The 55,776-nt window shown below is 71.5% G+C and carries 56 protein-coding genes, 2 tRNA genes and 1 riboswitch (1 of these 59 only partly in view); of the genes, 30 read left to right on the top strand and 28 right to left on the bottom strand.

Features of this window, described 5'->3' with window-relative positions; all coding sequences use genetic code 11:
* The 4 genes from ABZX67_RS21795 to ABZX67_RS21780 form a co-directional block, all read left to right on the top strand.
* Positions 1–845: the final stretch of a UPF0182 family protein gene (locus ABZX67_RS21795; protein ID WP_355362669.1), read on the top strand. 2,140 nt of this gene lie to the left of the window's left edge; 845 of the gene's 2,985 nt are visible here — the last part of the coding sequence; the start codon falls outside the window, past its left edge; it ends in the stop codon at positions 843–845.
* Between the two features lie 37 nt (positions 846–882).
* Positions 883–956 (top strand) — tRNA-Met (locus ABZX67_RS21790).
* A 212-nt stretch (positions 957–1,168) separates the two neighbouring features.
* Positions 1,169–3,031 carry a tetratricopeptide repeat protein gene (locus tag ABZX67_RS21785; protein WP_355362605.1) on the top strand — a complete coding sequence of 621 codons (1,863 nt, stop codon included), beginning with the start codon at positions 1,169–1,171 and terminating at the stop codon, positions 3,029–3,031.
* Between the two features lie 90 nt (positions 3,032–3,121).
* Positions 3,122–3,195 (top strand) — tRNA-Met (locus ABZX67_RS21780).
* A gap of 152 nt (positions 3,196–3,347) precedes the next feature.
* Here ABZX67_RS21780 and ABZX67_RS21775 read toward each other — a convergent pair.
* Positions 3,348–3,764 carry a Fur family transcriptional regulator gene (locus ABZX67_RS21775; protein WP_355362603.1) on the bottom strand — a complete coding sequence of 139 codons (417 nt, stop codon included), beginning with the start codon at positions 3,762–3,764 and terminating at the stop codon, positions 3,348–3,350.
* 143 nt (positions 3,765–3,907) lie between these two features.
* Between ABZX67_RS21775 and ABZX67_RS21770 the strand changes: the two genes are divergently transcribed.
* A complete protein-coding gene (locus ABZX67_RS21770; protein ID WP_355362601.1) occupies positions 3,908–5,359 on the top strand; it encodes a catalase in 1,452 nt (483 codons plus the stop codon).
* Between the two features lie 90 nt (positions 5,360–5,449).
* Here ABZX67_RS21770 and ABZX67_RS21765 read toward each other — a convergent pair whose 3' ends face one another.
* Together ABZX67_RS21765 and hisN are read right to left on the bottom strand one after the other, a co-directional pair.
* The gene (locus ABZX67_RS21765; protein ID WP_355362599.1) at positions 5,450–5,857 is read right to left on the bottom strand and encodes a CBS domain-containing protein; all 408 of its coding nucleotides are present in this window, start codon (positions 5,855–5,857) and stop codon (positions 5,450–5,452) included.
* A gap of 164 nt (positions 5,858–6,021) precedes the next feature.
* Positions 6,022–6,822 carry a histidinol-phosphatase gene (gene hisN / locus ABZX67_RS21760; RefSeq protein WP_355362597.1) on the bottom strand — a complete coding sequence of 267 codons (801 nt, stop codon included), beginning with the start codon at positions 6,820–6,822 and terminating at the stop codon, positions 6,022–6,024.
* A gap of 120 nt (positions 6,823–6,942) precedes the next feature.
* Between hisN and ABZX67_RS21755 the strand changes: the two genes are divergently transcribed.
* Positions 6,943–7,578: a TetR/AcrR family transcriptional regulator gene (locus ABZX67_RS21755; protein ID WP_355362595.1), complete on the top strand. Its 636-nt coding sequence runs from the start codon at positions 6,943–6,945 to the stop codon at positions 7,576–7,578.
* Here the strand turns inward: ABZX67_RS21755 and ABZX67_RS21750 are convergent.
* The 4 genes from ABZX67_RS21750 to ABZX67_RS21735 form a co-directional block, all read right to left on the bottom strand.
* The gene (locus ABZX67_RS21750) at positions 7,470–7,799 is read right to left on the bottom strand and encodes a multidrug efflux SMR transporter (protein ID WP_355362593.1); all 330 of its coding nucleotides are present in this window, start codon (positions 7,797–7,799) and stop codon (positions 7,470–7,472) included. The genes ABZX67_RS21755 and ABZX67_RS21750 overlap by 109 nt on opposite strands.
* Before the next feature lie 95 nt (positions 7,800–7,894).
* Positions 7,895–8,908: a ribosome small subunit-dependent GTPase A gene (rsgA, locus tag ABZX67_RS21745; RefSeq protein WP_355362591.1), complete on the bottom strand. Its 1,014-nt coding sequence runs from the start codon at positions 8,906–8,908 to the stop codon at positions 7,895–7,897.
* 4 nt (positions 8,909–8,912) lie between these two features.
* A complete protein-coding gene (aroA, locus tag ABZX67_RS21740; protein WP_355362589.1) occupies positions 8,913–10,232 on the bottom strand; it encodes a 3-phosphoshikimate 1-carboxyvinyltransferase in 1,320 nt (439 codons plus the stop codon).
* Positions 10,233–10,318: 86 nt separating this feature from the next.
* Positions 10,319–11,032 carry a M50 family metallopeptidase gene (locus ABZX67_RS21735; protein ID WP_355362587.1) on the bottom strand — a complete coding sequence of 238 codons (714 nt, stop codon included), beginning with the start codon at positions 11,030–11,032 and terminating at the stop codon, positions 10,319–10,321.
* Between the two features lie 131 nt (positions 11,033–11,163).
* Between ABZX67_RS21735 and ABZX67_RS21730 the strand changes: the two genes are divergently transcribed.
* From ABZX67_RS21730 to def, 8 genes are all read left to right on the top strand, one after another.
* Positions 11,164–11,979, top strand: a complete 816-nt coding sequence (locus ABZX67_RS21730; RefSeq protein WP_355362585.1) for an SOS response-associated peptidase — start codon at positions 11,164–11,166, stop codon at positions 11,977–11,979.
* 48 nt (positions 11,980–12,027) lie between these two features.
* On the top strand, positions 12,028–12,678 hold the full coding sequence (locus ABZX67_RS21725) for an alpha/beta family hydrolase (protein WP_355362583.1): 651 nt from the start codon (positions 12,028–12,030) through the stop codon (positions 12,676–12,678).
* A 255-nt stretch (positions 12,679–12,933) separates the two neighbouring features.
* Positions 12,934–13,590 (top strand): sigma-70 family RNA polymerase sigma factor, encoded by a 657-nt coding sequence (locus ABZX67_RS21720; protein WP_355362581.1) that lies wholly within the window; start codon positions 12,934–12,936, stop codon positions 13,588–13,590.
* Positions 13,587–13,898, top strand: coding sequence for a mycothiol system anti-sigma-R factor (rsrA, locus tag ABZX67_RS21715; protein ID WP_355362579.1), 312 nt, complete (start codon positions 13,587–13,589; stop codon positions 13,896–13,898). The genes ABZX67_RS21720 and rsrA overlap by 4 nt, the downstream gene beginning before the upstream one ends.
* A gap of 122 nt (positions 13,899–14,020) precedes the next feature.
* A complete protein-coding gene (locus ABZX67_RS21710; protein WP_355362577.1) occupies positions 14,021–15,475 on the top strand; it encodes an HD-GYP domain-containing protein in 1,455 nt (484 codons plus the stop codon).
* Positions 15,472–16,737 carry an HD domain-containing protein gene (locus tag ABZX67_RS21705; RefSeq protein WP_355362575.1) on the top strand — a complete coding sequence of 422 codons (1,266 nt, stop codon included), beginning with the start codon at positions 15,472–15,474 and terminating at the stop codon, positions 16,735–16,737. The genes ABZX67_RS21710 and ABZX67_RS21705 overlap by 4 nt, the downstream gene beginning before the upstream one ends.
* Positions 16,738–16,848: 111 nt before the next feature.
* Complete coding sequence (locus ABZX67_RS21700; RefSeq protein WP_355362573.1) at positions 16,849–17,829, top strand: hypothetical protein; 981 nt, start codon at positions 16,849–16,851, stop codon at positions 17,827–17,829.
* Between the two features lie 71 nt (positions 17,830–17,900).
* The gene (gene def, locus ABZX67_RS21695; protein ID WP_355362572.1) at positions 17,901–18,533 is read left to right on the top strand and encodes a peptide deformylase; all 633 of its coding nucleotides are present in this window, start codon (positions 17,901–17,903) and stop codon (positions 18,531–18,533) included.
* A gap of 55 nt (positions 18,534–18,588) precedes the next feature.
* On the opposite strand, the gene ABZX67_RS21690 is transcribed toward def, so the two are convergent.
* The 6 genes from ABZX67_RS21690 to ABZX67_RS21665 form a co-directional block, all read right to left on the bottom strand.
* Positions 18,589–19,599, bottom strand: coding sequence for a ribonucleotide-diphosphate reductase subunit beta (locus ABZX67_RS21690; protein WP_355362570.1), 1,011 nt, complete (start codon positions 19,597–19,599; stop codon positions 18,589–18,591).
* Positions 19,599–21,965: a ribonucleoside-diphosphate reductase subunit alpha gene (locus ABZX67_RS21685; protein ID WP_355362568.1), complete on the bottom strand. Its 2,367-nt coding sequence runs from the start codon at positions 21,963–21,965 to the stop codon at positions 19,599–19,601. Before ABZX67_RS21685 ends, ABZX67_RS21690 begins: the two co-directional genes overlap by 1 nt.
* A 137-nt stretch (positions 21,966–22,102) precedes the next feature.
* Positions 22,103–22,268, bottom strand: a riboswitch (cobalamin riboswitch).
* Positions 22,269–22,289: 21 nt separating this feature from the next.
* Positions 22,290–22,820, bottom strand: coding sequence for a GNAT family N-acetyltransferase (locus ABZX67_RS21680; RefSeq protein ID WP_355362566.1), 531 nt, complete (start codon positions 22,818–22,820; stop codon positions 22,290–22,292).
* Positions 22,821–22,908: 88 nt separating this feature from the next.
* On the bottom strand, positions 22,909–24,537 hold the full coding sequence (gene mctP, locus ABZX67_RS21675; RefSeq protein WP_355362564.1) for a monocarboxylate uptake permease MctP: 1,629 nt from the start codon (positions 24,535–24,537) through the stop codon (positions 22,909–22,911).
* Entirely contained in the window at positions 24,534–24,779 is a 246-nt protein-coding gene (locus ABZX67_RS21670; RefSeq protein WP_355362562.1) for a DUF3311 domain-containing protein, read from the bottom strand. The genes mctP and ABZX67_RS21670 overlap by 4 nt, the downstream gene beginning before the upstream one ends.
* Positions 24,780–24,908: 129 nt before the next feature.
* Positions 24,909–25,676 carry a GntR family transcriptional regulator gene (locus tag ABZX67_RS21665; protein ID WP_355362667.1) on the bottom strand — a complete coding sequence of 256 codons (768 nt, stop codon included), beginning with the start codon at positions 25,674–25,676 and terminating at the stop codon, positions 24,909–24,911.
* A 314-nt stretch (positions 25,677–25,990) separates the two neighbouring features.
* Here ABZX67_RS21665 and ABZX67_RS21660 point away from each other — a divergent pair, with 314 nt between their 5' ends.
* The 4 genes from ABZX67_RS21660 to ABZX67_RS21645 all read left to right on the top strand — a co-directional run bounded on the left by ABZX67_RS21660 (position 25,991) and on the right by ABZX67_RS21645 (position 30,758).
* On the top strand, positions 25,991–27,268 hold the full coding sequence (locus tag ABZX67_RS21660) for an extracellular solute-binding protein (protein WP_355362560.1): 1,278 nt from the start codon (positions 25,991–25,993) through the stop codon (positions 27,266–27,268).
* Positions 27,269–27,339: 71 nt separating this feature from the next.
* Positions 27,340–28,350, top strand: a complete 1,011-nt coding sequence (locus tag ABZX67_RS21655) for a sugar ABC transporter permease (RefSeq protein ID WP_355362558.1) — start codon at positions 27,340–27,342, stop codon at positions 28,348–28,350.
* 89 nt (positions 28,351–28,439) lie between these two features.
* Entirely contained in the window at positions 28,440–29,231 is a 792-nt protein-coding gene (locus tag ABZX67_RS21650; protein ID WP_355362665.1) for a carbohydrate ABC transporter permease, read from the top strand.
* A 9-nt stretch (positions 29,232–29,240) separates the two neighbouring features.
* Complete coding sequence (locus tag ABZX67_RS21645; RefSeq protein WP_355362556.1) at positions 29,241–30,758, top strand: glycoside hydrolase family 3 N-terminal domain-containing protein; 1,518 nt, start codon at positions 29,241–29,243, stop codon at positions 30,756–30,758.
* A gap of 76 nt (positions 30,759–30,834) precedes the next feature.
* Here the strand turns inward: ABZX67_RS21645 and nagB are convergent, their stop codons facing one another.
* Complete coding sequence (gene nagB / locus ABZX67_RS21640; protein WP_355362554.1) at positions 30,835–31,620, bottom strand: glucosamine-6-phosphate deaminase; 786 nt, start codon at positions 31,618–31,620, stop codon at positions 30,835–30,837.
* Positions 31,621–31,731: 111 nt separating this feature from the next.
* Between nagB and ABZX67_RS21635 the strand changes: the two genes are divergently transcribed.
* Positions 31,732–32,781, top strand: a complete 1,050-nt coding sequence (locus ABZX67_RS21635) for an SIS domain-containing protein (RefSeq protein WP_355362552.1) — start codon at positions 31,732–31,734, stop codon at positions 32,779–32,781.
* Between the two features lie 50 nt (positions 32,782–32,831).
* Here the strand turns inward: ABZX67_RS21635 and ABZX67_RS21630 are convergent, their stop codons facing one another.
* Positions 32,832–33,584: an SDR family oxidoreductase gene (locus tag ABZX67_RS21630; protein WP_355362550.1), complete on the bottom strand. Its 753-nt coding sequence runs from the start codon at positions 33,582–33,584 to the stop codon at positions 32,832–32,834.
* Positions 33,585–33,667: 83 nt separating this feature from the next.
* Here ABZX67_RS21630 and ABZX67_RS21625 point away from each other — a divergent pair, with 83 nt between their 5' ends.
* The gene (locus ABZX67_RS21625; protein ID WP_355362548.1) at positions 33,668–34,261 is read left to right on the top strand and encodes a TetR/AcrR family transcriptional regulator; all 594 of its coding nucleotides are present in this window, start codon (positions 33,668–33,670) and stop codon (positions 34,259–34,261) included.
* A 358-nt stretch (positions 34,262–34,619) separates the two neighbouring features.
* Entirely contained in the window at positions 34,620–36,089 is a 1,470-nt protein-coding gene (locus ABZX67_RS21620; protein ID WP_355362663.1) for a PAS domain-containing sensor histidine kinase, read from the top strand.
* Between the two features lie 178 nt (positions 36,090–36,267).
* Here the strand turns inward: ABZX67_RS21620 and ABZX67_RS21615 are convergent, their stop codons facing one another.
* Positions 36,268–36,525 carry a WhiB family transcriptional regulator gene (locus tag ABZX67_RS21615; protein WP_003953983.1) on the bottom strand — a complete coding sequence of 86 codons (258 nt, stop codon included), beginning with the start codon at positions 36,523–36,525 and terminating at the stop codon, positions 36,268–36,270.
* 317 nt (positions 36,526–36,842) lie between these two features.
* Positions 36,843–37,811 (bottom strand): diacylglycerol kinase family protein, encoded by a 969-nt coding sequence (locus tag ABZX67_RS21610; RefSeq protein WP_355362546.1) that lies wholly within the window; start codon positions 37,809–37,811, stop codon positions 36,843–36,845.
* Between the two features lie 91 nt (positions 37,812–37,902).
* On the opposite strand from ABZX67_RS21610, the gene ABZX67_RS21605 reads away from it, so the two are divergent.
* Positions 37,903–38,334 carry a hypothetical protein gene (locus tag ABZX67_RS21605; protein ID WP_355362544.1) on the top strand — a complete coding sequence of 144 codons (432 nt, stop codon included), beginning with the start codon at positions 37,903–37,905 and terminating at the stop codon, positions 38,332–38,334.
* 54 nt (positions 38,335–38,388) lie between these two features.
* Here ABZX67_RS21605 and ABZX67_RS21600 read toward each other — a convergent pair whose 3' ends face one another.
* From ABZX67_RS21600 to ABZX67_RS21585, 4 genes are all read right to left on the bottom strand, one after another.
* Positions 38,389–39,369, bottom strand: coding sequence for an RNA polymerase sigma factor SigF (locus ABZX67_RS21600; protein WP_355362543.1), 981 nt, complete (start codon positions 39,367–39,369; stop codon positions 38,389–38,391).
* A complete protein-coding gene (locus tag ABZX67_RS21595; protein ID WP_031076871.1) occupies positions 39,366–39,779 on the bottom strand; it encodes an anti-sigma regulatory factor in 414 nt (137 codons plus the stop codon). The genes ABZX67_RS21600 and ABZX67_RS21595 overlap by 4 nt, the downstream gene beginning before the upstream one ends.
* 193 nt (positions 39,780–39,972) lie before the next feature.
* A complete protein-coding gene (locus ABZX67_RS21590) occupies positions 39,973–41,037 on the bottom strand; it encodes a pyridoxal-phosphate dependent enzyme (protein ID WP_355362540.1) in 1,065 nt (354 codons plus the stop codon).
* Between the two features lie 53 nt (positions 41,038–41,090).
* The gene (locus ABZX67_RS21585) at positions 41,091–41,681 is read right to left on the bottom strand and encodes an N-acetylmuramoyl-L-alanine amidase (RefSeq protein WP_355362538.1); all 591 of its coding nucleotides are present in this window, start codon (positions 41,679–41,681) and stop codon (positions 41,091–41,093) included.
* A gap of 227 nt (positions 41,682–41,908) precedes the next feature.
* Here ABZX67_RS21585 and ABZX67_RS21580 point away from each other — a divergent pair, with 227 nt between their 5' ends.
* The 4 genes from ABZX67_RS21580 to ABZX67_RS21565 all read left to right on the top strand — a co-directional run bounded on the left by ABZX67_RS21580 (position 41,909) and on the right by ABZX67_RS21565 (position 45,246).
* Positions 41,909–43,324, top strand: coding sequence for a family 2B encapsulin nanocompartment shell protein (locus ABZX67_RS21580; RefSeq protein WP_355362536.1), 1,416 nt, complete (start codon positions 41,909–41,911; stop codon positions 43,322–43,324).
* Between the two features lie 5 nt (positions 43,325–43,329).
* The gene (locus ABZX67_RS21575) at positions 43,330–44,382 is read left to right on the top strand and encodes a family 2 encapsulin nanocompartment cargo protein polyprenyl transferase (RefSeq protein WP_355362534.1); all 1,053 of its coding nucleotides are present in this window, start codon (positions 43,330–43,332) and stop codon (positions 44,380–44,382) included.
* 130 nt (positions 44,383–44,512) lie between these two features.
* Complete coding sequence (locus ABZX67_RS21570) at positions 44,513–44,737, top strand: hypothetical protein (protein WP_355362532.1); 225 nt, start codon at positions 44,513–44,515, stop codon at positions 44,735–44,737.
* Between the two features lie 62 nt (positions 44,738–44,799).
* Entirely contained in the window at positions 44,800–45,246 is a 447-nt protein-coding gene (locus tag ABZX67_RS21565; RefSeq protein WP_355362530.1) for a DUF6304 family protein, read from the top strand.
* A 46-nt stretch (positions 45,247–45,292) separates the two neighbouring features.
* On the opposite strand, the gene snpA is transcribed toward ABZX67_RS21565, so the two are convergent.
* A complete protein-coding gene (gene snpA / locus ABZX67_RS21560) occupies positions 45,293–45,979 on the bottom strand; it encodes a snapalysin (protein ID WP_355362528.1) in 687 nt (228 codons plus the stop codon).
* 220 nt (positions 45,980–46,199) lie between these two features.
* Here snpA and ABZX67_RS21555 point away from each other — a divergent pair, with 220 nt between their 5' ends.
* A complete protein-coding gene (locus ABZX67_RS21555; RefSeq protein ID WP_355362526.1) occupies positions 46,200–47,162 on the top strand; it encodes a LysR family transcriptional regulator in 963 nt (320 codons plus the stop codon).
* A gap of 212 nt (positions 47,163–47,374) precedes the next feature.
* Here the strand turns inward: ABZX67_RS21555 and ABZX67_RS21550 are convergent, their stop codons facing one another.
* Both ABZX67_RS21550 and sodN read right to left on the bottom strand, forming a co-directional pair.
* Complete coding sequence (locus ABZX67_RS21550; protein ID WP_355362524.1) at positions 47,375–48,469, bottom strand: hypothetical protein; 1,095 nt, start codon at positions 48,467–48,469, stop codon at positions 47,375–47,377.
* 92 nt (positions 48,470–48,561) lie between these two features.
* On the bottom strand, positions 48,562–48,957 hold the full coding sequence (gene sodN / locus ABZX67_RS21545; protein ID WP_020130742.1) for a superoxide dismutase, Ni: 396 nt from the start codon (positions 48,955–48,957) through the stop codon (positions 48,562–48,564).
* Positions 48,958–49,099: 142 nt separating this feature from the next.
* Here sodN and sodX point away from each other — a divergent pair, with 142 nt between their 5' ends.
* The gene (sodX, locus tag ABZX67_RS21540) at positions 49,100–49,525 is read left to right on the top strand and encodes a nickel-type superoxide dismutase maturation protease (protein ID WP_355362522.1); all 426 of its coding nucleotides are present in this window, start codon (positions 49,100–49,102) and stop codon (positions 49,523–49,525) included.
* On the opposite strand, the gene ABZX67_RS21535 is transcribed toward sodX, so the two are convergent.
* Positions 49,429–50,058, bottom strand: a complete 630-nt coding sequence (locus tag ABZX67_RS21535; protein WP_355362520.1) for a CGNR zinc finger domain-containing protein — start codon at positions 50,056–50,058, stop codon at positions 49,429–49,431. The genes sodX and ABZX67_RS21535 overlap by 97 nt on opposite strands.
* A 73-nt stretch (positions 50,059–50,131) precedes the next feature.
* Here ABZX67_RS21535 and ABZX67_RS21530 point away from each other — a divergent pair, with 73 nt between their 5' ends.
* Positions 50,132–50,893, top strand: a complete 762-nt coding sequence (locus ABZX67_RS21530) for a class I SAM-dependent methyltransferase (protein WP_355362518.1) — start codon at positions 50,132–50,134, stop codon at positions 50,891–50,893.
* 54 nt (positions 50,894–50,947) lie between these two features.
* On the opposite strand, the gene ABZX67_RS21525 is transcribed toward ABZX67_RS21530, so the two are convergent.
* The 3 genes from ABZX67_RS21525 to ABZX67_RS21515 are packed head-to-tail and all read right to left on the bottom strand — an operon-like array spanning position 50,948 to position 53,677.
* Positions 50,948–51,709: an amino acid ABC transporter ATP-binding protein gene (locus tag ABZX67_RS21525; RefSeq protein WP_355362516.1), complete on the bottom strand. Its 762-nt coding sequence runs from the start codon at positions 51,707–51,709 to the stop codon at positions 50,948–50,950.
* A complete protein-coding gene (locus tag ABZX67_RS21520) occupies positions 51,706–52,638 on the bottom strand; it encodes an amino acid ABC transporter permease (RefSeq protein ID WP_355362514.1) in 933 nt (310 codons plus the stop codon). Before ABZX67_RS21520 ends, ABZX67_RS21525 begins: the two co-directional genes overlap by 4 nt.
* A 46-nt stretch (positions 52,639–52,684) precedes the next feature.
* Positions 52,685–53,677, bottom strand: a complete 993-nt coding sequence (locus ABZX67_RS21515) for an ABC transporter substrate-binding protein (RefSeq protein ID WP_355362512.1) — start codon at positions 53,675–53,677, stop codon at positions 52,685–52,687.
* A 607-nt stretch (positions 53,678–54,284) separates the two neighbouring features.
* Between ABZX67_RS21515 and ABZX67_RS21510 the strand changes: the two genes are divergently transcribed.
* A complete protein-coding gene (locus ABZX67_RS21510; protein ID WP_355362510.1) occupies positions 54,285–55,514 on the top strand; it encodes an NADP-dependent malic enzyme in 1,230 nt (409 codons plus the stop codon).
* Positions 55,515–55,776 lie beyond the last annotated feature (262 nt).

Here is a 55,776-nt window from a genome sequence, read left to right as displayed (position 1 = left end):
TGCCGGACGACCCGACCAACAAGAACGGCAACGCCGTTCCGCCGTACTACCTGAGCATGAAGATGCCGGGCGACACGGCGCAGCGCTTCTCGCTGACGACGACGTTCACCCCCAACGGGCGGCCCAACCTGGGCGGCTTCATGGCGGTCGACGCCGATGCCAACAGCAAGGAGTACGGCCGGATAAGGCTGCTGCGGGTGACGCAGGACGTGCCGGGACCGGCGCAGGTGCAGAGCAAGCTCAACGGTCTGCCGTCCGTCGCCCAGTTCGTCCGCGACATGAAGGGCGCGGACTCCGACATCCAGTACGGCAACCTGCTGACGGTGCCGCTCGACGGCGGGTTCCTGTACGTCGAGCCGGTGTACGCGCAGGGCCGCAACGCGCTCTACCCGCTGCTGAAGAAGGTGGCCGTGTCGTACGTCGACGCGGACCAGCCGGAGGGCGACACCACCAAGGACACCACGGTGTTCGAGGACAACCTCGGCAAGGCGCTGAACGCGGTCTTCGGGGTGGAGGGCGAGACGCCCACCACGCCGCCCCCGCCCGGCGACACCACCAAGCCGCCGGCCACCGGTGACGCGGCGCTGAAGCAGGCCATCGCGGACGCGCAGAAGGCGTTCACGGACGGCGAGGAGGCGCTGAAGAAGGGCGACTGGACGGCGTACGGCAAGGCCCAGGAGGCCCTCGCGGACGCGCTGCGGCGCGCGGCGGCGGCGGACGCGGCGGCCAAGGCCGACCAGAAGCCGGCGGACCAGAAGCCGGCCGACGGAAAGCCCGCGGACCAGAAGCCCGCCGACGGAAAGCCCGCGGACCAGAAGCCCGCCGACCAGAAACCCGCAGGCTAAGAGCCCGCCCCGCGTCGTGATACTGTGGTTTCACCGACGCGGGGTGGAGCAGCTCGGTAGCTCGCTGGGCTCATAACCCAGAGGTCGCAGGTTCAAATCCTGTCCCCGCTACTGAAGCCAAGGGCCCGGATCTTTCGAGATCCGGGCCCTTGGTGTGTGCTGGGGGAGAGGGGTAAGGAAGGGGGCGTCAAGCCGCGTCCCGAGGGGGGCAGTTGGAGTGACTCGTGTTTGACTTGTCTCCCTGTGGGCATGTCGACAAAACGCTGAAGTGACCTCACTGGCTGCGGTATACCAGGTGTACGCGGGTTGCGGGTGGTGCGACGATGGAATTCATGGGGGACAGGGCAACGCTTTTGGAAACAGGGCGGTTTGTGGACGGCGCGGAGACCGGCGACGCCGTCGAGACCGAGGCACGGCACCGCCGCGCCGCCGACGACGGCAACACCGCGTCGATGAGCATCCTCGGAGCCATGCTGCTGCGCCGCGGCGACCTCGACGGCGCCGAGCCGTACCTGCGCGCCGCCACCGCCGACGGCGACCGTGCCGCCGCCAACAACCTCGGCGTCCTGCTGCACCAGCGCGGGTACACCGAAGAGGCCGCCGGCTGGTGGCGCATCGCCGCCGTGGCCGGCTCCGCCGCCGCCGCACACGCGCTGGGCCGCTACCACCGCGAGCGCGGCGACGAACCCGCCGCCGAGTACTGGCTGCGCCAGTCCGCCGAGCAGGGCCACGCCCTCGGCGCGTACGCCCTCGCCGACCTGCTGGAGCACCGCAGCGACGTCGGCGCCGAGCGCTGGCTGCGCGCCGCCGCCGAGCAGGGCCACCGCGAGGCCGCCTACCGCCTCGCCCGCGCGCTGGAGCGCAAGGCGGAGGAGCAGGGTGACGGCGCCACCGAGACCGGCACCGGCCCCAGCACCGGCACCCGCCTCGGGAGCAGCACCGGCACCCGCCTCCGCGCCGGTACCGGCACCGGCGCCGCGACCGAGACCGCCGAGCAGTGGTACCGGCAGGCCGCCGCCCGCGGGCACCGCCGCGCCGCGCTCCACCTCGGCGCCATCCTCGAGAAGCGCGGCGAGCTCAAGGAGGCCGGCCGCTGGTACCTCACCTCCGCCAAGGACGGCGAGCCCCGCGCCGCCTGCGCGCTGGGCTTCCTCCTGCGTGACGCGGGCGACGAGGAGAGCGCCGCCGTGTGGTGGCTGCGCGCCGCCCAGGACGGCGACGGCAACGCCGCCAACGCGCTGGGTGCCCTGCATGCCGCCCGCGGCGAGCACCAGACCGCCGAGCGCTGGTACCGCGCGGCCACCGACGCGGGCGACGTCAACGGCGCCTACAACCTCGGGCTGCTGTACGCCGCCCAGAACCGCGTCGCCCAGGCCGAGCAGTGGTACCGCCGCGCCGCCTACGCCGGCCACCGCGAGGCCGCCAACGCCCTCGCCATCCTGCTGCTCCAGAGCGGCGACCCGAACGGCGCCGAGCCGTGGTTCTCCAAGGCGGCCGAGGCGGGCAGCGTCGACGCCGCCTTCAACCTCGGCATCCTCTACGCGGGTCGCGACGACGACCGTACGGCGCTGACCTGGTACGAGCGGGCCGCCGCGGCCGGCCACACCGAGGCCGCGCTCCAGGTCGGCATCGCCAGGCTCCGCGACGGCGACGAGCAGGAGGCCGAGCGCCACCTGCGGATCGCCGCGGGCGGCGGCAGCGCCGAGGCGGCGTTCCGCCTGGCCAGCGTCCTCGACGCGCGCCAGCCGCCTCCGGGCGCACCCGCGCTGGGCGAGCCGCAGGCGGCGAAGAGCGAGTGCGAGGAGTGGTACGAGCGGGCGGCCGAGCAGGGCCACCGCCGTGCCCAGGTGCGGATCGGCATGCTCGCCGCCGCGCGCGGGGACACCACGGAGGCGGCCCGCTGGTACCGGGTGGCCGCCGAGGCGGGCAGCCGGAACGGCGCGTTCAACCTCGGCCTGCTGCTCGCCCGCGACGGGAACGAGCGCGAGGCGGCCCTGTGGTGGACCCGCGCCGCGCGCGCCGGGCACGGCCGGGCGGCCCTGCGCCTGGCGCTGCTCGCCGCCCGTCGGGGCGAACTGGCCGAGGGGCGCCGCTGGTGCACCCGCGCGGTCGAGCTGGGCCCGGCGGAGGTGGCCGAGCGGGCGGCGCGGCTCAGCGAGGCGCTGCACCAGGAGCTCACCGCGTAGCGCGACCCGTCGCGTAACGCAGCTCACTCTCCAAGGCCCGCTTATGGATTTGCACTGGTCCACGCCGTCCCGTAAGGTTGTGTTCAACGACGCGGGGTGGAGCAGCTCGGTAGCTCGCTGGGCTCATAACCCAGAGGTCGCAGGTTCAAATCCTGTCCCCGCTACTGAAACCGAAGGCCCGGATCCTCAGGATCCGGGCCTTCGGTGTTTCCGCCTGCAAGCGTGCAAGCCTGGCAACAGCACGGAAAAAGGCCCCCGGGAGAACCGGGGGCCTTTCACCCGAACGAGTCAGGCAGTCAACGTCAGGCCGTCAACGTCAGGCGGTCGCGCAGTTCGGGCACACGCCGCGGTACGTGACCTCCACGTCCGAGATCGTGAAGCCGAAGCGCTCCGTGTCCGGCAGGTCGGACAGCGGGTCGCCGGACGGATGCACGTCGCGGATCGCGCCGCACTGGGCGCAGACCAGGTGGTGGTGCGGCCGGTGGGCGTTCGGGTCGTACCGCTTGGCGCGGCGGTCCGTGGAGACCTCCAGGACCTCGCCCAGGGACACCAGCTCACCCAGCGTGTTGTACACGGTCGCTCGGGAGATCTCCGGGAGTCGTTCCACCGCGCGCGCGTGGACCTCGTCAGCCGTCAGATGGACGTGTTCGCCATCGAGGACCTCGGCCACGACACGGCGCTGCGCGGTCATACGCCAGCCGCGTCCGCGCAGTCGTTCCAACAGGTCGCTCATGGAAACCAGCCTAACAGGGAGGGGACTCAGTCCCGAACGGGTGTGGCTTTGGATAGACGCTTGACTTAGACAATGTCCATTGTAGGATCGGGGACGGCATTAGCCAAGGGACAGGACTTGCAGGAATGACGCAGGAGGCGCACGTGACGCAGGGACCGCTTACCACGGAGGCCGGCGCGCCGGTGGCCGACAACCAGAACAGCGAGACCGCGGGCGTCGGTGGTCCCGTTCTGGTCCAGGACCAGCTGCTGCTGGAGAAGCTCGCGCACTTCAACCGCGAGCGCATCCCGGAGCGCGTGGTCCACGCGCGTGGCGCCGGTGCGTACGGCACGTTCAAGGTGACGGCCGACGTCACCCCGTACACCCGCGCGAAGTTCCTCTCGGAGGTCGGCAAGGAGACCGAGGTCTTCCTCCGCTTCTCGACCGTCGCGGGCAACCTCGGTGCGGCCGACGCCGTGCGCGACCCGCGCGGCTTCGCGCTGAAGTTCTACACCGAAGAGGGCAACTACGACCTCGTCGGCAACAACACCCCGGTGTTCTTCATCAAGGACGCCATCAAGTTCCCCGACTTCATCCACACCCAGAAGCGCGACCCGTACACCGGCTCGCAGGAGGCGGACAACGTCTGGGACTTCTGGAGCCTGTCGCCCGAGTCGACGCACCAGGTGACCTGGCTCTTCGGCGACCGCGGCATCCCCGCCTCGTACCGCCACATGGACGGCTTCGGCTCGCACACCTTCCAGTGGAACAACGAGGCCGGCGAGGTCTTCTGGGTCAAGTACCACTTCAAGACCGACCAGGGGATCAAGAACCTCACGCAGGCCGAGGCCAACAAGCTCGCCGGTGAGGACCCGGACTCGCACCAGCGCGACCTGCGCGAGGCGATCGAGCGCGGCGAGTACCCGTCCTGGACCGTCGGTGTGCAGATCATGCCCGCCGCCGACGCCGCGACGTACCGCTTCAACCCGTTCGACCTGACCAAGGTGTGGCCGCACGCGGACTACCCGGTCATCGAGATCGGCAAGCTGGAGCTCAACCGCAACCCGGAGAACATCTTCGCCGAGGTCGAGCAGTCGATCTTCAGCCCCGCCCACTTCGTGCCGGGCATCGGTCCGTCGCCGGACAAGATGCTCCAGGGCCGCCTCTTCGCGTACGGCGACGCCCACCGCTACCGCGTCGGCATCAACGCCGACCACCTGCCGGTGAACCGCCCGCACGCCACCGAGGCGCGGACGAACAGCCGTGACGGCTTCCTGTACGACGGCCGCCACAAGGGCGCGAAGAACTACGAGCCGAACAGCTTCGGCGGCCCGCACCAGATCGACCGCCCGCTGTGGGCGCCGATCCCGGTGACCGGCGCGACCGGCGAGCAGCCGGCGCCCATCCACGCCGAGGACAACGACTTCGTCCAGGCGGGGAACCTCTACCGGCTGATGTCGGAGGACGAGAAGAACCGTCTGATCGAGAACCTCTCCGGCTTCATCGCCAAGGTCTCGCGTGACGACATCGTCGAGCGTGCGATCAACAACTTCCGTCAGGCCGACGGAGACTACGGCAAGCGGCTGGAGGCCGCGGTCCAGGCCCTGCGCGGCTGAACAGCACTGGATCGCTTGTCGTAGGCAGAGGGCCGGCTCCCGCACGGGGGCCGGCCCTCAGGCCTGTCCGTGGCCGTGGCGTGGCGCCTCCTACGCCAGGGCCGCCGCCGCCTCGCGCCGCCGCACGGGCGACGCCCAGCAGCGGATGATGTCGCGTACGGAGACGATGCCGACCGGCCCGGTGCCGTCCAGCACGATCAGATGCCGGAAACCGCCGTGGGCCATGGCGGTGGCGGCCTCGTCCAGGGTCCACGACGGTGCGGCGAAGACCACGTCGGTCGTCGTGTGCGCGCCGGCGGTCTCCAGGTCCGGGTTCTGACCGGCGCCGACGGATACGAGGATGTCGCGTTCGGTGAGGATGCCGAGGCCGCTGGTGTCGTGGTCCAGGACGACGGCCGCGCCGACGCGGCGCGCCGCCATCAGGGCGGCCGCCTGGCGGAGTGTGTGGGCGGGTCCGATGGTGAGGACCACCGTGCTCATGGCGTCACGGACGAGCATGGATGGAGCCACCTCCTTGGGTGAACCTTCTCTTCGAGAACGGATTCACAAGTTCACAAGTGGGGGGACTCTCAGAGTGGCAGCCCGGCCGGGCTGCAACAAGGGGTCTGCGTCACCTGGCGCACATACGCCACGACGCTCCGTGCTCGGTGGCCTCGGGGGCCTCAGGAACGCTGGTTCAGATACCCCAGCAGCTCCTCGTGCAGCAGGCCGTTCGACGCCGCCGCGTTCCCGCTGTGCGGGCCCGGCTTCCCGTCCAGACCGGTGAAGACACCGCCCGCCTCCTGGACCACGATCGCGTTCGCCGCCATGTCCCACAGGGACAGCTCCGGCTCCGCGCACATGTCCACCGAGCCCTCGGCGACCATCATGTACGGCCAGAAGTCGCCGTAGCCGCGCGTACGCCAGCACGCGCGCGTGAGGTCCAGGAAGCCGTCCAGGCGGCCCTGCTCCTCCCAGCCGCTCAGCGAGGAGTACGCGAACGACGCGTCGGACACGTCCGCCACCTTCGACACGTGGATGCGCGTCGCCGACGACAGGCTCCGCCCGGTGTACGCGCCCAGCCCCTTCGCCGCCCACCAGCGGCGCCCGAGCGCCGGCGCCGACACCACGCCCACCACCGGCTGGAAGCCGCCCTCGCCCGCCTCCATGAGGGAGATCAGCGTCGCCCACACCGGCACGCCCCGGACGTAGTTCTTGGTGCCGTCGATCGGGTCGATCACCCAGCGGCGCGGCCCCGTGCCCTCGACGCCGTACTCCTCGCCGAGGATCGCGTCGCGCGGCCTCGCCCGCTGGAGCTGGCCCCGGATCAGCTCTTCGGCGGCCCGGTCGGCCTCGCTCACCGGCGTCATGTCCGGTTTGGTCTCGACCTTGAGGTCGAGCGCCTTGAACCGGTCCATGGTGGCGGCGTCGGCGGCATCCGCGAGGACGTGGGCAAGACGCAGATCATCGTGGTAATCGGCCATGGCCCGCACTCTATCCCGGCGGACCAGCGCCTTCCGCGGGGAGTCTTGACAGTGCGTGGCCACCCGTCAACTCTGAGCACAGAGCCGCCTGGTGCAGAGCCGCTGGTCTGGGAGGCGACGTTGCCCACTGCCCGAGACGCCCTGCTCGACGCCGCGTTCGCGGTGCTCGCCGACCTGCCCTGGCCGGCGGTGCGGATGGTGGAGGTGGCGGCCGTCGCGGGAGTGTCGAGGCAGACGCTCTACAACGAGTTCGGCAGCAAGGAGGGCCTGGCCCGCGCCCTGGTGCGGCATGAGACGGACGCGTACCTGCGCGGTGTCGAACGGGTCCTGGCCGAGCGGACCGACCCCGTCGACCGGTTCCTCTCACTGACCGAATGGACCGTCCGGGAGGCTCGGGCGAAACCCCTGCTGCGCGCCCTGCTCACCGGCTGCTGGACCGAGCGGCTCCCGGCGCCCCGCCCCGCCCGCCCCCGCGCCCGCGTGGCGGCCGCCCCGCCCGCGCAGCGCCGCGCCGACGAGGGGCCCCCGGAGCCGGGACAGCTGGTGGCGGCGGTGCGGGACCGGCTGCGGGCGGCGGCGGGCCCGGGCATGGACCGGGACGCGTGCGAGCTGCTCGTACGGCTGGCGCTGTCGTACGTCGTCGCGCCTCAGTGGGAGGAGCCGGACAGCTGGAGGCCGATGACCCCGACGATCACCAGCGTGATCGAGATGATCTTCAGCGTCGACACCAGGTCGCCGAGGAAGATCATGCCGTAGATGGCGGTCCCCGCCGCCCCGATGCCGGTCCACACGGCGTACGCCGGACCGACGTCCAGCTTCCGCAGCGAGAGGGTCAGCAGCCCGAAGCTGCCGAGCGCGAAACAGGCGAAGGCGACCGTCGGCCACAGCCGGGTGAAGCCGTGCGAGAGCTTGAGGCAGACCGCGAAACCCGTCTCCAGTAAACCGGCGACAATCACCAGCAGCCACGCCGTCCTCACAGTGCCTCCCGCGTCCGTGGTGATCCGTGACTGCTTCGTCCGACTTGGTGCGATTATGCACTCGCCGGGCGGCGGGAAACGCAGACGTGCGCGCGTCAGTCGCCTTCGCGTCGCTCGCGCGTGGCGAGAAGTCGCCGCAGCGAGTACAGCCGCGCCGGATCCGCGTGGCCCTCGGCCACCCACTCGTCCAGCGCGCAGTCCGGCTCGTCGTGGCTGCACGCGCGCGGGCAGCCCTCCGTGCCCGGCACCAGATCGGGGAAGGCGTTGATGACCCGGGACGGGTCCACGTGGTGCAGTCCGAAGGACCGCACGCCCGGGGTGTCGATCACCCATCCGTCCGCGCGGTCGAGCGGCAGCGCCAGCGCCGAGGTGGTGGTGTGCCGGCCGCGTCCCGTCACCGCGTTGACGTCACCGGTGAGCCGGCGCCTGTCCTCCGGCACCAGCGCGTTGACGAGCGTCGTCTTGCCGACGCCCGAGTGGCCGACGAACGCGGTGGTGCGGCCGGCGAGGTACTCGCGGACCCGGTCGGCGGCGGTGTGCCCGTCGTACAGCTCCTCGCGGCTGGTCACCACGTACGGGATGTCGAGGGCGCCGTACAGCTCCAGCAGCTTCTCGGGCGGCGCCAGGTCCGACTTGGTCAGCACCAGTAGCGGTTCGAGTCCGCCGTCGAACGCCGCGACCAGGCAGCGGTCGACCAGCCGGGGCCGGGGCTCCGGGTCGGCTAGGGCGGTGACGATGGCCAGCTGGTCGGCGTTGGCCACCACGACCCGCTCGAACGGATCGTCGTCATCGGCCGTACGGCGCAGGACGGAGGCGCGGGGTTCGATCCGTACGATCCGGGCCAGCGTGTCCTTCTTGCCGGACAAGTCGCCGACGAGCGAGACCCGGTCGCCCACCACGGCGGCCTTGCGGCCCAGCTCGCGGGCCTTCATCGCCATGACCGTACGGCCGTCGACGAGCACCGTCAGACGGCCCCGGTCCACGGTCAGGACCATCCCCTCCGCCGCGTCCTCGTGCTTCGGGCGGATGCTGGTGCGGGGACGGTTGCCCTTGCGGTTGGGCCGCGAACGGATGTCGTCCTCGTCCGTGTGCTTGCCGTAGCGGCGCATGTCGTCAGGCCTCGAGCATTCCGGTCCACATCTGCGGGAAGTCCGGCAGGGTCTTGGCGGTCGTCGCCACGTTCTCGATCAGTACGCCGTCGACGGCGAGGCCGATGATCGAACCGGCGGTCGCCATGCGGTGGTCGTCGTACGTGTGGAAGACGCCGCCGTGCAGCGGGCGGGGGCGGATGTGCAGCCCGTCCGCGGTCTCGGTGACATCGCCGCCCAGCTCGTTGATCTCCTTGGTGAGCGCGGCCAGGCGGTCCGTCTCGTGCAGCCGCAGATGGGCTACGCCGCGCAGGGTCGAGGGCGAGTCGGCGAGCGCGGCGACGGCGGCGATGCCGGGCGTGAGCTCGCCGACCTCGCTCAGGTCCACGTCGATGCCGTGGATCGTGCCCGTACCGGTGAAGGTCAGGCCCTGCTCGGTGAGCTCGCAGGAACCGCCCATCTCGGTGAAGATCTCGCGCAGCGCGTCACCGGGCTGCGTGGTGTGGGACGGCCAGTCGGGGATGGTGACCCGCCCGCCGGTGACCAGGGCGGCGGCCAGGAACGGCTGCGCGTTGGACAGGTCCGGCTCGACGGTCAGGTCGCGGCCGAGCAGCGCGGAGGGGGAGACCCGCCACACGTTCGGCTCGCCACCCGTCTCCGGCTCGTCGACCTGGGCGCCGACCGCGCGCAGCATGTCGACGGTCATCCGGATGTGCGGCATGGACGGCAGCTTGGCGCCGGTGTGGCGGACCTCGACGCCCTGGTTGAAGCGCGGCGCGGACAGCAGCAGGGCGCTGACAAACTGCGACGACGAGGAGGCGTCGATCTCCACCGCGCCGCCGTCCAGCGCGCCGCCGCCGTGCACGGTCAGCGGCAGGCAGCCGCGCCCGTCGTCGTCGATGCGGGCGCCCAGGGCGCGCAGGGCGTCGATCACGCCGTGCAGCGGCCGCTCGTGGGAGCGCGGGTCGCCGTCGAAGTGGACCGGGCCGTCGGCGAGCGCGGCGACCGGCGGGAGGAAGCGCATCACCGTGCCGGCGTTGCCGACGTCGACGGTGGCCGGGCCGTGCAGGCCCGCCGGGATGACGCGCCACCGCTCGCCGGTGCCGTCGGGGCCCACGCCCTCCTCGATGCCGACGCCCATGGTGCGCAGGGCCTCGGCCATCAGCAGGGTGTCGCGCGAGCGCAGCGGGCGGCGCAGCCAGCCGGGCTCGGAGGCGAGCGCGGCGAGGACCAGGCCACGGTTGGTGACCGACTTGGACCCGGGCACGGTGACGGTCGCGTCGACGGCGCCGCGTGCGTGGGGAGCGGGCCAGAAGTCGGAGGGCGCGGGGCTGCTATCGGTCATGCCCCTCACTTTAGACGGGCCCTATGGCCAGAGGTCACCTGCGCCGGGTTCTCATGATCAGCTGACCGGTCCGCTCCCCGCGGGGCTCACAGCCCCAGCATCCAGCGCGCCCCGCCGATCAGCGAGCACACCGACACCGCGTGGAACAGGAACAGCCACAGCGCGGGCGGTACGTGGGTGAGCCGGGAGAGCTGGTCGGCGTCCGAGTCCGGCGCCCCTCCGTGCCGCCGCTTCGCCTGGAGCTCGAAGGCGGGGCGGACACCGCCCAGAAGAAGGAACCACACGGCGCTGTACGCGAACGCCGACTGGACGTCCGGCCCCGTCAGCCACGACACCAGCAGGAAGGCGGCGCCGGTGACGATCACGGTGAGCGCGCCGTACGCGTTGCGGATCATGACGAGCATGGCCGCGAGGAGCGCCGTCGCCACCCACAGCAGCAGCGTGACGCGGTGCGCCGCCAGCAGCCAGGCGCCGCCGAGGCCGAGCAGGGGCGGCGCGGTGTAGCCGGCGGCCGCCGTGAGGATCATGCCGAGCCCGGTCGGCTTGCCGCGGCTGACGGTCAGGCCGCTGGTGTCGGAGTGCAGCCGGATGCCCTGGAGGCGGCGGCCGCTGACCAGGGCGACGAGGCCGTGGCCGCCCTCGTGGGCGATGGTGATGGCGTTGCGCGAGAGGCGCCAGAGTCCGGGCGGCGCCGTGACGGCGAGGGCGGCGACGGCCGTGGCGATCACGAGCCACCTGTCGGGGGCCGGCTGGGTACCGATGAGGCGGTCCCAGAGGTCGGCGAGGCTCGTGCTGTCCATGGTGGGGCTGCTCCCTGGGATCGTGGGCGTACGGAGCATCCTCCGCGTCCGGCGGGCCCGGGCTCAAGCCCCGCCCGTCCGGGGACAGGTCCTAGGCTCGTATCCGCACACACAGGAGGGGTGGTCACACGATGTGCGGACGGTACGCGGCGAGCCGGAGGCCCGAGGACCTGACGGGTCTCTTCGGCGTCGAGAAGTGGGATCCCAAGGAGAGCCTGGACGCCGACTGGAACGTGGCTCCCACCAAGGACGTCTACGCGGTCCTCGAACGCCCCCTCAAGGGAGCGGATACCCGGCGCCCGGTCCGGCAGCTGCGGGCCCTGAAGTGGGGGCTCGTCCCGTCCTGGGCGAAGAACCCGGAGGGCGCCGCCCGGATGATCAACGCACGGGCGGAGACCGTCCACGAGAAGCCCTCCTTCCGGCAGGCCTTCACCACGCGCCGGTGCATCCTGCCCGCCGACGGTTATTACGAGTGGGTGACCGGCGCCGACGAGCGGCAGCTGGAGGAGCAGGGCAAGCGCAAGCGCACGCGCAAGCAGCCGTACTTCGTCACGCCCGCCGACGGTTCGGTCTTCGCGATGGCGGGCCTGTACGAGTTCTGGCGCGACCCCACCCTTCCGCCCGACCATCCGCAGGCGTGGTGGGCCACCTGCTCCGTGATCACCACGGAGGCGGACACCGACCCCCTGGGCGTGGCCCCCGCGGAGGGACCGCGTTCGCTGGCCGACATCCACCCGCGCATGCCGCTGATGCTGACGCCCGACCGCTGGGACGCCTGGCTGGACCCGGCCCGTACGGAGGTGGAGGACCTGCGCTCGCTGCTCACGCCGCCGCCCGCCGGCCTGATGCGGGCCTACCCGGTGACGCCGGCCGTCAGCAACGTCCGCAACAACGGCCCCGAGCTGGTCGAGGAGCTGCCCGGCCCGGTGGAGGAAACCCTCTTCTAGAGAGGCTCACGGCCCGGGTTTCCGGGGCGGGCGCGGCACCATGGCACCGTGACAGAAGCTGAGATCGTGCCGACCGGTGTCGGCGACGCCCGTATCACCTGGTACGCCGCCGAGGGCGACGCCCGCCTCGTCCTGGCCCTCGGCCACGGCGCCGGGGGCGGCGTCGAGGCCCGGGACCTCCAGGCGCTCGCCGCGAGCCTGCCCGCCGCCGGGGTGACCGTCGCCCTCGTCGAACAGCCGTGGCGCGTCGCCGGGAAGAAGCTGGCCCCCGCGCCCAAGACCCTCGACGCCGCCTGGCGGGACCTCTGGCACGCCCTGCGCGTGCCCGGCCTGCCGATCGTGGCAGGAGGGCGCAGCGCCGGGGCCCGGGTCGCCTGTCGCACCGCCCGCGAGCTGGGCGCCCGGGCCGTTCTGGCGCTGAGCTTCCCGCTGCACCCGCCGGGCAGGCCGGAGAACTCCCGGGCGCAGGAGCTCCTCGGCGCGGGCGTACCGACCCTCGTCGTCCAGGGCGGGAACGACCCCTTCGGCAAGCCGGCGGAATTCCCGGAGGGGCGGGAGGAAGGCCGGTACGAGCTCGTGGAGGTCCCCTACGGGGACCATGGGTTCGCCGTGCCGAAGCGGGCGCCGCTGACCCAGGAGGAGGCGCTCGCGGTGATCACCGGCGCGGTCGGGAAGTGGGCGGGTGCCCTGCGGGAATGAGGAGCGGGCAGGACGTTGTTGTGACGGGCGTCGGTGAACAGAGCAGAGCCAGGAGAGGGAGTCCGTCGCATGGGTTCGATGATCTGCCCGAGCCGGTCCACGGCCACTGAGCTGGAGTGGACCGTGCTTCCCGCGGCCAGGACCGTCCCTGTCCGGGCACCGGGCGGAGCGAATCGGAAGGGACCGGCGCCGGAAGGTCGACTATTCTCCGATTCGAGCGGGTCCGCACTCGGTCTCGCCACAGCGCTGGAGGAGGTGGGTCCGGTCACTGGGACCGACACAGGGACCAACGAAGGCCCCGAGGAGACGGAGTCCGAGCGCAACGCGCGCTTCGAGCGGGACGCCCTCGGCTACCTCGACCAGATGTACTCCGCGGCCCTGCGCATGACGCGCAACCCGGCCGACGCCGAGGACCTGGTCCAGGAGACGTATGCCAAGGCGTACGGGTCCTTCCACCAGTTCCGGGAGGGGACCAACCTCAAGGCCTGGCTGTACCGGATCCTCACCAACACCTTCATCAACTCGTACCGCAAGAAGCAGCGGGAGCCCCAGCGCAGCGCCGCCGAGGAGATCGAGGACTGGCAGCTCGCCCGCGCCGAGTCGCACATGTCCACCGGTCTGCGCTCCGCCGAGTCGCAGGCGCTGGACCACCTGCCCGACTCCGACGTGAAGGAAGCCCTCCAGGCCATCCCGGAGGAGTTCCGCATCGCCGTGTATCTGGCCGACGTAGAGGGCTTTGCGTACAAGGAGATCGCGGACATCATGGGGACACCCATCGGTACGGTGATGTCCCGACTGCACCGTGGCCGCCGCCAGCTGCGCGGCATGCTCGAGGACTACGCCCGCGAACGCGGGCTGGTCCCCGCGGGCGCCGGAGAGTCGTCGAACAACGGGAAAGGCTCGGGCTCATGAGCTGCGGAGAGCCGCACGAGACGGAATGCGCAGAGGTCCTGGACCATCTCTACGAGTTCCTCGACCGTGAGATGCCCGACAGCGACTGCACCAAGTTCGAGGTGCACTTCGAGGAGTGCTCCCCGTGCCTGGAGAAGTACGGGCTGGAGCAGGCCGTGAAGAAGCTGGTCAAGCGGTGCTGCGGCCATGACGACGTACCGAGCGACCTGCGGGCCAAGGTCATGGGGCGGATCGAGCTGATCCGCGCCGGCGAGACCGTGCCCGACCACGACGTGTCCGCCGGGCCCGCACCCGCCACCCAGGAGTGAGCGCGGGGCCGATCCGCGGGTCGGTCACCCGAAGGGGCTAATCGATTCCGTCCGCCGCCACCGGGAGGGCACCGGCTCGTAGCCTGGCGCTCGATTCGGAGGGCCGGCGGGAGGCGGAAACGGTGGCGGGCATTCCGGTGGGGGCGTGCGCATACCTCGCGGGCGCCGTGCTGTGCGCCTCCGCGTGCGCGCTGCCCGCGCTCGACCCGGCCGCCGAGACCCCGTGGGGAGCGGTCGCGCTCCTCGCCGCGCTCTACGCCTTCTGCGAGTGGCCCGCCCGGTGGTCGGCCACCGGCCGCGCGACCTGGCGGGTGCCCGGCGGCTCCTCCGTACCGGTGAGCGCCGGGTCGTTCTTCCCCGTCCTGCTCGCCGCCGCGCTGCTGCTGCCGCCCGCCGCGGCCGCCCTCGTCGCCGTACCCGGGGCCCTGGCCGCCCCCGTCGAGCAGCGGCCCGCCGCACCCCGGCGGATCTGGCGCGCCGCACGGCTGGCCATCGCCGCATGGGCGGCAGCGTGGGCCGCCGCCCGGACGTCGGTCGCCTTCGGCGGCGGCCCCGACGCCCTGTCGGCCGCGCCCGGCTTCCCGTACGTGCTGCTCCCCGCGAGCGTCTCGGCGCTCGCCTTCTGCCTCGTCCTCACCGCCCTCGACGGCGGGATCCTCGCCACCGCCGAGCGCCTGCCGCTGCGCAGCGCCTGGCGCGGGCTGCTGCCGCGCTCGCTGGCGCCGCACGCCGTGCACGGGCTGGCCGGGCTGATGATGGCCGTCCTGTGGCGCAGCCCGTACGGCTGGCCCGCCGCGCTCTTCGTGCTGCTGCCCATGTACGTCTCCTGCTGGATGTTCGCGCAAGTCCACCGCGAGCGCGCCGCGCACCAGGCGACGATCCGGGCCCTGGTCCAGGCCGTCGACATCAAGGACACCTACACCCGCGGCCACAGCGAGCGCGTCGGCCACGCGTCGGTGCTCATCGCCCGCGAGCTGGGCATGGACGAGGCGCGCCTTGAGGTGATCCGCTTCGCCGGGATCCTGCACGACGTCGGAAAGCTCGGCGTGCCGACGCGGGTACTGCGCAAGGACGGGCCGCTGACCCCGGAGGAGCGGCGGGTGATCGAGCTGCACCCGGAGTACGGGCACGAGATGGTGCGCGGCATCGGGTTCCTGGGCGAGGCGCGGGCGGCGATCCTCCACCACCACGAACGGATGGACGGCAGCGGCTACCCGTACGGGCTGAGCGGCCGCCAGATCCCCGAGTTCGCCCGGGTCGTGGCCGTGGCGGACGCCTTCGACGCGATGACGTCGACCCGCTCCTACCGCCGCGCGCGGCCGGTCGCCACGGCGCTGGCGGAGCTGGAGCGGTGCGCGGGCACGCAGTTCGACCCCCGGATGGTACGGGCCCTGGTGAGGGCGCTGGAGCGGTACGGCTGGGAGCCGGCCGTCACCGCCGACGACTCCCGCGACCCGGCACGCCGAAACGTCCCTCCACCGCGTGACCGGCCGCGCCCCCCGGAGCCGCCGCCCTCCGGCACGTCCGAGGGCGCCCCCGACACCGCGCCGGACCGCGCCCGGGGCCGGGCCCGGTGAGGGCGCTCAGGGCCGTCCACGCGACGGCCGCCGCGCTCACCGCCGCCGGGCTCGCCTGGACGCTGTGGCACGGCGTCGCCGAGCCCGGCACCGCGCTCGCCTTCGGCCTGCTCATCGCCGTCGGGGAGCTCGCCCGCTGGGCCGCCCGGCCCGGCGTGGCGGCGCCCGTGCTCGCGGAGCCGTGGGGCCGCGAAGCCGCGCCCCTCGGTGCCGCCGGGGCACTCGCGTACGCCCTGCTCGGCGAGTCCGCCGGGCGGCCCACCACGCACGGGGTGCTCCAGACGGTCGCCGTCGTCTTCGCCGCGGCGCTCGCCGGAGCCGTACCGCACGTCGCCCGGGGCTGCGGTCCGGCGCTGGACCACCTGGCCCGTCGGGTGCTGACCACGGCGTTCGCGGCCGTCTGCTTCCAGCCCCTCTACAACTCCGGCCGGCTCGACCAGACCGTCGGGCAGGGCCCCTTCTATGCCCTGTTCCTGGTCCTCCTGCTGGTGCTGACCGCCCTGTGCGACGCCGTGCTCGCCGCCCTCATGCTGCGGGCCCGCACCGGCTACCGCTTCGGGCCCCTCCTCCGCGACGAACTGCGCGCCCTGCTCGGCGTCGGTTCCGCGGTGTGCGCGACCGGCGCCGTCATCGCCCTCGCCGTCGCGGCGGCCGGGCTGTGGGCGCTGCCCCTCTTCTGCGTACCCCTGCTCCTGACCCAGCTGTCCTTCCGCCGGTACGCCGCCGTCCGGGCCACGTACCGCCAGACCATCGCCTCCCTCGCGCGTGCCACCGAGATCGCCGGGTACACGACCCCGGGACATGCCCATCGGGTTGCCGCGCTCAGCCTCGCCGTGGGGCGGGAGCTGGGGCTGTCGGAACCCGACCTGACCGTGCTGGAGTACGCCGCGCTGATGCACGACATCGGACAGCTGTCCCTGGTCGACCCCGTACCCGAGGGGGCCACCGCCCTCCTCCCGGCCGCCGAGCAGCGGCGTATCGCCCTCCTCGGCGGGGCCGTGGTCCGCCAGACCGGCGTCCCGGCGGCCGTCGCGGTCGTCGTCGAGCGGCAGGCCGACCCGTACCGGGAGCAGCCGCTGCCCGCCCGGATCGTCCGCGCCGTCAACGCGTACGACGACCTGGCGGGGGAAACCGCCCAGGGGTCCCTCACCGCCCTGGAGCAGCTGAGGCTGGGCACCGCGCGCGACTACCACCCCGCGGTGGTGGAATCCCTGGCCAGAGTGGTGGCCCGGGGCTGCGTCACCGGTCGCACACCTGGGTAACCCATGGGTAATGAGCGGGCGCCCGACCCGGCATGGTTGGATGCGAACAAGAGGGTGTCCGGGGGCAGAGACCTTCAGCGAAAGCGACCGGCAGACCGGCAGGCGGGAATCGTGAGGATCTTCGGGAAGGTACGGCATCGGCCCTCCGCCTCGTGGCGGCAGGCCACCGACCGCGCGTTCACGCTGATCGGGGACGGGCGGTACGAGGACGCGGGGGCGCTGCTGACGCGCGCGGCGGACCTGGAGCCCTGGCTCTCGGAGTCCTGGTTCAACCTGGCGCTGCTGCACAAGTTCCGGCACGACTGGGAGCAGGCGCGCACGGCGGGCCTGCGGGCGGTCGCGCTGCTCGACAAGGACACCGGCGCCCCGGACTGGTGGAACGTCGGCATCGCCGCCACCGCGCTCCAGGACTGGCCGCTGGCGCGCCGCGCCTGGCAGGCGTACGGCCTGAAGGTGCCGGGGGACGCCGCGGCGAGCGGTGAGCCGACCGGGATGGAGCTGGGCAGCGCCGCCGTACGGCTGTCGCCGGAGGGCGAGGCCGAGGTGGTGTGGGGCCGCAGGCTCGACCCGGCCCGGATAGAGGTGCTCTCCATTCCGCTGCCGTCCTCGGGCCGGCGCTGGGGCGAGGTCGTCCTGCACGACGGGGTCCCCAATGGAGAGCGCACCACGTCCGCCGGGCACAGCTTCCCGGTGTTCGACGAGATCGAGCTGTGGGCGCCGTCGCCCGTACCGACCTGGGTGGTGCTCCTGGAGGCGGCCACCGAGGCCGACCGGGACGCCCTGGAGCAGCTGGCGGCCGACGCCGGGTTCGCCGCAGAGGACTGGTCCTCGTCGGTACGGCTGTTGTGCCGGCCCTGCTCCGAGTCGCGCATGCCGAGCGCCGAGGGCGAGGGCGAGCACCTGGACCCGCACGACCACAGCGAGCCGGGGCACCCGGGGCCGCTCGGGCACCGCTCGCCGGGCGAGCTGTGGGTCCCGGAGCGCGAGTGCGGCATCGCGGCGCCCGCCGGGCTGGTGCGCGGGCTGCTGGACGGCTGGGTGGCGGACAGCCCGGACAGCCGCGAGTGGCGGGATCTCGAAGAGGTCTGCTGAGCCGGGCCGTAGGCTGTACCAGCACATCAGGCATGCATGCATCGGGTACTGAGAAAGGCGCAGAGGCGGACATGGCGCAGCAGGAGACGGTTCCGTACGTCGACGACGAGGGTTTCATCATCGACACGGAGGACTGCGAGGAGCGCGAGCGCGCCCACCGGGAGCGCGGCACGTCCCGCCCGATCACCGTCGTCGGGAACCCGGTGCTCCACAAGGAGTGCAAGGACGTCACCGAGTTCGACGACTCGCTGGCCCAGCTGATCGACGACATGTTCGCCAGCCAGCGGACCGCGGAGGGCGTCGGCCTGGCGGCCAACCAGATCGGTGTGGACCTGAAGGTGTTCGTCTACGACTGCCCGGACGACGAGGGCGTCCGGCACGTGGGCGTCGTCTGCAACCCCGTGCTGGAGGAGCTGCCGCCGGAGCTGCGCGTGCTCGACGACTCCAACGAGGGCTGCCTGTCCGTCCCGACGGCGTACGCCTCGCTGGCGCGGCCGGACTACGCCGTGGTGCGCGGCCAGGACGCCAAGGGCAACCCCATCAAGGTGCGCGGGACCGGGTACTTCGCCCGCTGCCTCCAGCACGAGACGGACCACCTGTACGGCTACCTGTACATCGACCGGCTGTCGAAGCGGGACCGCAAGGACGCGCTGAAGCAGATGGAGGCGGGTACGCCGCGCTACCCGGTCGTCGCCAACGACTGACCTCTACGAGCCCGATGGGCCCCGCTCACCCGGTGAGCGGGGCCCTCCTCGTACGTCAGAAGTCCTCGTCGAGGTCCACCGAGCCTTCGACCGCCACCTGGTAGGCGGACGGACGGCGCTCGAAGAAGTTCGTGAGCTCCTGGACGCCCTGGAGCTCCATGAACGAGAACGGGTTCTCCGAGCCGTACACCGGCGCGAAGCCGAGGCGCATCAGGCGCTGGTCGGCGACGCACTCCAGGTAGGCGCGCATGGAGTCCGTGTTCATGCCGGGCAGGCCGTCGCCGCACAGGTCGCGGGCGAACTGCAGCTCCGCCTCGACGGCTTCCCGCAGCATGTCGGTGACCTGCTGCTGGAGCTGGTCGTCGAAGAGGTCCGGCTCCTCCTTGCGGACCGTGTCCACCACGTCGAAGGCGAAGCTCATGTGCATCGTCTCGTCGCGGAACACCCAGTTGGTGCCGGTCGCCAGGCCGTGCAGCAGCCCGCGCGACCGGAACCAGTACACGTAGGCGAAGGCCCCGTAGAAGAACAGGCCCTCGATGCACGCGGCGAAGCAGATGAGGTTGAGCAGGAAGCGGCGGCGGTCGGCCTTCGACTCCAGCCGGTCCAGCTTCTCGACGGAGTCCATCCACCGGAAGCAGAACTCCGCCTTCTCGCGGATGGAGGGGATGTTCTCCACGGCGTCGAAGGCGGCCGCCCGGTCCTCCGGGTCGGGGAGGTAGGTGTCGAGCAGCGTCAGATAGAACTGGACGTGCACGGCCTCCTCGAACAGCTGCCGCGACAGGTACAGGCGCGCCTCGGGGGAGTTGATGTGCTTGTAGAGCGTCAGCACCAGGTTGTTCGCGACGATCGAGTCGCCGGTCGCGAAGAACGCGACCAGCCGGCCGATCAGGTGCTGCTCGCCGGGCGTCAGCTTGGCGAGGTCGGCGACGTCGGAGTGGAGGTCGACCTCCTCCACGGTCCAGGTGTTCTTGATGGCGTCCCGGTAGCGCTCGTAGAAGTCCGGGTAGCGCATGGGGCGGAGGGTGAGCTCGAAGCCCGGGTCGAGAAGGTTTTTCGCAACGGACATTACTGGCAGGCCTCGCAGGACTCGGGGTTTTCCAGGGAGCAGGCGACCGCGTCCTCCGGGGTCACCTGGGCGGGTACGGGGGCGGACGCCTGGGCGGCGCGCGCGATACGGGTCGCCGGGCGCGAGCGCAGGTAGTACGTCGTCTTCAGGCCCTGCTTCCAGGCGTACGCGTACATCGACGACAGCTTCCCGATGGTCGGCGTCTCCATGAACAGGTTCAGCGACTGCGACTGGTCCAGGAACGGCGTACGCGCCGCCGCCATGTCGATCAGGCCGCGCTGGGGGATCTCCCACGCCGTGCGGTACAGCGTGCGGATCTCCTCCGGCACCCACGAGAAGCCCTGGACCGAGCCGCTCGCCTCGCGCAGCGCCTCGCGGGTCTGCGCGTCCCACACGCCGAGCCGCTTGAGGTCCTCCACCAGGTACGAGTTGACCTGGAGGAACTCGCCGGACAGCGTCTCGCGCTTGAAGAGGTTGGAGACCTGCGGCTCGATGCACTCGTACACACCGGCGATCGAGGCGATCGTCGCGGTCGGCGCGATGGCGAGCAGCAGCGAGTTGCGCAGGCCGACGGCGGCGATGCGCGCGCGCAGGGCGGCCCACCGCTCCGGCCAGGTCGGCTCGGTGTCGTAGTGGTCCGGGTGCAGCACGCCGCGCGCGGTGCGGGTCTGCTCCCAGGCGGGCAGCGGGCCGTTGCGCTCGGCGAGGTCGGCGGAGGCCTCGTACGCCGCCAGCATGATCCGCTCGGCGATACGCGTGGACAGGGCGCGCGCCTCGGGGGAGTCGAACGGCAGCCGCAGCTTGAAGAAGACGTCCTGGAGGCCCATCGCGCCCAGGCCGACCGGCCGCCACCGGGCGTTGGACCGCCCGGCCTGCTCGGTCGGGTAGAAGTTGATGTCGACGACCCGGTCGAGGAAGGTCACGGCCGTGCGGACGGCCTCGTCCAGCCGCTCCCAGTCGATGTCCCCGCCGCTGACGAACGCGCCGAGGTTGACCGAGCCGAGGTTGCAGACGGCGGTCTCGCCGTCGTTCGTCACCTCGATGATCTCGGTGCAGAGGTTGGAGGAGTGGACGACCGCGCCGGGCTCGGCGGTCTGGTTGGCCGTACGGTTCGAGGCGTCCTTGAACGTCATCCAGCCGTTGCCGGTCTGGGCCAGGGTCCGCATCATCCGCCCGTACAGGTCACGGGCCGGCATGGTCTTGCGGGCGAGACCCTTGGCCTCGGCGGCGCGGTACGCGGCGTCGAACTCGTCGCCCCACAGGTCGACCAGCTCGGGCACGTCCGACGGCGAGAACAGGGACCACTCGGCGTCGGCGTTGACCCGGCGCATGAACTCGTCCGGGATCCAGTGCGCGAGGTTGAGGTTGTGGGTGCGCCGGGCGTCCTCGCCCGTGTTGTCGCGCAGCTCCAGGAACTCCTCGATGTCCGCGTGCCACGTCTCCAGGTACACGGCGGCCGCGCCCTTGCGCCGCCCGCCCTGGTTCACGGCCGCGACCGAGGCGTCGAGGGTCTTCAGGAACGGCACGATGCCGTTGGAGTGCCCGTTCGTGCCCCGGATCAGCGAACCGCGGGCGCGGATGCGCGAGTACGACAGGCCGATGCCGCCCGCGTGCTTCGACAGCCGCGCCACCTGGTGGTAGCGGTCGTAGAGGGAGTCCAGCTCGTCCAGCGGCGAGTCCAGGAGGTAGCACGACGACATCTGCGGATGGCGCGTACCGGAGTTGAAGAGCGTGGGGGAGGAGGGCAGGTAGTCGAGGCGGCTCATCAGGCCGTACAGCGCGGCGACCTCGTCCAGGGCGCGCACGCTGTCGTCCTCGGCCAGCCCGCAGGCGACCCGCAGCATGAAGTGCTGCGGCGTCTCGATCACCTTGCGCGTGATCGGATGCCGGAGCAGATAGCGCGAGTAGAGCGTGCGCAGCCCGAAGTAGCCGAACCGGTCGTCGGCCGCCGGATCGACCAGCCCGTCCAGCCGCTCGCGGTGTACGCGGACGAACGCGGCGGTGCGGTCGGCGATCAGCCCCTCGCGGTGGCCCACGGCGACGGACCCGGAGAAGGACGTGACCCCCTGCGAGGCCGCCTCCGCCGCGATGCCGATGGTCAGCAGCCGGGCCGCGAGCCGCGAGTACGCCGGGTCCTCGGCGATCAGGCCGGCGGCCGCCTCGGTGGCGAGCTCCCGCAGCTCCGCCTCGTCCGATCCGGCGTGCCGGCCGCGCAGCGCGGCGGCGGCGACCCGGCCGGGGTCGGTGTCGGGCAGGTCGGCGGTCAGGTCGGTCAGGGTGCGGAGCAGTACGGTCCCGGGACCGTCGCTCGTGTCGTTCCCGTCGCTCTGGCTCGCTGACACCGGATCGGCTGGCGCGATGGTCACGTGGGGCTCTCCCTCGCTCGGCTCGGGGCCACCGGCGGCGCGGGCAGGGGAGCGGGGCGCCACCGGGCACAGGGGCGCACGAATCCGCGTCCACCGGCCCACTCCGCGAGGCCCGGACGTCTGGGCACCCGGACCGGACGGCCGGGCGCGCTGTCGGCAGGTGCTCGGACTCGTGGAGGCACAAAGGCACACCAACACACCGTTGCGGGACAGTTCCGGATTCGCACCGGATTCCCCTGCGGCGACAGCGAGATGAGCATACATGTGGGGGGCGGTCGCTGGACCACCCCCCACATCTTGTGTCGGCCGACACAAGTCACGCTGTTACAGCGGTAGCGCGTATGTGTGCAGCGTGACCCCCGGAACCGGCACCCAGTCGCGCTCCGGGGTCCGTACGAACCCCAGCCGCTCGTACACGCGGTGCGCGGTCCGCATCGCCTGCTGCGAGGAGAGCACCACCCGGCGGCAGCCGTCCGCCGCCCGCGCCCGCTCGACGCACGCCCGGACGAGCGCCTCCCCGGCGCCGCGCCGCCGGTCCGCCCGCGCGACCGCGAGCATCCGGATCTCGGCCTCGCCGTCGCCGGCCAGCTCGGCGAGGGGCCCGCCGCCCGCGGTGAACGTCACGCCGCCCAGCAGCCGCTCGGCCTGCTGCACGGCGCCCGGCTCCACGGCGCCTCGCTCCACGGCCACGAGGACCTCGGCCTCGGCGGCCCGGCGGGCCACGTCCCGCAGTTCGATCAGATACTCGTCGCTGTCGGCGAAGGCCAGCAGCCCGTCGCCGAGGTACGCCTGCGCCGTGAGCTCGCCCAGCGCCTCGTACTCCTCCGGCCGTACCGCCCTGATGGTGATGTCCATGGGGTCAGAGTGCACAAGAACGGGCCGCCGCGCTTCCGCTGGGGAAGCGTGACGGCCCGTCGTACGCGGATGGGTCAGTGGTGCGGCCTCAGTGGCCGGAGCCCGCCGTGGCCTTGGGGAGCTCGACCTGGACGCCCGGGTCGCCCGCGTCCGCCGTGTAGTCCTCCGGCGACGTCTCGTCGATGCCCTCCGGAGCCTTGACGGCCTTGAGGACGAAGGTGAGGACGACCACGACCAGGACGTTGAGGACGAACGCCGTCAGGCCGATGTAGCCGATCTCGCCGATGCCGGGGATCTCGGCGGACGAGCCGCCGAAATGCTTCTGGGTCGGGCTCGCGACGCCGTACGCGGCGGCCGTGCCGTAGACCATGCCGACCGCCCAGCCGGCGAGCAGCGCCCAGCGGTGGAACCAGCGGGTGAACAGGCCGCCCACCAGCGCCGGCAGGGTCTGGAGGATCCAGATGCCGCCCAGCAGCTGGAAGTTGATGGCGACGGTCTTGTCCATGGTGAGGACGAAGGCCAGGGCGCCGACCTTCACCAGCAGCGACACCAGCTTGGACACCTTCGTCTCCTGCTCCGGGGTGGCGTCCGGCTTCAGGAAGTCCTTGTAGATGTTGCGGGTGAAGAGGTTGGCCGCGGCGATGGACATGATGGCCGCGGGGACCAGCGCGCCGATGCCGATGGCCGCGAAGGCGACGCCCGCGAACCAGTCCGGGAACATGTTCTCGAACAGCTGCGGGATGGCCAGCTGGCCGTTCTGCACCTTCACGCCCGCCGCGATCGCCATGAAGCCGAGCAGCGCCAGCAGACCCAGCATCAGCGAGTACAGCGGCAGGATCGTGGTGTTGCGGCGGATCACGTCACGGCTGCGCGAGGAGAGCGTCGCCGTGATCGAGTGCGGGTACATGAAGAGCGCCAGCGCCGAGCCGAGCGCGAGGGTCGCGTACCCCCACTGGCCCATCTCGCCCGGCACCAGGGCACCGCGCGGCTTGTCGGTCGCCGGGTTGATCTGCGCGTACGCCTCGCCCGCCTTGCTGAAGATCTCGTCGAAGCCGCCCAGCTTGATGGGGATGTAGATGATCGCCACCGCGATGACGATGTAGATGAGCGTGTCCTTGACGAAGGCGATCATCGCGGGCGCGCGCAGCCCGGAGGAGTACGTGTACGCCGCGAGGACGCCGAAGGCGATCAGCAGCGGCAGGTCCTTGATGAACCAGTGCGTGGTCTCGCCGCCGCCCACGCCCATCACGTCCAGCACCGCCTGGATGCCGACGAGTTGGAGCGCGATGTACGGCATGGTGGCGAGGATGCCGGTCAGGGCCACCGCCAGCGACAGGCCCTTCGAACCGAAGCGGCCGCGCACGAAGTCGGAGGTGGTGACGTACCCGTGCTTGTGCGACACCGACCACAGGCGCGGCAGGAAGGTGAAGATCAGCGGGTAGACGAGGATCGTGTACGGGACGGCGAAGAAGCCCGCCGCGCCCGCAGCGTAGATGGCCGCGGGGACGGCGACGAAGGTGTACGCCGTGTAGAGGTCGCCGCCCAGCAGGAACCAGGTGATCCAGGTGCCGAACGACCGGCCGCCCAGACCCCATTCGTCCAGGCTGTGCTCGTTCTCGGCCTTGCGCCAGCGGGAGGCCATGAAGCCCATGACCGTGACGGCCAGGAAGAAGAAGATGAAGACGGCGAGTGCGACGCCGTTCACGCCGTCCTTCACTGCGACGCACCCCCCTTGCGGGACCGCTGGTCACGGTGCCACAGCTTGTACGCCACCATCGTCAGCAGGGTCGATATGACGACCCAGGCCATCTGGTACCAGTAGAAGAACGGGATCCCGATGAGCGTCGGCTCGACCTTCGCGTACGAGTCGACCCAGAGCATCGCCACGAACGGCGCGAGCAGGCAGAGCGCCACCACCACCCGCACCGGGGTGACCACTGGTTGTTTCTCCTGTGTCATACGGCGTCCCGTCCCCTCACTGATCACCTGGCGTCGTGCGCACGCAATCTAAGGGACCGTTCCGCGGCATGGAACCCCGGTCCGCATAACGGACGGGTCTCGGGCGGACCGGGGGCCAGTGGGGGAGGGTCAGCCGTTCGGGCGCTTCAGCCGCGCCACGAACTTGTACCGGTCGCCCCGGTACACGGAGCGCACCCACTCCACCGGCCGCCCGTGCTCGTCCAGCGAGTGGCGCGACAGCATCAGCATCGGCAGGCCGACGTCCGTGCCGAGCAGCCCCGCCTCGCGCGGTGTGGCCAGCGAGGTCTCGATGGTCTCCTCGGCCTCCGCGAGCCGGACGTCGTACACCTCCGCCAGCGCCGTGTACAGCGAGGTGTACTTGACCAGCGACCGCCGCAGCGCCGGGAAGCGCTTCGCGCTCAGGTGCGTGGTCTCGATGGCCATCGGCTCGCCGCTCGCCAGCCGCAGCCGCTCGATGCGCAGCACGCGCCCGCCGGCCGAGATGTCGAGCAGCCCGGCGAGGGTGTCGTCGGCCGTGACGTACCCGATGTCCAGGAGCTGCGAGGTGGGTTCGAGGCCCTGTGCGCGCATGTCCTCGGTGTACGAGGTGAGCTGGAGCGCCTGCGACACCTTCGGCTTCGCGACGAACGTGCCCTTGCCCTGGATGCGTTCCAGGCGGCCCTCGACGACCAGCTCCTGAAGCGCCTGGCGCACGGTGGTGCGAGAGGTGTCGAACTCGGCGGCGAGCGTGCGCTCCGGGGGCACCGGGGTGCCCGGGGGCATGGTCTGCGTCATGTCGAGCAGATGCCGCTTGAGCCGGTAGTACTTGGGCACGCGTGCGGTGCGAGTGGCCGTCCCGTTCTCGCTCTCGGTGCTGCCGCCCCCGTCCGTGGCCATGGCCGCCCGCCTTCCCGACTCCTGTGCTGCTGCCGTCACCGGCTCCTCCGTCCCTTGCGGCTCACATGGTGGCACGGACCGGTCACGGGTCGTCGCCCCTCCTCAGGTGTCGGTCTCGTAACGGAGCCGACTGCCCTTCTTATACACCCTTGACACCCCAGAAGGTCTAGGCCAAGCTCCGGGCTACTGGTCTAAACCATTAAAGACCGGTCCCAGTCCCACGGGCAGCACGGGCAGTACACGTACACGTCGTATGGCCGTCGTATGGCTTCGCGGTGGGGGCAAAGGGTTGCAGGCATCCTGAGGAGGGTGGCGTGAAGCGCAAGCTCATCGCGGCGATCGGCGTCGCGGGCATGATGGTCGGCGTGGCGGCGTGTGGTTCCGACAAGGGCGGGGACGCCGCGGGGGGCGGCGCCAAGGAGCTCACCGTCTGGCTGACGGTCGACGCCCAGAACAACTGGCCGGACCTGGTGAAGGCGGCCGACGACGCGATAGCGCAGAAGTACCCCGGCATCAAGATCAAGCACGAGTACTACGGCTGGCCGGACAAGAACGCCAAGCTCGACGCCGTACTCGCCACGGACAAGGCGCCGGACGTGGTCGAGATGGGCAACACCGAGATGCTCGGCTACATGGTGAAGGGCGCCTTCGCCGAGGTCGACCCCAAGAAGTTCGAGCAGTCGGACCAGTGGCTGGACGGACTCAAGGAGTCCGTCACCTACGAGGGCAAGACCTACGGCGTCCCCTACTACGCCGGCGGCCGCGTGGCCACGTGGCGCAAGGACGTCGCCGCCGAGGTCGGCGTGAAGACCCCGCCGAAGACGTACGCCGAGCTGACCGCCGCCCTGGACAAGATCCAGGCGAAGAAGGGCGACAAGTTCAGCGGCTGGTACCAGCCTTCGCCGGACTGGTACGCCGCGATGTCCTTCGTGTACGACGCGGGCGGCTCCATCGCCAAGAAGGACGGCGACACCTGGAAGGCCAACCTGTCCTCGCCCGAGTCCCTCAAGGGCCTCAACGAGTACAAGAAGGTCCTCGACACCTACATGAAGGCCGACAAGACCAAGGACGAGTCCGACCGTCCGATCGTCTTCGGTCAGGGCAACGCCGCGATGATCTTCGCGGCCGCCTGGGAGGGCGGCACCGCCGCCGACCCGAAGAACGACAAGACGGGCAAGCTCAAGGACTCCCTCGAGAACTTCGTGATGCCCGGCCCGTCCGGCAAGAACATCCCCGTCTTCCTCGGCGGTTCGGACCTCGCCATCCCGGTCAAGTCCAAGGCGCAGGACGTCGCGGCCGAGTGGATCAACGCCTACACCGGCGCCAAGGGCCAGAAGGGCCTGCTCGCCAAGGGCAACCTGCCCAACAACAAGACCGACCTCGCGACCCTGAAGGCCGACCCGAAGACGGCGGTCGCCGCCACCGCGGCCGAGTCCAACTGGTTCGTCCCCATGGCACCCGGCTGGGGCCAGGTCGAGAAGGCGCAGACCCTCAAGACCCTGCTCCAGGAGATCGGTACCGGCAAGAAGTCGGTCGAGGCCGCCGCGAAGGACGCGGACGCCGCGATCGACAAGGTCATCAACACCAAGTGACCTGACGCCGAGGCCCCGCCGCCGCCGGGCGGGGCCTCGGCGCCCGTACGAGAAGAGGGACCGCTGTCGCGATGAGTGCCGCCGACACAACCACTGCCAAGGTGCCGCCCACGCGGCCATCGCCGGTACGGGATTCCGCCCCGACCGGCGGCCCCGCGAAGGGGCCCGGGAAGCGGGCCGGGAAGCCCGGAACCGGGGGAGCCGCGGTGCCGTGGGCGCTGCTCGCGCCCTGCCTGCTCGTTCTCCTGCTGGTCCTCGGCTATCCGCTGGTGCGGCTGGTCACCCTCGCCTTCCAGAAGTTCGAACAGCCCCAGCTGTGGGGCTTCAAGGAGCCCGAGTCCGTCGGCTTCGGGAACTTCGCCAAGATCCTCGGGGACGGCGAGTTCTGGGCCGTCGTGCTGCGGACCGTGGTCTTCGCCGCCGGCGCGGTGGTCTTCACCATGGTCATCGGCATGCTGATCGCCCTGCTGCTCCAGCGCGTCTCCGGCTGGGTCAAGACCCTGATCAACATCGCGCTGGTCGCGAGCTGGGGCATGCCCATCATCGTCGCCACCGCCATCTTCAAGTGGCTCTTCGACGCCGACTACGGCGTCCTGAACTGGCTGCTCAGCAAGGTGCCCGGCGTCGACATGATCGGGCACAACTGGTTCGCCAGCGGCCCCCAGGGCCTGGCCGTGATCATGCTGCTGGTCGTGTGGGGCGCGGTGCCCTTCGTCGTCATCACGCTCAGCGCCGGCCTCACCCAGGTGCCCAAGGAGCTGGAGGAGGCCGCGCGCCTCGACGGCGCCGGCGCCTGGGGCGTCTTCCGGTACGTCACGCTGCCGATCCTCAAGCCGATCATCGTGATGCTCACGACGCTGTCGGTGATCTGGGACATGGGCGTCTTCCCGCAGGTCTTCGTGATGCGCAACGGCCACCCGGAGGCCGAGTTCCAGCTCCTGACGACGTACTCGTACGACAAGGCCTTCGTGGTCAACGACTACGGCGGCGGTTCGGCGATCGCGGTCGTCACCGTGGTCCTGCTGCTCGGTGTCGTCGCCGTGTACATGCGTCAGATGCTCAAGATCGGAGAAGTCGAGTGAGCGCCACGACCACCGCGCCGCGCACCAAGCCCGGGGGCACGTCCGGGGGCACGTCCGCGCGCAAGCCCGGCGGCAAGCTCGGCTGGAACCTGATCGGCCTGTTCGTCTTCGTCTCCATCGGCTTCCCCGTCTACTGGATGCTGAACACGGCGTTCAAGCCGGCCAAGGACGCCATCGACCCCGATCCGCACTTCTTCCCCCGCACGTTCACCCTGGAGAACTTCGAGCGCGCCCTCCAGATCGCGGACTTCTGGGGGCCGGTCGGCCGCTCGCTGATCGTCTCGTTCGTCGTCGTCCTCATCGGCATCGTCGTCGGCCTGCTGGCCGCGCTCGCCATCTCGCGCTTCGCCTTCCGCGGCCGCAAGATCGTGATCGTCGGCATCCTCGCGATCCAGATGGTCCCGCTCGTCGCGATGATCATCCCGGTCTTCCTGCTGCTCAACGACCTCGGTCAGTACGACAAGCTCACCGGCCTGATCATCACGTACCTCACCTTCATCCTCCCCTTCACGGTGTGGACCCTGCGCGGCTTCATCGTCAACATCCCCAAGGAGCTGGAGGAGGCGGCGATGGTCGACGGCTGCACCCGCACCGGCGCCTTCGTCCGGGTGGTGTTCCCGCTGCTCGCCCCCGGCATGGTCGCGACCTCCGTCTACGGCTTCATCCAGGCCTGGAACGAGTACCTGTACGCCCTGATGCTGATGAGCCAGCAGAACCAGACGGCCACCGTCTGGCTGGGCAACTTCACCACCAAGAACGGGACCGAGTACGCCCCGATGATGGCCGGCGCCACGATGATGGCCGTTCCCGTCGTCATCCTCTTCCTCCTCGTCCAGCGCAAGATGGCCGCGGGTCTGACCGCCGGCGCAGTGAAGGGATAACGGCCCTCCATGACGACCCTCGTACGCGGTGCCTCGCCGACCCTGGTCCGGGACGCGCTCACCGTCCTGCAGCCGGGCTTCACCGGTACCACGCCGCCCGACTGGCTGCTGCGCCGTATCGGCGAAGGGCTCGCCTCCGTCGGCGTGTTCGGGCGCAACGTCACCGACCCCGAGCAGCTGACCGCGCTGACCGCACGCCTGCGGGCCGAGCGGGACGACCTCCTCGTCGCGATCGACGAGGAGAGCGGCGACGTCACCCGCCTGGAAGTGCGCACCGGCTCGTCCTTCCCCGGCAACTACGCGCTCGGCACGGTCGACGACACCGACCTGACCCGGGCGGTGGCGGCGGAGCTCGGCCGCCGGCTCGCCGCCTGCGGCATCGACTTCGACTGGGCGCCCTCCGCGGACGTCAACTCCGACCCGGACAACCCGGTCATCGGCGTACGCTCCTTCGGCGCCGACCCGCAGCTGGCCGCCCGCCACACCGTGGCCTACATCGAGGGCCTGCAGTCCGCCGGCGTCGTCGCCTGCACCAAGCACTTCCCCGGGCACGGCGACACCAATGTCGACTCGCACCACGCGATTCCCCGCATCGATGTGGACCTCGCCACACTGCACGCCCGTGAGCTGGTACCTTTCCGCGCCGCCATCGCCGCGGGTTCCAAATCGGTGATGAGCGCGCATATCCTGCTTCCCGCGCTCGACCCGGACCGCCCGGCCACCCTGAGCCCGCAGATCCTCACGGGTCTGCTGCGCCAGGAGCTGGGCTACGACGGCCTGATCGTCACCGACGGCATGGAGATGCAGGCCATCGCCTCGACGTACGGGATCGAGCGCGGCTCCGTCCTCGCGCTCGCGGCGGGCGCCGACGCCCTCTGCGTCGGCGGCGGCCTGGCGGACGAGGGGACCGTACTGCGGCTGCGCGACGCGCTGGTGGCGGCGGTACGGACCGGCGAACTGCCCGAGGAGCGGCTGGCCGACGCGGCGGCGCGGGTGCGCGCGCTCGCGTCCTGGACCCAGGCGCACCGGGCCAGGGGGGCTGAGACGGGGCCGGGCGCGGCTTCAGAGGAGGGGACCGCGCCCGGCGCCGACATCGGTCTCGTGGCGGCGCGGCGGGCGCTGCGCGTCACGGGCACGCGCGAGCCGCTCACCGGTCCGGCGTACGTCGCCGCCTTCACCCCCGTCACCAACTTCGCGGTGGGCGACGAGACCCCGTGGGGCGTCGGCCCCGAGCTGGCGCGGCTGCTGCCGTCCACGACGACCGGTACGTACGCCTCCGACGTGGCCGTGGACCGGGTGCTGCGGGACGCGGGGGAGCGGCCGATCGTCGCGGTGGTGCGGGACACCCACCGCCACCCGTGGATGGCGCGGACGCTGGACGCCCTGGTGACGGCCCGCCCCGACACGGTCGTGGTGGAGATGGGCCTGAACCAGGCGCCGCCGCGCGGGGCCCTGCACATCGCCACGCACGGCGCGGCGCGGGTGTGCGGCACCGCGGCGGCGGAGGTCATCGCGGGCGTCGCCTGAGCGTGTGGCGTACGCCGAGGGCCCGGCTCCGGGGGGAAGCCGGGCCCTCGGTGTGTGCGTGAGCCGTACGCGCGCGTCAGATGCCCTGCCAGGCGGGCTTGTTCGCGTAGGTGTGCCGGAAGTAGTCGGCGAGCTTCAGCTTGGACGCGGCGGCCTCGTCGACGACGACCGTGGCGTGCGGGTGCAGCTGCAGCGCGGAGGCGGGTACGAGCGCGGCGACCGGCCCCTCGACCGTCTGCGCGACCGCCTCCGCCTTGCCCTCGCCGGTGGCGAGCAGCACGAGGTGGCGGGCTTCCAGGATGGTGCCGATGCCCTGCGTGATCACGTGGTGCGGCACCTGGTCGATGTCACCCTCGAAGAAGCGCGCGTTGTCCACGCGGGTCTGCTCGGTGAGGGTCTTGATGCGGGTGCGGGAGGCGAGCGAGGAGCACGGCTCGTTGAAGCCGATGTGCCCGTCGGTGCCGATGCCGAGGATCTGGAGGTCCACGCCGCCCGCCTCGGCGAGGGCCCTGTCGTACGCCTCGCAGGCGGCCTGCACGTCCTCGGCGGAGCCGTCGGGGCCCATGAAGGCGTCGGGGCTCAGCCCGAGCGGCTCGACGACCTGGCGCAGCACGGTCGACCGGTACGACTCGGGGTGGCCCGCGGGCAGCCCGACGTACTCGTCGAGCTGGGCTATGCGGGCGCGCGAGGCGTCCACGGCCCCGGAGCGGACCTTCGCGATCAGCGCGTCGTAGATGGGCAGCGGGGTCGAGCCGGTGGCCACGCCGAGCAGAGCGTCGGGCTTGCGGCGCAGGAGGGCGGCGATGCCCTCGGCGATGAGCTCGCCGCCTGCCTTGGCGTCCTGGACGATGACAACTTCCACGCTGGGCCTGCCGATCTGATGGGTGACGGATGACGATGTGGTATAGACCAATCTAGCAGAATGGCCCTCTCCGCTGGCGGGTTCTCAGAGGCCCGTGTTCGACTGGTGCGCATGAGCGAGCAGCCGGGCCGGATCATGGCGGGGGAGATGGCGGAGCAGCCCGCGGTGCTGCGACGGATCCTCGACCAGGGAGCGCCGCGGATCCGGGCCGTCGCCGAGGCGATCCGGGAGCGCCGGCCGCGCTTCGTCCTGCTGACGGCGCGCGGCACGTCGGACAACGCCGCGCTGTACGCCAAGTACCTGCTGGAGATCCGGCTGGGCCTGCCCTGCGGCCTGACCTCCATGTCCACGACCACGGCGTACGGCGCCAAGCCCGACTACGCCGACGTCCTGGTCGTCACCGTCAGCCAGTCCGGCGGCTCCCCGGACCTCGTCGCCTCCACGCGGGCGGCGCGGGAGGCGGGCGCGATCACCCTGGCGGTCACCAACAACCCCGACTCGTCGCTCGCGGCGGTCTCCGAGCACCACATCGACATCCTGGCGGGCCCCGAGAAGGCGCTGCCCGCCACCAAGACCTACACCGCCTCGCTCCTCTCGCTCTACCTCCTGGTCGAGGGCCTGGCCGGCGACGGCGGCCCCACCGCCGCCGAGCCCCTCCCGGACCGGGCGGCGTCCGTCCTGGAACGGCGCGACGAGGTCCGGGCCCTGGCTGCCCGGTACCGCTTCGCCGAGCGCATGGTCATCACCTCGCGCGGCTACGGCTACCCCACCGCGAAGGAAGCGGCCCTGAAACTGATGGAGACCAGCTACATCCCGGCTCTCTCCTACTCCGGTGCCGACCTGCTGCACGGCCCGCTCGCCATGGTCGACAACATCTCGCCCGTCATCGCCGTCGTCCCGGACGGCAAGGGCGGCGAGGCCCTCCAGCCGGTCCTCGACCGCCTCCGCGGCCGCGGCGCGGACCTCGTGGTCGTCGGCCCCCGCCCCCAGGTCGAAGCGGCCTCCGCGGGCTTCGTCCTCCCGACGGAGGGCATCCCGGAGGAGCTCCAGCCGATCCTGGAGATCCTCCCGCTCCAGCTCCTCGCCTACGAGGTCACCATCGCCCGCGGCCAGGACCCGGACGCCCCCCGCGCCCTGGCGAAGGTCACCGAGACGCGCTGAACGGTCCGGGCGAGCGCTCCCCCGGCGGGCGGTCCCCCAGCGAGGCGGTCCTACGGCAGCGAGCCGTTCGTCGCGTCCAGCCAGTGCCCCGTTATCGCGCGGGCGTCGTCCGACGCGAGGAAGGCCACCACGTCCGCGATGTCGGCGGGGGCGCCGACGCGGCCCAGCGCCGAGAAGGCGGCCGCGCCCGCCCACGCCGCCTCGTCGGCGCGCAGCCACGCCGCGTTGACGTCCGTGTCGACGATGCCGGGCGCCACCGTGTTGACGGTGATACCTCGCGCGCCCACCACCTTCGCCAGGTACCGCGTAAAGGTGTCCAGCGCGCTCTTGCTCATCGCGTACGCGATCACGTCCGGCATCAACGCCGCCCGCGACAGGCCCGTCGACACGTTGACGACCCGGCCGCCGTCCCGCATCCGGTCCAGGCCCAGCCGCGTCACGAAGAACGGCGCCTTCGTGTTGACCGCGAACACCCGGTCGTACTCGGCCTCACCGATCGTGCCGAAGGGCTCGGAGGCGCCGATGCCCGCGTTGTTGACGAGGATGTCCAGGCCCTCGGCGTGCCGGTCGAACGCCGCCCACAGCGCCTCCGCGTCCCCCGGTACGCCGAGCTCCTGCCCGATCGCGAAGGCGGAGCCGCCGGCCGCCTCGATCGCGGCGACCGTCTCCTTCGCGGCCGCCTCGTCGGTGCCGTAGTGCACCGCGACCCGCGCCCCGTCGCGGCCGAGCCGCTTCGCGATGCCCCGTCCGATGCCCCGGCTGCCGCCCGTGACCAGCGCTGTCCTGCCCGTGAGCACGCCCATGGCGCCGCCCTCCCCGTTTCTGTAGTGGTCGGTACAGAAAGACCGTACCAGACTTTCTTTAGTGCGCGCTATAGAATGAAGCCATGGCGACGAAACAGCGCGGCAGGCCCCGCTCCTTCGACCGTGCCACCGCCCTGGAGAAGGCGGTGATGGCCTTCTGGGAGCACGGGTACGAGACGACGTCCGTGGCCGATCTCACCCACGCGATGGGCATCGGCGCGCCGAGCCTCTACGCGGCGTTCGGTGACAAGAAGACGCTGTTCGAGGAGGCCCTCGGTGTGTACGCGGAGAGGTACGGCTCCTTCGGGAGCCGCGCCCTGGACGCCGAGCCCACCGCCCGCGCCGGTGTCGCGCGGATGCTGCGGGAGGCGGCGAGCGAGTACACCGACCCGGCCCACCCGCGCGGCTGCCTGGTGATCTCGGCCGCGATCAACTGCTCGACACCCGAGGTGGAGCAGGACCTCCGCGAGCGCCGCAACGCCAATCTGGCCGGCATGGAGTCCCGTATACGCGCCGACATCGCGTCGGGCCGGCTCCCGGCCGACACGGACGCCGCCGCGCTGGCCCGCCTCAGCGGAGCCGTACTGCAGGGCATGTCGCAGCAGGCGCGCGACGGCGCGACGAAGGAGGAGCTGGAGGCGGTGGCGGAAGCCGCGATGCGCGCCTGGCCGGCGTAGCCCGGCGTAGCGCCCAGCACGCGCCCTGGGCACGTGAACACGGCCCCGAACGCACCCGCGGGCCGCGGCGCCCGACGGGACCCTCAACCCGTCCGGCACCGCAGCCCGGAGTTGCCCGGCCGTCGGGTGTGCGGTCCCGCGGCCGTATGGGAGGTCCCGGACGCAGTCAGGGCAGAGAGCGCCGGGTCCTCGATCCACCCTCCTGTGCGGGGAGGGCGGAGGTCGTGTGTCGCATTCTGGACTAGACCAATCGGGTCTGTCCATCGGTAAGCAGATGGTAATCCCGCGCCCATCCTCCCTCACCGGCCGACAGAACACCAGGCGCGGCCGCACAGGTACGCTCGCACACGTGCCCTCCATGAACGACCTCGTACGCCAGCACACCGCCCTCAGCGACTCGGACCTCGAGTGGCTCCACCTGCTGGTGTCGGAGTGGCAGCTGCTCTCCGACCTCTCCTTCGCCGACCTCGTCCTCTGGGTCCCCACACTCGACGGCACCCGCTACGTCTCCGTGGCCCAGATGAGGCCCAACACCGGCCCGACCTCCTACCAGGACGACATGGTCGGCCACCTGGTCCCGCGCGGCCGCCGCCCGCTGCTCGACGCCGCCCTCGACGAGGGCCGCATCGTCCGCGAGGGCGACCCCGAATGGCGCGAGGAGGTCCCGGTCCGGGTCGAGTCCATCCCCGTACGCAGGGAGGGGCGCGTCCTCGGCGTCATCGCGCGCAACACCAACCTGCTCACTGTCCGTACCCCCAGCCGCCTGGAGCTCACCTACCTCCAGTCCGCGTCCGACCTCGCGCAGATGATCGCGAACGGCACCTTCCCCTACCCGGGGCAGCAGGTCGACATGGACGCATCGCCCCGCGCCGGCGACGGGCTGATCAGGCTCGACGCGGACGGCGTCGTCCAGTACGCGTCACCCAACGCCCTCTCCGCGTACCACCGCCTCGGCCTCGCCGCCGACCTCGTCGGCCAGCACCTCGGCCAGATCACCGCCGAACTGGCCCCCTCCCGCGGGCCGGTCGACGAGGCGCTGGTCAAACTGGCCAGCGGCTACGCCCCGCGCGAGACGGAGGTCGAGGGCAGCGGCGGCGTCATCCAGCTGCGCGCCATCCCGCTCAAGCCCAAGGGGACCCGCATCGGTTCACTCGTGCTGCTGCGGGACGTGACCGAACTGCGCCGCCGCGAGCGCGAGTTGATTACGAAGGACGCCACCATCCGGGAGATCCACCACCGGGTGAAGAACAACCTCCAGACGGTCGCCGCGCTCCTGCGCCTCCAGGCCCGCCGCATGGACTCCGACCGCGGCCGGGAGGCGCTCAACGAGGCGGTGCGGCGCGTCGGTTCGATCGCGATCGTGCACGAGACCCTTTCGCAGAACCTCGACGAGCGCGTCGAGTTCGACGACATCGCCGACCGGGTCATCTCGATGGTCGCGGAGATCTCGCCCGGCAAGGTGACCTGCCGCCGCAACGGCCGCTTCGGCATCCTCGACGCCGAGGTCGCGACCCCGCTGTCGATGGTCCTCACCGAGATCCTTCAGAACGCCCTCGAACACGCCTTCGCTCCGGGCGAGCTCGGCACCGTCGAGGTCTCCGCCGTACGCGGCGACCCGCGCGCCGCCGACGCCCGCCTCCTGATCACCGTTCAGGACGACGGGCGCGGGCTGCCGGAGGACTTCGATCCGCAGCGCGCCGGCAACCTCGGTCTGCAAATCGTACGGACGCTGGTGGAGGGGGAGTTGGGCGGAACGTTCGACATGCAGCCCGCCCCCGGTCGCGGCACGCGCGTAGTGCTCGACGTCCCCGTACAGGCGCAGAAGTAGCGCGGACGCAGCGAGGGGGAACAGCAGCGAGCGGGAACAGCAGCGAGCCCCGGACCGTGGGAGACGGTCCGGGGCTCGAACGCTTTGGGTTACTGCTGCGCGCTGCGGCTCGGGAGGCGGGTGGGTGCGTACTCGCTGTACGCGCCGCCGGGCCTCAGGCTCGTCGCGGTGGCGTCGCTCAGGCGCTGGCGTTGCGCGCCCGGTTGCGGGCGGCGCGGCGCTTCATCGCGCGGCGCTCGTCCTCGCTGAGGCCACCCCAGACGCCGGAGTCCTGGCCGGACTCGAGCGCCCACTGCAGGCACTGCTCCATGACGGGGCAGCGACGGCAGACAGCCTTGGCTTCCTCGATCTGCAGCAGCGCAGGACCGGTGTTGCCGATGGGGAAGAACAGCTCGGGGTCTTCCTCACGACAAACGGCGTTGTGACGCCAGTCCATGGCTGCTACCTCTCCTTGGTGTTGCATTCAGGTTGCTTGTGAATGTGAACGCTTTCACGAATCCCTCAACAAGTGAAGGGCCTACCGCCGGGTGGGCGTGTGGTCCTGTGATTTGAGGAGGGGTTCTGGCTTTCCCTGGAGGCCGGTTCTGCGGGCCGTCCCGATCGCCATGTAGAGATTCGCAAACCTCGGCTGCGGATACAACCCCTTCCGAGAAGTTTTTTTTGATTCCTCGGTGTCGGCTAGGTCACAGCCGTACTTCTATGGGGTGGATCCTGGCCCATACGTTCGAGATAAAGGGTCCGAGGCTCTTCCACTCACACAATCACACGCAGTGCACGGCGAACGCCTGTGAACGTCACGCTCGTCCGCAGCCCCAGGTGGTCTCCGTCCATCTGGAACGGCAGTGGAACCTTCGAATGCAAGGTGAAGTCGGTCAGGTCGTGCAGGGACAGGGCGTGCTTGCCACGCGGTCCGCGCTCCGGGGTCGAGGTGAGCAGCTGCGTCGCGTACCGCGCCACCGCGGCCGTCGACAGCCTGCTCAGTCCGAGCACGTCGAGCCCCGTGTCGAAGGACGCCTCGGGTGCCGCGTACACCGGGCGATTGCCCAGGTAGGTCCAGGGGGCGGTGTTGCAGACTATCGACAGCGCCAGGTCGTGGACCGGGTCCGCGCCGGGGCGCTCCAGCGTGATCACGCCCTGCCGGCGGTGCGGCTCGTCCAGGAACTGGCGCATCGCCTGCCGGATGTACAGCGCGTGCGTCGACCTCCGGCCGCGCTCCCGCTGCTGCTCGACACGGCCGATCACGCCCGCGTCGAAGCCGAAACCGGCACAGAACGTGAACCAGCGGGCCGGCACCGCCTCGTCCTCCGACCCCGGAGTGCCGGAGGCCAGCCCGAGCCCCACGGTCCGCTCGCGCCGCTCGCTCAGCGCGTCCAGGATCGCGCCGGTCGCCTCGACGGCGTCGTTCGGCAGCCCCAGCGCGCGGGCGAAGACATTGGTGGAGCCGCCGGGCACCACCGCGAGGAGCGGCAGCCGCTCCGGGTCCGGGCCGTGGTGCAGCAGCCCGTTGACCACCTCGTTGACGGTGCCGTCGCCGCCGAGCGCGACGACCAGGTCGATGTCGGCGGACTCGGCCGCCCGGCGCCCCACGTCGCGGGCGTGGCCCCGGTACTCGGTCGTCACCGCCTCCAGCTTCATCTCGCTGGCCAGCGCGTGGATCAGTACGTCACGGGTGCGGGCACTGGTGGTGGTGGCTGCCGGGTTGACCACGAGAAGTGCGCGCATGCCCGCCAGGTTACCTACCGCGCGGTACCGGGCCCAGGTGCTCCCGACCCCTGTCCAGTACGTGGACGGGGCCGGCCGCTACCCTGCTGGGGTGAGCAGTACCGAGCCGAACCCCGTCCAGACCGCCGCCGGCGCCCCGCGCCCCGCCCGTGTCACGGCCGCCGCGGCCGTGGCGGGGCTGGAAGCGCTCGCCCTGTTCGCGGGCGGCGCGTACCTGCTCGTGACGAGCCTCACGGGCAAGCCCGACGGCCTCACGCAGGCGGTGACCGGTGGTGTGACACTCATCGCACTCGGTCTGATCCCGCTCTTCGCCGCCCGGGGCCTGCTGCGCTGCCGCAGCTGGAGCCGCGGCCCGGCGATCATCACGCAGCTGATGGCCCTGCCCGTCGCCTGGACCCTGCTCCAGGCGGACAGCGCCGCCATCCCGGGCGGTATCGCCCTGGCGGCCGCCGCGGTCACCGGCCTGGCGCTGCTGCTCCACCCGCAGACCCCGAAGGCCCTCGGCATCCGCGGCCGGGCCTGACCGCCGTCGGGGTCCGGGTCCCGGGGGTCCGGGTCCCGCGCCTCGACCGGCGTCCTACTCTTCGACCAGCAGTTTCTCGCGCAGCTGCGCCAGCGTGCGGGCCAGCAGCCGCGAGACGTGCATCTGCGAGATGCCGACCTCCTGCGCGATCTGCGACTGGGTCATGTTCCCGAAGAAGCGAAGCAGCAGGATCCGCTTCTCGCGCGGCGGCAGGTCCTCCAGCAGCGGCTTGAGGGACTCGCGGTACTCGACGCCCTCCAGCGCCTCGTCCTCCGCGCCCAGGGTGTCCGCGACCGCCGGGGACTCGTCGTCCGTGTCCGGAACGTCCAGCGAGAGCGTCGAGTACGCGTTGGCGGACTCCAGGCCCTCCAGGACCTCCTCCTCCGAGATCCCGAGCCGCTCGGCCAGCTCGTGCACGGTCGGCGAGCGGCCGTGCAGCTGCGACAGCTCCGCCGTCGCGGTGGTCAGCGACAGCCGCAGCTCCTGGAGCCGGCGCGGCACCCGCACCGCCCACCCCTTGTCCCGGAAGTGGCGCTTGATCTCGCCGACCACCGTGGGGGTCGCGTACGTCGAGAACTCGACGCCGCGCTCCGGGTCGAACCGGTCCACCGACTTGATCAGACCGATCGTGGCGACCTGCGTCAGGTCGTCCAGCGGTTCGCCGCGGTTGCGGAACCGGCGCGCCAGGTGCTCCACGAGCGGCAGGTGCATGCGGACGAGCTGGTTGCGCAGCTCGGCCCGCTGGGGCGAGCCGTCCGGCAGCTCGCGCAGCCGGATGAACATCGCCCGCGCGCCGCTGCGGTCCTGCGGGTCGTGCCGCGGCGCCTGCCGCTGCCGGTCCCGCTGCTCGTGTTGCTCGTGTTGCTCGCTCATCCGGTCCGCCTGATCTGCCCGCGCCGTCGCGGCCCCCTCCGACGTCTCCACGAGACCGTCCACCGGGTGTGGCCGCGCCTGCTGTTCCGGGATGCCCTCCGGCGAGCTCAGCGCCCGGGGCCCGCGCTCCTCGTTTCGCACCGGACCGTCCCCGTTCCTCACGCCGGCCCGGGTCCCGCGCCGCGCTGTTTGTACAGGTTGATGGAGACCGTCCGGTCGTCGGCGACGGACGAGTCGACCTTGCCGGCCAGTGCGGAGAGCACCGTCCAGGCGAACGTGTCCCGCTCCGGGGCCCGGCCGTCGGTCGTGGGCGCCGAGACGGTCACGTCAAGGGAGTCGTCGACGAGGCGGAACACACAGCTCAGGACCGAGCCGGGCACGGCTTGCTGGAGCAGGATCGCGCAGGCCTCGTCGACCGCGATGCGCAAGTCCTCGATCTCGTCGAGGGTGAAGTCCAAGCGCGCCGCGAGACCGGCCGTGGCCGTACGCAGCACGGACAGGTAGGCACCCGCAGCGGGCAGCCGGACTTCCACGAAGTCCTGGGTCCCGGGCTCGCCTGCGATCTGGGACACCCTCACCTCCAAGGTGGCACAAGCTCAATCGGGGCTCGGCTCGCGGAAGGAAGCTCCTCCCGGGGCCGGGCCGTGCGGTACGCGGGTGTGCGTAGTCCGCCGTGACGCTATCGCGATTCCATGGTGCCGTGTCGCCGGGGACCCCCGCTCCGACGCCTGTCACTCATGGTAAGCACATGAGTACGGACAGTGGCTAGGGGTTTGCGGGACCCAATCGCGAGAAACCGGCGGAGGGTTGACGTACCCAGGCCTCGGACGATCGAACCGTCGACACGGCACCAACGCCGTCTCCGCCGGCTTCCGGGCGCGGTCGGCCGGGTGGGGATGAGGGGACGTCCGGCCGGCCGGTGATCACGGCGGCGAGCGTGGTCCCGCGCGGGAACGTGCCCTCCGCGGCCAGGGTGAACAGTCCGTACAGCATTTTGGCGACATATATGCGCTCGATGGCGAGTCCATGCCGCTGGGCGAAGTCGTCGGCGAAGTCGTCGAGGGCGGGCGTGCTCCGGGCGTAACCGCCGAAGTGGAACCGCTCGTCCAGGCTCCAGTCGCCCACGGGGCCGCCGAAGGCCCGCTCCTGGAGCGTCCGTATCTCCGCGCCGAGGAAACCGCCCTTGAGCACCGGTATGCCGAGCGTGCGCTGTCCGGGGCCAAGCCCGGCGGCCAGACCGGCCAGCGTGCCGCCCGTGCCGCAGGCCACCGCCACCACGTCCACGGCCACGTCCGCGTCGGTGCCTGCCCGTCCGTGCGGGGCGCGCAGTTCGCGCCCGAGCTCCACGCAGCCGCGCACCGCGAGGGCGTTGCTGCCGCCCTCCGGCACGACGAAACAGCCCTCGGGGGCGCGCTCCAGCAGGCGCGCGAGCACCTCCGGGTCGTCCTTGGCGCGGTACGTCGCCCGGTCCACGAACAGCAGCCGCATCCCGTCCGCCGCGCACCGCGCGAGGGACGGGTTCAGCGGGCGGTCGGCGAGCTCCTCACCCCGTACGACCCCGACGGTGGGGAAACCCAGCAGGCGGCCGGCGGCGGCCGTGGCACGCAGGTGGTTGGAGTACGCGCCGCCGAAGGTGAGGACCGGACGGCCGGCCGCGGCGGCCAGGTTCGGGGCGAGCTTGCGCCACTTGTTGCCGACGAGGTCCGGGTGGATCAGGTCGTCCCGCTTGAGCAGCAGCCGTACGCCGTGCCGGGCGAGGCGCTCGTCCTCGGCGGCCCGCAGGGGGGAGGGGAGCAGCGGGTCGAGGGAGGACAGGTCGAACGCGGTCACCCGGCCATTGTCACGCAGCCTCCGGTCGAGCAGTCGAGCGATGGAGCAGCCGCTCAGTTCAGCCGCTCCTGGATGCGCGTGCGCATCGTGTTCATGGAGAAGCCGCGCGGATCGATCTTCCCCGGCTGCCACTCCTTGTGACCGATGACCGAGCGGGCCGACCAGCCGTGGCGGCGGCAGATCGCGGCCGCCGCCTTCTCGATCGCCTCCAGCTGGACGGCGGGCCACGGGTCCTCGCCGTCGCCGAGGTTCTCGCACTCGAAGCCGTAGAAGTACCGGTTGCCGTCCCGGTTCGCCTCGTTGTCCCGGGGCAGCCGCCTCTCCCCGATCACGGCGCGCAGGACGTCGTCGTCGCCCTTGCCCGCATGGTTCGCGCGGCCGTAGCCGACGAGATGGACGCGGCCGTCCTTGGTGATCACGCCGTGGCACAGCGGCCCCGGTAGCCCCGGGCGGCCCTCCCGGCAGACCCGGACGGTCTGCTCGCTGCCCTTGGAGGCGGTGTGGTGCAGCATCACGCCGTACACCGGCCCCCAGGGCCCCTTGTGGTTGCGGTTGTGCGAGCGCCAATCGCCGGCCTCCACGACCGTGAGGCCTTCGTCGCACAGCGCGTCGAGAAAACTGTTCGCGGACAGGGGTGTGGCCACTCCGCCTCCTTCGTGAGTGAGCCGTACCGGGCTCCTGCCGGAGGCATCCCCACCCGGCCCCGCCGCGCGACGGCGTTCGGGCGGCGTACGAACCGATCCGGACATGAAACCCCTGTCATGCCCCGTGACGGGTGATTCATTCTCGCTCATTTGTGTAATGGCGTGACAACGGAACGTGCTGAAAGGCTTTTCCTCGGAAGTTCGGATGATGATCGAGAGGGAAGTACATGTCGGTTGGGCCGGTCGGCGAGGACGTTCGCACCGAGCAGCAGGCGCCGCAGCAGAGCCTCGGCACCGCCGCCGCGCGGAACCTGGCGACCACCACCAAGTCGGTCCCGCAGATGCAGGAGATCACCTCCCGGTGGCTCCTGCGGATGCTGCCGTGGGTGCAGGTGCAGGGCGGCACGTACCGGGTGAACCGGCGGCTCAGTTACGCGGTCGGCGACGGACGGGTCACCTTCGTCCAGACCGGCGAGCGGGTCGCCGTGATCCCGAACGAGCTGCGGGAGCTGCCCGCCCTGCGCGGGTACGAGGACGACGCGGCGCTCGGCGAGCTGGCGCAGCGGTGCACCCAGCGGGAGTTCGCGCCCGGTGACGTCATCGCCGAGGCGGGCGCGCCCACGGACCGGGTGATCCTGCTGGCGCACGGCAGGATCGAGCAGATCGGCACCGGCCCGTACGGCGACGAGGCGGTCCTCGGCGTCCTCGCCGACGGGGCGTACCTCGGCGACGACTCCCTCACCGACCGGGACGCCACCTGGGAGTGGACGGCCCGCGCGGCGACCGCCTGCACCGTGCTGGAGCTCACCCGCGCGGACGTGACCAGCCTCGCCGAACGGGCCGAGTCCCTGGCCGGACACCTCGCAAGCCTGGCGGCCCTGCCGCGGCAGCGCACCAACGCACACGGCGAGAAGGCCATCGACCTCTCCGCCGGCCACGTCGGCGAGGCGGTCGTCCCGCACACGTACGTCGACTACGAGGCCTCGCCGCGCGAGTACGAACTGAGCGTCGCCCAGACCGTGCTGAAGGTCCACAGCCGCGTCGCCGACCTCTACAACCAGCCCATGAACCAGACCGAGCAGCAGTTGCGGCTCACCGTCGAGGCGCTGCGCGAGCGCCAGGAGCACGAGCTCGTCAACAACAAGGAGTTCGGCCTGCTCGCCAACTGCGACTACGGGCAGCGGCTCCAGCCGCACGACGGAGTGCCCAGCCCCGACGACATGGACGAGCTGCTCTCCCGCCGCCGCGGCAACAAGCTCTTCCTCGCCCACCCGCGCGCCATCGCCGCGTTCGGACGCGAGTGCAACAGGCGCGGGCTCGTCCCCGACACCGTCGAGGTGGCAGGCCATCAGATCCCGGCCTGGCGCGGCGTACCGATCTTCCCCTGCAACAAGATCCCGATCTCCGAGGCCCGCACCACCTCGATCCTCTGCATGCGTACGGGCGAGGCCGACCAGGGCGTCATCGGCCTGCACCAGACCGGCATCCCGGACGAGATCGAGCCGAGCCTCTCGGTGCGGTTCATGGGCATCGACGAGCAGGCGATCATCTCGTACCTGGTCACCGCCTACTACTCGGCGGCGATCCTGGTCCCGGACGCCCTCGGCGTGCTGGAGAACGTCGAAGTCAGCCGCTGGCGATGACCCCGATGACCGCGACGAACACAAGCACGAGCGCGAGCGCGGACACCGCGGCGTCGCTCCTCGACCGCACCCGTACCGCCGTCCAGCCCCGGCTGCGCGCGGGCGTGGAGTCGCTGCCCGGCTCCATACGGCGGGTGGCGATGTACCACTTCGGCTGGGAGCACGCCGACGGCACCCCGGCCGCCGGGCAGCAGGGCGGCAAGGCGATCCGGCCCGCGCTGGTGCTCGCCGCCGCCCGGGCCCTGGGCGGCGGCCCGCACACCGCCGTCCGGGCGGCCGCCGCCGTGGAGCTCGCGCACAACTTCACGCTGCTCCACGACGACATCGTCGACGCGGACGCCACCCGCCGCTCCCGGCCGACCGCGTGGACCGTCTTCGGCATGCCGGACGCCCTGATGGCCGGGGACGCCATGCTCGCCCTCGCGCTGCGGCTGCTCGCCGAGGACGGCCACCCGGCCGCCGCCGCGGCGGCGGCGCGGCTCGCCGCCTGCGTGATCGAGCTGTGCGCGGGCCAGCAGGCGGACTGCGCCTTCGAGGGGCGCGGCCCCGACGAGGTGTCGCTGGAGGAGTGCCTCGCCATGGCGACCGCCAAGACGGGCGCGCTACTGGGGTGCGCGTGCGCCCTGGGCGCGCTGTACGCGGGCGCGGGGGAGGAGGAGGTCGCGGCGATGGACGCGTTCGGGCGGGAGGCAGGCCTGGCGTTCCAGCTGATCGACGACCTCATCGGCATCTGGGGCGACCCGGACCGGACGGGGAAGCCCGCCGGGGCGGACCTCGCCGCGCACAAGAAGTCGCTGCCGGTGGTCGCCGCGCTCCGATCCGGGACGGCCGCCGGGGCCGAGCTGGCCGCGCTGTACGGGCGGCCCGCGCTGGACGAGGACGGCGTACGGCGCGCGGCCGACGCCGTGGAGCGGGCGGGCGGGCGCGACTGGGCCCAGGCGCAGGCCGCCGACCGGATGGCCCGGGCGGTGCACCAGCTGTCGCGGGCCGTACCGGACCTGGCGGCGGCCGGGGACCTGCTGGCCCTGGCGGAGTTCGTCACCCGCCGTACGCGCTGAGGCGCCCGGCGTGCCCGTCCGGAGGCCCGCGGGCCCACCGGACGGGCGCGCTCCCCGCCCCTGGGCGGGGGCTCGCCCGGCCGGCCGTACCGGCCTGTCCGAGTGGCGGAAACCGCCCTATCCTTATTCCATGGGCAGCAGCGAAGGACGCCCCACCGTCCGCCGCCCCCAGGAAGGGCCCGAGCACGTGTGCCCCGCCTGTGGACAGCCTGTCGGTACGGCGCTCAAACGACGCAAGATCCTCGGTGTCTGGGCACCCGTTTGGCAGCCCCAGCCATGCCGCAACCCCGGCTGTGACCTCTTCCAGGAGGAGGGCGACGCGGACGAGTCGGGCAAGACGGCGAAGACCGGCTGAAGTCCGGCTGAGGGGGTGTCCGGCCGCACGCCGGAGGCAGTCATACCGCTACAGTCCGCGCCATGTCATCGGAGTCGACGGAAGTCTGGACCGGCTGGTACCGGGACCGCCGGGGTGCGGAAGCCATCACCATCACGTCCGACGGGAAGCGCATCGCCACCCGTATCAGGGGCGTGGAGTACGCGGGCGCGAGCTGCGCCGCGCTGCGGGCGGCGGAGGAGAACGGCGGCCTGCCGTTGGCCGGCTGCGTACTGGAGTGGGACCTGCCACTGCCCGTCATCATCGACGGCACGCCCCAACGATCCACGCTCAGCTGTCTGTTGGCGCTCGGCGAAGCCCTGTCCGACGGCTCACCCGAGCGGGTGGATCTTCAGTTGACCCTGCACTTCGGCGGCGCGGCGTACGAGTCCGGCCTGGCCGGCGGCGACTTCGACCTGGCGCTGGACCGCATTCTGCGCCAGCTGCCGCCCGGCGCGCGGTTCGACCGGAAGCTCCTGGAAGCCGCCTGACGGCGGACGAGGCGCCCCGCGCGGCCGCGGGGCGCCCGCAGGCGGGTCAGGACACCTTCGCCGCCGCGGCCTCCGTCGCCGCCGCGAGACCGTTGCGCCACAGGTAGTCCACGCGGCTGCGCTCCTGCGCGTTCGGCTGGGCGTTCTGGCAGGACGGGCCGGGGCCGCCGCCCGACATCAGCTCGCTGCACGGGCCCGAGTAGTGGTCCGGCAGGCCGAGGACGTGGCCGGTCTCGTGGGCGGTGACCCGGGTGGAGTTGTAGATCTGGTTCTGCCGGTAGTCGAGGAAGATGTAGCCGCGGCCGTGCCCGTCGGTCGACGCGTACGAGCCGCGCGAGTCGTTGCCCTCGTAGTACCGGAAGTCCGGGTTGCTGCCCTCCTGCAGCTTCACGTTGCTGACGGAGCTGTTCCAGATCTGCGTGGAGCGGGCTATCTGGGTGCGGAAGCTCGGGGCGTTGGCCGCCGAGTAGACGACGGTGACGGCGAGCGCGCCGGGGTCGGCGGCACGCTTCTCGGCGACCGAGCGCATCACGGCCTCGTAGAAGGCCTTGTTGGCCTTGGCGTTCTCGCCCGAACCGGCGTAGGCGGCATAGCCGGATGCGGCGGCGGATGCGGCGGCGGGGCCGCTGGCGGGCGAGGGCGCGGCGGTGGCGGTGGCGGTCGTGGCGGGTACGGCCGCCAGAGCCGCGGTCAGGCTCAGGGCAGCGGCCAGCACGGCCTGGGGGTGTCTCATGGGGGGCTCCTACTCGGTCCTGAACGGTTGGGTGGACGCGTTCGGCCGGACGTCGGCGGGACGTCGGTGGGACAGAGTGTCGAGCAGCGCACCGCGCGCACGGATGATGTCAGCGGGCGATAGGACGAGGGCATCACCCGCCGACGGCCACCGCCAACAGGCGCTTTCCGCCCCGTCCTTGAGTCTGGTGTGACGCCAGGGACCGCCCTACCCTCGGGGCATGGAGCTGGAGGTGAGGCACCTGCGGGCGCTGTGCGCCATCGCCGACACGGGCAGCCTGCACAAGGCCGCCCGCCATCTGGGCATCAGCCAGCCGTCCCTGACGACCCAGTTGCGCCGCATCGAACACGCCCTGGGCGCCGAACTCTTCGCCCACGAGCGGACCGGCTGCCGGCCGACGCCCCTCGGCCACGCCGTACTGAGCCGCGCCCGCCCCCTGGTGGCGCAGCTGGACCGGCTCGTCAGCGAGACCCGTGCCGCCGCCGCCCGCGCCGACGGCGTGGCCCGGCTCCGTATCGGCTCCACCGCCAGCCGTGCGCTCGCGGGCTGGCTGCGCCGGCTGCGCGGGCGGCTGCCCGGCACGGACATCTCGCTGCACATGGACGTCTCGGCGGGCGCCCTGCTGCGCGGCCTCGCCGCCGGGCGGCTCGACGTCGCCTTCGTCCACGAGGTGGAGGGCTGTCCGCTGCGTGTGCCGGACGGGCTGGAGCGGCGCGTGCTGGTGGAGCGGGAGCCGCAGTTCATCTCCCTGCCGCGGGACCATCCGGCCGCCGCCGGACCCGTCGTGGACCTCGCCGACCTGGCCGGTGACCGGTGGATGGTCGACCCGACCGTGGACGGTGAGTGGGACGGGCTGCGGCGGGTGCTCTGGGCGGCCGGGATCGACCCGCCCGTCCTGCACGGCGACTACCACACGGCCGCCTCGCTCATCGTGGCCGGAGAGGCCGTGGCCCCGTGCCAGCCGACCTCGGGGCCGCGCGACGACATGGCGATCCGGCCGTTACGCGACGACCCCCTCGCCGTACGCCTGCTGCTGTACCACCGGCCGGGCGCCGAGGCCGCCGACGCGGCGTACGCCGAACTGGCGGCCGCCTACCGCGAGGCGGCCCTGCGCGCGGCCCCGTACCGGCAGTGGCTGCTGCGCCACGGCAGCCCTCTGCCGGGCGTGCCGCACGCGGCCTGAGAGCACCGCTCGGGGCCGGCCAGGGGCGGGCGTCAGGCACATGGTCGCGGCCCCGGACCTGTTGGGATCCGGAGGTCGTCGACGGCGACGACTACTTGCTCACACCGGACCAGCAGCCGTCTTCGGCCGGCTCGCCAACGACCTGCCGGGCCACTCGCGCCCGACCCTCGACCTGCTGCCCCACGGCCGACGAAGAGCGGTAAGGCCGGGCGTCACCAGGCCGGAGCCCCCGCGAGCAGCCGCCTGGCCTCCGCGACGATCGCTTCCGCCAGCCGCTCCCGGTCGCCCTGCCGCAGCGCCGCCCAGGCGTTGTACGCGTCGACGCTGTCGACCAGCGGCCGAAGGACCTCGGGGCGGTCCAGGGCGGCCCAGCCCTCGTAGGTGATCAGGTCGCCGCCGGGGCCGGGGGCCAGGCTGCCGTTCACGATGAGGCGCAGCCACCAGCGGACGAGCCGGCGGCGGGCCGCTTCGACGGGGAGGTCCTGGCGGAGGCCCAGTTCGGCGAGGACCTGCTCGAAGAGGGCATCGGCCTCTTCCCGTTCGGCGCGCGCCAGGCCCGCGAGGAGGGGGAGCGACGGGGACTCGACGTCGAGGAGTAGGGCCGTGAGGCCGGCTTCGATCAGCTGCTCCGGAGAGGGGTGTCGGCCGATCAGGCGTTCCAGGGCCAGCATCCGGAGGCACTCGACGGCCTCCTCGGCGGTCACGGCGTACGGGGTGAACGGCGTGGGCGCGGTGACGTCGATGCCCGGGCCGCCCTCGACGAAGTACGACCAGAAGTCGACGGTCGCGCGGGCGGGGCCGCGGCTCGCGCGGCCGGTGAACTCATGGCGGATGTAGTCGGCGAGGTCGTTGCCGTACACGATGATGTCCGTCTGGTGGACGGACAGCACGGGGTGGCCCCACTCACCCGCCGTGCCGGGCAGGTACCGGTGGCCGTAGACCGGGACCAGTGCGGGAACCGTCGCGAGCTCGGAGCGTGCGACCCGCAGCGCGGCGGACGTGTCCGCGGGCCGCGGGCTCCAGGCGGGATGCCAGAACCCGCTGTGCTCCACGTCGAAGAGCACGCCCTCGACCGGTGCGGAGAGCCGCTCGGCCAGGTCCTCGGGGCCGCCGCCGCGCCAATCCGGCCAGCGGGCCGATCCGCGCGGGAGCCCGGCGGCCAGGAAGACCCGGTGGTCCGCCGAGAAGCGGAAGCCGAACCGGGCCTCGACCGCGTCGAGTTCCCGCTCGCCGAGGCCGGGAGCGATGTCGGCCCGGAGCATCCCTTGGAGGCTCCTGGCGGCTTCCAGGGTCAGCTGCGGGGTCATTCCCGGCAGCATAGAGAGACCCGGCGAAAACGGCCGCACCCGGCCCCCAAGGGGAACCGGGTGCGGTCGGGAACAGGAAGGAGGACCTGGGGTCAGGCCTTCTTCGTCTCCCAGAAGATCTTGTCGATCTCGGCGATGAGCTCCAGCGCCTTCTCACCCGTCTTCGGGTCCGTGGAGGCCTTCGCCGCCGACAGGGCCTTCAGGGTGTCGTTGACCAGCTGGTGCAGCTGCGGGTACTTCTCGAAGTGCGGGGGCTTGAAGTAGTCGCTCCACAGCACCGAGACGTGGTGCTTGGCCAGCTCCGCGCGCTGCTCCTTGATGACCGTGGCGCGGGCCTGGAAGTGCGGGTCGTCGTTGGCGGCCATCTTCTCCTGGACGGCCTTGACCGACTCGGCCTCGATGCGGGCCTGGGCCGGGTCGTAGACACCGCAGGGGAGGTCGCAGTGCGCGCTGACCTTCACCTTCGGGGCAAACAGGCGGGAGAGCATTGAGCTGTCCTTCCTCGTGATCGTCTTCTCAGGTGGGACATTACTCCGTGGGAGACGGGTTTTCGCGGGCGCCCCCGGGTGCTTAGGACAAAAGTCCAGGGTGACCATGGGACTCGTGGAGGAAGGACCGGGAGGTACCGGAATGGCGGAGCAGGGGCGGGGAACGAGGGTGTCGTTCGGGATTGCCGAGGTCACCGGGGTGTCCATGGTGCCGACGCTCCGGCACGGGGATCAGCTGCTGGTGCACTACGGGGCGGAGCTCAGGGCCGGGGACGTGGCGGTGCTGCGCCATCCGCTGCAGCAGGATCTGCTCATCGTGAAGCGTCTGGTCGAGCGGCGCGGTGAGGGCTGGTGGGTGCTCGGGGACAACCCGGACGCGGACGTGGTGGACAGCCGGGCGTTCGGCGCGGTGCCCGGCGAGCTGGTGCTGGGCCGGGTGCGGATCCGGTACCGGGGCATCCGGCCCGGGCGTCAGCGGTCGCTCGGGGTGGTGCTCTCCTGGCTGGTGTCTGCGGTACGGACCGTGCCCGCCGACCGCTCGCTCTCCAGGCGCTTGCGGGCCCGGTAGGCGGCGACGTTGGCGCGGGTGGCGCAGCGGTCGGAGCAGTAGCGGCGGGAGCGGTTGGTGGAGGTGTCCAGGTACGCGTTGCGGCAGGGCGCGGCCTGGCACAGGCCGAGCCGGTCGGCGCCGAACTCGGTCAGGTGGATGGCGAGGCCCATCGCGGCGATGGCGGCGTAGCCGGCGGTCGCGTTGGACGGGTGGTCGGCCAGGTGGAGGTGCCAGCGCGGCCGGCCCTCCTCGTCGAGGTAGTCGTGGCCGGAGATCTGCGGGCTGACCGGGAACTCCAGGAGCAGGGAGTTCAGCAGGTCCACGGCCTGCGTCTGGTCGCCGGCGTCCGCCGCCGTGAAGACCGCGCGCAGCCGGGCCCGTACCGAACGGAACCGGGTCACGTCCGCGTCCGTGGCGCGCCGGGCCATCTGCGACGCCTCGCCGAACAGCGCGCGCACCGCCTCCACCGAGGTGAGGGAGTCCTTGTTGCGCGCCGGCTCCTCGGTGTTCACCAGCCGAACGGCGTAATCCGAGTAAGAGGCCAGTTCCACTTGTAGTCCTTACGGCCGGAGTCTAAGGTCCTGTAAGAGATCCATCTCCTACGAGGGTATTACGGAGGTCCTGGTGACGGACGCGATCACGAGCACGGACTGGCGAGCCTGGCAGGAGAGCTGGGACCGCCAGCAGGAGTGGTACATGCCCGACCGCGAGGAGCGGTTCCGGGTCATGCTCGACATGGTGGAAGCGTTCGTCGGCCCGGCACCCAGGGTGCTCGACCTCGCGTGCGGTACGGGGAGTATCACGGACCGCCTCCTCAAAAGGTTCCCGGACGCCACCAGCACCGGCGTCGACCTCGACCCCGCGCTCCTCGCCATCGCCGAAGGCTACTTCGCCGGGGACGACCGGGTCCGCTTCGTACGGGCCGACCTGACCGACCCCGCGTGGGCCGAGGCGCTGCCGTACGACACGTACGACGCCGTCCTGACCGCCACGGCGCTGCACTGGCTGCGGACCGAACCGCTCGCCGCGCTCTACGGGCGGCTCGGCGGCCTCGTCCGCGAGGGCGGTGTCTTCATGAACGCCGACCACATGCGCGACGAGTCCACGCCCCGCATCAACGCCGCGGAGCGCGCCCACCGTCACGCCGCCATGGAGCGCGCCAAGGCCGCCGGCGCCCTCGACTGGACCCAGTGGTGGGAGCTCGCCGCCGAGGACCCGGTCCTCGCCGCGCCGACCGCCGAGCGGTTCGCGATCTACGGCGAGCACGCCGAGGGCGACACACCCTCCCTGGAGTGGCACGCGCGCACCCTGCGCGAGGCCGGGTTCGCCGAGGCCAGGGCCGTGTGGGCCTCGCCGTCGGACTCGCTCGTCCTGGCGCTGAAGTAGGGCCGACGCGACGAAGGGCGGTACGGGTGACCCGTACCGCCCTTCATCCGCGTACTACAGCACCTTCGACAGGAACGCCTTCGTCCGGTCGTGCTGCGGGTTGGTCAGGACGTCGCGCGGGTTGCCCGACTCGACGACCACGCCGCCGTCCATGAAGACGAGCGAGTCGCCCACCTCGCGGGCGAAGCCCATCTCGTGGGTGACCACGACCATCGTCATGCCCGACTCGGCGAGGTCCCGCATGACGTCCAGGACGTCACCCACCAGCTCCGGGTCGAGCGCCGACGTCGGCTCGTCGAAGAGCATCAGCTTCGGCTCCATCGCCAGCGCGCGGGCGATGGCCACGCGCTGCTGCTGGCCGCCGGAGAGCTGCGAGGGGTAGTTGGCGGCCTTGTCGCCGAGGCCCACCCGGTCCAGCAGCTTGGCGGCCCGCTCGCGGGCGACGGCCTTCGCCTCGCCCTTGACCTGGATGGGCGCCTCCATGACGTTCTCGAGGGCCGTCATGTGCGGGAACAGGTTGAAGCGCTGGAAGACCATGCCGATGTCGCGCCGCTTGAGCGCCACCTCGCTGTCCTTCAGCTCGTACAGCTTGTCGCCCTTCTGGCGGTAGCCGACGAGCTCGCCGTCGACGTACAGCCGTCCGGCGTTGATCTTCTCCAGGTGGTTGATGCACCGCAGGAAGGTCGACTTGCCGGAGCCGGACGGGCCGATGAGGCAGAACACCTCGCCCGCGGCGACCTCCAGGTCGATCCCCTTGAGGATGTGCGCGGCGCCGTAGGACTTGTGGACGCCCTCGGCCTTCACCATGGCGGTCATCGGGCCACCTCCGGGCGGCGGAACGTGGAGAGGGTCGTCTTGACCTTCTGCCAAGGGGTGGGCGGCAGGCTGCGGCTGGAGCCGCGCGCGTAGTACCGCTCCAGGTAGTACTGGCCGACGCTGAGCACCGAGGTCATGATCAGGTACCAGGCGGCGGCGACGAAGAGCATCTCCACCGGGGCGCCGGACGTCTGGCCGATGTCCTGCGCGTTGCGCAGCAGCTCGTAGTACTGCACGGCCGCCACCAGCGAGGTCGTCTTCAGCATGTTGATGACTTCGTTGCCCGTGGGCGGCACGATCACGCGCATCGCCTGCGGGATGACGATCCTGCGCAGCGTCTTGCCGTGGCTCATGCCCAGGGCGTGGGACGCCTCGGTCTGGCCCTCGTCGACCGCGAGGAGGCCCGCGCGGCAGATCTCGGCCATGTACGCGGCCTCGTTGAGGCCCAGGCCCAGCAGCGCCGTCAGGAACGGCGTCATGAAGTCGGACCACTCGTCCTTGTAGACCGGGCCGAGGTTGATGAACTCGAAGACCAGGCCCAGGTTGAACCAGAGGAACAGCTGGACCAGGACCGGGGTGCCCCGGAAGAACCAGATGTAGAACCAGGCGATGGAGGAGGTCACCGGGTTCTTCGACAGCCGCATCACCGCGAGGACGATGCCGCCGACGATGCCGATCGCCATAGAGAGGATGGTCAGCAGGAGCGTCTGGCCGACGCCCTCGATGATCCGGTCGTCGAAGAAGTAGGTGGGGACGGCGTCCCAGTTGATCTTGCCTTGCGAGAAGGCGTAGACGATCGCGACGAAGGCCGCGATGGCGACGAGCGCGGTGACGTACCGGCCGTAGTGGCGGACCGGGATCGCCTTGAGTGCTTCCGGTCCGGCGGGCGGCGTGGCGTCCGCCGCGTCCGTCTTCTTGATGTCAGTCACGGTGGTGCCTTTCAGAGGCCTACGCGGTGCTGGTGTGGCCGGCTGGTCAGGAACCGCCGTTGATCTTCGCTTCGGTCACCGCGCCGGCGGCGACACCCCACTTGTCCAGGACCGTCTTGTATTCGCCGGTGGCGATGATGGCGTCCAGGGCCGCCTTGATCGCGTCGCGCAGCTGCGTGTTGCCCTTGGCCACGGCGATGCCGTACGGCGCCGCCTCGACCTGCTCGCCGACGATCTGGAAGTCCTTGCCGCCGCCCGAGGTCTTCACGACGTACGCGGCGACCGGGTAGTCCGACGAACCGGCGTCGGCGCCGCCGGAGCGCAGGCGGGTCTGGGCCTGCTGGTCGGTGTCGAAGGCCTCGATCGCGATCGGGCCCTTCTTCGCCGCCACGCACTTCGCGGACTCGGCCTTCGCGAGGTCCTCGGAGACGGTGCCGCGCTGCAGGACGATCTTCTTCTCGCACAGGTCGGCCCAGGTCTTGATGCCCGTGTCGACGCCCTGCTTGGTGTAGATCGAGACGCCGGCGTTGAAGTAGTCGACGAAGTCGACGCCCTCGCCGACCTTCTTCTTCGTCGCGGAGTCGATGCCCATCTGGCGGTCCTTGGTGTCCGTCATCGCCGACATGGTGATGTCGTAGCGCTTGGCGCGGAGACCAGTGATCAGGGTGTCGAAGGTGCCGTTCTCGAACTCGAACCGCACGCCGAGCTGCTTGCTCAGCGCGTAGGCGAGGTCCGGGTCGATGCCGGTGACCTTGCCGGCCTTGTCCTTGAACTCGACCGGCGGGTACGCGATGTCCGAGCCGACCTTGATGACGCCCTTGTCGCGGATGTCCTGCGGCAGCAGGTGGGCCAGCGGGTGGGGCACGGCCGGGACACCCTTGGCCTCCTTGCCACCGGTGGCCGGCTTGTTGGTCTGATCACCGCAGGCGGTCAGCAGCATCGTGCCGGCGACCGCGATCGCGGCGACCGCGGCCATTTTGGACGTGCGTGGCGTCCGGGCCCTCGCGGCGGTCGTACAGCGGGTGGTGCTTGCGGTCATGGTCGGTTTCCTCCGGCTCAAAGCGGCGTATGAGGGGTGGCCCATCGGTCGGCACGGGGGTCGGGGCACGCACCTTCGGGTGTCGCGACCTCGTGTGATTACCGGCATCTTGCCATTCGGACTAGCCCGAACAGGGGCCTCCGCATGTCAAAATCGGATAACGGGAGACCCCCGAACCCCAACAGGCCGGTACATCAGGGCCGGACCTTCTACGGGGTTGCCTTCATCCGGCCGGAAAATCTTCGGTTGATCTCGTCATGCGGACGGGATTGCGGTCGCAATTCGGGTGGCGTGCGGACTTGTCCAGATAGTCGGTCATGAGTCGCACGATCGCCACCTGGGGAAACCCGCAAGCGGCGGCATCCTCCGGAACCTCCGGGGCCTCGGCTCACCGGATACCGACTCGTCCGCGGACAGGTCCGTCCGGTAAGAAGGACCTTTACACCCCTCATCCGGGGCTCAGGGCGCGTGTGCGGCGCGTCCGACGCGTCCGTACCTCCCCCCGGCAGCGCAGCACGCCCGGCCGGGGCGCGGACGCGGTGCCCGCCCACCCCTCCTCAACCAGGAGTGGCCACCCTCAACTGTAAAGACTTAAGGGGTCAAACAAATGGCAGCGGAGATCGTCAATCCTCGCACCGACAGCGGTGCCGGCGCGGAGGGCTCGGCCGACGAGTCCTTCGATCTGGACATCGACCCGGCATTCGCCCTCCACCGGGGCGGAAAGATGGCCGTTCAGGCCACGGTGCCGGTGCGGGACAAGGACGACCTGTCCCTCGCGTACACACCCGGCGTCGCCAAGGTGTGCAGCGCCATCGCCGAGCGTCCCGCGCTCGTGCACGACTACACCTGGAAGTCCCAGGTCGTCGCCGTCGTCACCGACGGTACGGCCGTGCTGGGACTCGGTGACATCGGTCCGGAGGCGTCGCTTCCGGTCATGGAGGGGAAAGCGATCCTCTTCAAGCAGTTCGGTGGCGTCGACGCCGTGCCGATCGCGCTCGCCACGACCGACGTGGACGAGATCGTCGACACCGTCGTCCGCCTCGCGCCCTCCTTCGGCGGAGTGAACCTCGAGGACATCTCGGCGCCCCGCTGCTTCGAGATCGAGCGCAAGCTCCAGGAGCGCGTCGACATCCCGATCTTCCACGACGACCAGCACGGCACCGCCGTCGTCACCCTCGCCGCGCTGCGCAACGCCGCGAAGCTCACCGGGCGGACACTCGGCGACCTGCGCGCCGTCATCTCCGGCGCCGGCGCGGCGGGTGTCGCCATCGCCAAGATGCTGCTCGAGGCCGGTCTCGGTGACGTCGCCGTCGCCGACCGCAAGGGCATCGTGAGCCGCGACCGCGACGACCTCACGGACGTCAAGCGCGAGCTCGCCGAGCTCACCAACCGCGCCGGGATCACCGGCTCGCTGGAGACCGCGCTCGCCGGCGCCGACGTCTTCATCGGCGTCTCGGGCGGCACGGTGCCGGAGGAGGCGGTCGCCTCCATGGCGCCGAACGCCTTCGTCTTCGCCATGGCCAACCCGAACCCCGAGGTGCACCCCGACGTGGCGCACAAGTACGCGGCGGTCGTCGCGACGGGCCGCTCGGACTACCCGAACCAGATCAACAACGTGCTGGCCTTCCCCGGCATCTTCGCCGGTGCGCTCCAGGTCCGGGCCTCCCGGATCACCGAGGGCATGAAGATCGCCGCGGCGAACGCGCTGGCCGACGTCGTCGGCGACCAGCTGGCGGCCGACTACGTGATCCCGTCGCCCTTCGACGAGCGCGTGGCCCCGGCGGTCACGGCGGCGGTCGCGGCGGCGGCGCGCGCGGAGGGTGTTGCCCGCGCGTAGCGCTGGCCGCCTGGCGCTTGCCGCTTGGGCGTAGCTGGTTTCGAGGGCCGTGCCGCATCCCTGCGAGGGGTGCGGCACGGCCCTTTTGCGTGCCCGCGGGCCGCTGCGGGCCGCTGCGCGGTGCTTGCTGCCCGGTGGGCGCGGGTCGGGTGCCGGGGGTTCCGGTGGGGGGTGGTCGGACTCTCGTTCACCGCGCTTCGCGCGAGTTCAGTCGTTTTTATAACGCACACCCCCCACCCACCAAAAAAGAAAAACAAAACGC

The organism is Streptomyces sp. NPDC003036, assembly GCF_040611175.1.
Taxonomy (GTDB): Bacteria; Actinomycetota; Actinomycetes; order Streptomycetales; family Streptomycetaceae; genus Streptomyces.
This window is presented reverse-complemented; position numbering and strand designations above follow the sequence as displayed.

Coding starts and splice junctions, on each gene's coding strand:
- ABZX67_RS21620 (WP_355362663.1), top strand. CDS start 34,620: ATGAACGACCTCGTACGCCAGCACACCGCCCTCAGCGACTCGGACCTC.
- ABZX67_RS21775 (WP_355362603.1), bottom strand. CDS start 3,764: ATGAGCGACCTGTTGGAACGACTGCGCGGACGCGGCTGGCGTATGACC.
- hisN (WP_355362597.1), bottom strand. CDS start 6,822: ATGGCCGATTACCACGATGATCTGCGTCTTGCCCACGTCCTCGCGGAT.
- ABZX67_RS21610 (WP_355362546.1), bottom strand. CDS start 37,811: ATGCGCGCACTTCTCGTGGTCAACCCGGCAGCCACCACCACCAGTGCC.
- ABZX67_RS21625 (WP_355362548.1), top strand. CDS start 33,668: ATGGCGACGAAACAGCGCGGCAGGCCCCGCTCCTTCGACCGTGCCACC.
- rsgA (WP_355362591.1), bottom strand. CDS start 8,908: ATGCGCCGCTACGGCAAGCACACGGACGAGGACGACATCCGTTCGCGG.
- ABZX67_RS21615 (WP_003953983.1), bottom strand. CDS start 36,525: ATGGACTGGCGTCACAACGCCGTTTGTCGTGAGGAAGACCCCGAGCTG.
- ABZX67_RS21655 (WP_355362558.1), top strand. CDS start 27,340: ATGAGTGCCGCCGACACAACCACTGCCAAGGTGCCGCCCACGCGGCCA.
- ABZX67_RS21575 (WP_355362534.1), top strand. CDS start 43,330: ATGACCGCGACGAACACAAGCACGAGCGCGAGCGCGGACACCGCGGCG.
- ABZX67_RS21670 (WP_355362562.1), bottom strand. CDS start 24,779: ATGACACAGGAGAAACAACCAGTGGTCACCCCGGTGCGGGTGGTGGTG.
- rsrA (WP_355362579.1), top strand. CDS start 13,587: ATGAGCTGCGGAGAGCCGCACGAGACGGAATGCGCAGAGGTCCTGGAC.
- snpA (WP_355362528.1), bottom strand. CDS start 45,979: ATGAGACACCCCCAGGCCGTGCTGGCCGCTGCCCTGAGCCTGACCGCG.
- ABZX67_RS21555 (WP_355362526.1), top strand. CDS start 46,200: ATGGAGCTGGAGGTGAGGCACCTGCGGGCGCTGTGCGCCATCGCCGAC.
- ABZX67_RS21580 (WP_355362536.1), top strand. CDS start 41,909: ATGTCGGTTGGGCCGGTCGGCGAGGACGTTCGCACCGAGCAGCAGGCG.
- aroA (WP_355362589.1), bottom strand. CDS start 10,232: ATGACCGATAGCAGCCCCGCGCCCTCCGACTTCTGGCCCGCTCCCCAC.
- ABZX67_RS21645 (WP_355362556.1), top strand. CDS start 29,241: ATGACGACCCTCGTACGCGGTGCCTCGCCGACCCTGGTCCGGGACGCG.
- ABZX67_RS21630 (WP_355362550.1), bottom strand. CDS start 33,584: ATGGGCGTGCTCACGGGCAGGACAGCGCTGGTCACGGGCGGCAGCCGG.
- ABZX67_RS21515 (WP_355362512.1), bottom strand. CDS start 53,677: ATGACCGCAAGCACCACCCGCTGTACGACCGCCGCGAGGGCCCGGACG.
- ABZX67_RS21510 (WP_355362510.1), top strand. CDS start 54,285: ATGGCAGCGGAGATCGTCAATCCTCGCACCGACAGCGGTGCCGGCGCG.
- ABZX67_RS21635 (WP_355362552.1), top strand. CDS start 31,732: ATGAGCGAGCAGCCGGGCCGGATCATGGCGGGGGAGATGGCGGAGCAG.
- ABZX67_RS21690 (WP_355362570.1), bottom strand. CDS start 19,599: ATGTCCGTTGCGAAAAACCTTCTCGACCCGGGCTTCGAGCTCACCCTC.
- ABZX67_RS21785 (WP_355362605.1), top strand. CDS start 1,169: ATGGAATTCATGGGGGACAGGGCAACGCTTTTGGAAACAGGGCGGTTT.
- sodX (WP_355362522.1), top strand. CDS start 49,100: ATGGCGGAGCAGGGGCGGGGAACGAGGGTGTCGTTCGGGATTGCCGAG.
- sodN (WP_020130742.1), bottom strand. CDS start 48,957: ATGCTCTCCCGCCTGTTTGCCCCGAAGGTGAAGGTCAGCGCGCACTGC.
- def (WP_355362572.1), top strand. CDS start 17,901: ATGGCGCAGCAGGAGACGGTTCCGTACGTCGACGACGAGGGTTTCATC.
- ABZX67_RS21730 (WP_355362585.1), top strand. CDS start 11,164: ATGTGCGGACGGTACGCGGCGAGCCGGAGGCCCGAGGACCTGACGGGT.
- ABZX67_RS21765 (WP_355362599.1), bottom strand. CDS start 5,857: ATGCTCGTCCGTGACGCCATGAGCACGGTGGTCCTCACCATCGGACCC.
- ABZX67_RS21550 (WP_355362524.1), bottom strand. CDS start 48,469: ATGACCCCGCAGCTGACCCTGGAAGCCGCCAGGAGCCTCCAAGGGATG.
- ABZX67_RS21565 (WP_355362530.1), top strand. CDS start 44,800: ATGTCATCGGAGTCGACGGAAGTCTGGACCGGCTGGTACCGGGACCGC.
- ABZX67_RS21525 (WP_355362516.1), bottom strand. CDS start 51,709: ATGACCGCCATGGTGAAGGCCGAGGGCGTCCACAAGTCCTACGGCGCC.
- ABZX67_RS21680 (WP_355362566.1), bottom strand. CDS start 22,820: ATGGACATCACCATCAGGGCGGTACGGCCGGAGGAGTACGAGGCGCTG.
- ABZX67_RS21570 (WP_355362532.1), top strand. CDS start 44,513: ATGGGCAGCAGCGAAGGACGCCCCACCGTCCGCCGCCCCCAGGAAGGG.
- ABZX67_RS21735 (WP_355362587.1), bottom strand. CDS start 11,032: ATGGACAGCACGAGCCTCGCCGACCTCTGGGACCGCCTCATCGGTACC.
- ABZX67_RS21665 (WP_355362667.1), bottom strand. CDS start 25,676: ATGGCCACGGACGGGGGCGGCAGCACCGAGAGCGAGAACGGGACGGCC.